Origin of the sequence: Ruegeria sp. AU67, from assembly GCF_900312795.1 — a bacterium.
In the GTDB taxonomy this organism is placed as follows: Bacteria; Pseudomonadota; Alphaproteobacteria; order Rhodobacterales; family Rhodobacteraceae; genus Ruegeria; species Ruegeria atlantica.
This window is the reverse complement of sequence record NZ_OMPH01000019.1, coordinates 229376-286135: the sequence shown is the minus strand read 5'-3', so window position 1 is coordinate 286135 and position 56760 is coordinate 229376. Positions and strand designations below refer to the sequence as shown.

Below are 56760 nucleotides of genomic sequence, written 5' to 3'. Positions count from 1 at the left end.
AGGCTGAAGACGTGCCATCTGTTCGTCCGTCAGCCAGAATAGGTTGCTCATGATATACCCCTGAAACTCAGGCGCTTGAATCACGCAACCGAGAGGGCGACAACCAAATTAATGGGTCCAGAACCTAGTTGGCGGCACGTTGACCAAGTCTCCGCACACCATGAAGGAGTGTCGTCGTTTGGAATGCCTTTGTAATCTCGGTCGGCTCCCTCGCCAAAACCGACCATAGTTCCTCTAAACTCACTCCTGAAGTAAACGGAGAATGAGTTTTCGGGCATATCAGGTATTGTGAAATAACCCCATATTTTCAACTCCTAAACAATAAACGCACCACCTGTTACCAACGCGATAGTAACTCCGTGCACTATGAACTTGCCCATGTTTTCCTCTTAACAAATTTGCGGATTCGGAAGTTTAGTGTTTTTCAACCCAAGCATACCTTTGTGATATCGCGCCGATATTATTTTCGTTTCCGCCAAAGGCCAATTTTGAAAAAAACCGACGGCAACCGAGGCTCACAAATTTGTCAAAATGACGGCATCGTAGTCGGAAGCGTGATCGGTTTAGACTCTGGACCTACGAACGAGGCACAAATACAACGGCTGCTGTTTCCGGCACCGGACGTTGCCAAAAATCGACGACATGACCGCTCTGCGGACAAAGCCGACACTCATCGACACAACTTTCACTGCACTGAAAATGCATGACTAATTCGGTGCACACCAGAACATATCAATGCGGCCTCCTGCACGAAAATACGTTGTAGTTTCTGGTTTTTACATCGCGCTATAGCGCGGCGCTGGATGAAAATTCTCTCACGGCATTGTTGCTTCAAGACCCAGTAGTTGCTGACAGTGTTTAGCTTAACCGCCGCAATCTTGTTGAGCGGGAGATACAATCAAAAACTGGATTTCAGTTGTTGGTGAGTCTAATCTACCCCGTTTAGGGAGGGGCGTGCATGAAACGAAGACTTGCTGCAATATTTGCAGCAGATGTAGTGGGTTACTCGCGCCTCGTCCGCGTGAATGAAGAACGGACATTAGAGCACTTGCGCGAACTACGGCAAAACGTCATCGAGCCCGCCTTTGCAAAACACGAAGGTCGAGTGGTCAAATGGATGGGCGACGGAGTACTGACGGAGTTTGCAAGCGCTGTCGACGCGGTTTTATGCGCCTACGATATTCAAAAATCTATCCATTCACGCAACGGAGAAGCACCAGGCGATCACGAGATTACTTTTCGTGTCGGCATAAATATCGGCGACGTTGTGGTGGAAGGTGACGACATTCATGGCGATGGGGTAAACGTGGCTTCAAGATTGGAGACGCTGTCTGATCCTGGCGGAATTTGCATTTCGGCCTCGGTCCATGAACAGATCAAGCACCGCTTGGATGTGCCTTTTCAGGACGCGGGAGCTCAGCAGGTAAAAAACATTGTAGAGCCTATCCGCATCTGGAAATGGACGAACTCGGCAAATGATGACGCAAATACTAAAAAATCCACCTCAGATTCAGGGTTGATTTCAACCCCGAGCTTGCCAGAAATTCCGTCTATAGCGGTTTTGCCGTTCGACAATATGTCAGGTGATGCAGAGCAAGAGTACTTTGCAGACGGCATGACAGAGGACCTGATCACCGACCTCTCAAAATTGTCTGGCTTGTTAGTCATCGGTCGCAACTCTTCTTTTGTTTACAAAGACAAGGCAGTAGATCTGCGACGCGTCGGCAAGGAGTTGGGTGTTCACTATGTTCTTGAGGGCAGTATCCGCAAGGCAGGCAACCGGGTTCGCATGAACGCTCAGCTAGTTGAAACCGCGAATGGAAGTCACGTCTGGGCCAATCGCAGGGACGGAACGCTGGAAGATGTTTTTGACCTGCAAGACGAGATAACAGGAGAAATTGTCGACGCGCTGTCTATACAGTTGCGGGAAGGCGAGGAAAATCGTCTTGGCAGTCAATACACAAAGAATACTGAAGCGCGTGACTGGTTTCTTAAAGGCCGACTGCGCTATCGTGAACCGGGTCCGCAAGCCAACGCCGAAGCGCAGGCAATATTCACCAAAGCTTTAGAAGCTGACCCAAACTTCGCCTATGCTATGGCCGTTAGAAGCTACTTAAAATTCCATGCTTGGTTCTTCAAATGGAACAGCCACCACAATGCGTTCGACGAAGCTTTGGCTGAGGCCGAACGTGCCGCCAAGATAGACCCAAACCTTGCTGCCGCCCACGCGTTTCTGGGTTGGATGCATATGTGGGGCGATGGGTTCGAAAGAGCTCTTTCTGAGCATGAAACAGCCTTATCACTGGACCCTAATTCCTCTGATGGACATCTGTGGCAGGCTTCTTCACTTATCTATGCGGGAACACCGGAGTTGGCAATTGCGCCAATGGACCGAGCTATGCGGTTAGAACCACATACCCCACCCATTTACCTTCTGAATTATGGTCACCTAATGTTGCAGCTTGACCGCTATGAAGAAGCTATCGAATACTTGCAGGCAGCAATACGAAACGCGCCTCAGTTTCCCATGAACTATATATTTTTGTCGGCGGCAAAAACGGCGCAGGGCAAATTACAAGAAGCAGAGGAAGCCGGTTCGAGACTTCTCGAATTGATCCCTGTAGCTACGGTATCCACACTGAATTCCCAATTGCCCTACGCAAAGGAAGAGCACAGACTAAAGATTGTGGCGGGCCTGAAAGCCGCAGGATTGCCGGATTAAAGAGACGTAAAGAAGCCCGTTCGAGGCTCGATGCGGTCATTTTCCAAATCGTGTCAGAAGTCCACTTTGATGACATTGCAGACTTTTCCTTTGTGGCAAACAATCCTTAGCCTAAAGTGGCAGCAACACGACGTGACCTTCATCAGCTCTCCACTGGATTAATCAACATGGCAAAGCATACCGTCTATCATATCCCTGTATGCCCCTTTTCTCAGCGTCTTGAGATTCTGTTGGCACTTCGAGGTCTGCAAGATGCAGTTGAATTCCGCGTCGTGGACATCACGAAACCTCGCGATCCAGAGCTTCTAAGAAAAACACGTGGAACAACGGCGCTTCCAGTTCTCGAAACCGCGGAAGGTCAGATTGTAAAGGAAAGTCTGGTTATTCTTCGTTACCTTGACGAAGTACTCGAGGGGCCAAAACTGCGGCGCTCTGACCCTGGCGAACACGCAGTGGAGTCTATGTTGATTGCCAAGGAGGGTCCATTCACAATGGCAGGCTATGTCTATGTCATGAACCAGGACCAAGGGCAGAAAGATGTGCACAACGAAAAGCTGCTTGCACTGTACCGCGATCTTAACGACTTCCTGCTTGCCCACAATCCGAACGGCGTATTCTTGTTTGATGATTTCGGATTAGCAGAGGCGGTTTTTACGCCGGTATTCAAGCGTTTTTGGTTTCTTGACTACTATGAGGATTTCGAATTGCCCATTGGCGACGATTATGCCCGTGTCAAAAAATGGAGGGCTGCCTGTTTGAAACACGCGGCGACTGAACAGGTGACGGAAGAAGAGATTCTCAAACTTTATTATGATTACGCACTGGGCGCTGGGAACGGTGCATTGGTGGACGGTCGAAATATGTCCAGCTTCACGTTTGAACCACATTGGAAAACCAGACCTATGCCTCCGCGGGACAAGTACTCTGGAACGGTTTCAGACGAAGAACTTGGTTTGGTTGTCGCCAATGCGGGACTAGGACCAGCCCCCACAAATTAGGCTTACCTAAATCCAACCTCCTGATGGCATTCATCATGGGTGAACGCTCGCCCTATGCAATCGGCTTGAGGAGGTTGGGAAGAACTCTACAAATCACTCTTTGCCTGCAGATCAAACGGAAGTTTCGTTAATGAAGCGAACGTGGAGCGGCAAAGTTTTTGGATTTTCTCAAAGTAATGTATGATCTCAAATTGTTGGGACTTTAAACGAGTATTTTATTGTTGACCGGTTCACACCCAACGTTGGGGGGACAAATTATGCAAAAACTAATCATAGCTATTTCAGCTATTTCTTTTCCGTTTGCGGCGATGGCCGAACCGAGTTTGGAACGTGGTGAATACCTCGTCCGTGGTCCTGCGGCGTGCGGAAATTGCCATACACCACAAGGACCAAATGGGCCTGATATGTCCAACGAGCTGGGCGGTATGATGGTTGAAAAGAACGAAATGATGGAGGCCTGGGCTGTCAACATAACACCCGGTAGCCGGGTTGCGGATTGGAGTGACGAAGAGCTTGCCCGAGCGATACGCGAAGGTATTCGTCCGGATGGTACGGTCATAGGACCGCCTATGCCGATCGGCTTATATCGCGGTCTGAGTGATGACGACGTCATGTCGATGGTTATGTTTCTCAGAACAATGCCTGCGAGTGGCAATGAGACGCCCGGTTCAACGTATGGCTTTCCACTTCCTCCGGACTACGGTCCGCCGATTGATACTGTTTCAGCGCCACCGCAAGGCGCAACTGTCGAATATGGCGCATATCTCGCAGGGCCAGTCGCGCATTGCACGGAATGCCATACGACATTCGGCCCCAAGGGTCCTATGTTCGAAACTCATCTTGGCGCAGGTGGGTTCGAGTTCCATGGACCGTGGGGGGTATCCGTCGCTCCCAATATCACGAGCCACGAAGATGGACTTGTCGGATATACGGATGAAGAGCTGAAAACCATGATCGTTTCGGGTAAACGCCCAGACGGGACACAAATGCAACCGCCGATGGGTTACGCCTACTATGCAACGATGTCGCCCGAAGATCTTGAGGCCATTGTGATGTATCTACGCACCATCCCGCCTCTACCCGATCCCTAATTTTTCGCACGAGAGGTCGCTAGGGGTGGCACATCGTAGTACAGCTATGTGTTTGGCGTCTGGAGGGCTGAGCGAGATACATCTTAGTGTTTTGGTGTCCGCTTTGGACTCGGTGCGGCCGTTCAGCAGAATTCAGCAAATGTGTGCTATGCGGACAAACTCGCTCTACGCTCAATAAAATTCAACTTGCGGTTTACGACCGATGCTGCGCTCGGAACCGACGACAACATTGGGCTCGAAGTAGACATAGGCTGTACTAGGCATGAACGACCGCTCTGCAGACTTTTCTGCCGTTCATGGTAATCCGCCGGACTGGTGCGTTCGACCCATAGCCGACCTTAGTGGTCGTTGCGGTGAAGGTCCGCTGTGATTTCTAAGCAGGTCCAGTCATGTAGGTTACCGTTTTGACAAATACCTAAAACTCACCGCCGTAGGTGAACTTCCCACCTTTCATTGTGGCCAGAATTTTGACGTCGGCAATTTCCGTCGGCAGAACCGAATAGAGATTTGTCTCGAGAATGACCAGATCGGCGTATTTGCCAAAGGTCAGGCTCCCGACTTTGTCCTCCATCCTTGCGTCATAGGCACCCCCCATTGTGGCAGCATACAAACACTGCTCAAGTGTCAGCGCCTGATACACAGGTGGGAAGTACCGATCATCCTCAGGGTTCGACGGATCAAGGCGCGTCACAGCTGCTTCGCACAGTGTCAAAGCCCCCATGAGATCAGGGTCTGTACTGGGCACGTCTGCCCCAATGCTAACCGGAGCGCCGGCGTCTATCAATGTGCGGATACGCTGAAATTCATTCACCGTCCGCGCCAGCCCCATGATGTTCAACGCGCCGTCAAGGCCACCGCTCCACGAAGTTCCCCAAATCGGTGTGATGTTCGACAGGATATTGTGCTCAATGATACGCTCGATGTCGTCCGGATGTGCAAAGGCCAAGTGCTGCAACGAGTTGCGCGCGTCTTCAAAGCCGTTTTTCTTGGCACTTACAAACGAGTCTACGGTTTCACGAACAGTTTTGTCCCCATCGACGTGCACCGCAACATCGAGTCCGGCAGCGTTCGCCTTCATAATGATTTCGTCAGTCAACTCTGCAGAGACACCACGAACGGCCTTTTTCTCAGGCTGGTCAAGCCACGGTTCAAGCATAATCGACGCGTGACTCGTATGGACGCCCTCAGGGTGAATTTTGATGCCAAGAACGCGCACATCGTCACTATCGAAATCTTCCTTGAGCTCAAGCGTGTTGGCAACCGCATCGTCGGCGGAAAAGTCATCACCCTTGACCAGCGTCATCATCAGGGTTCGAAGCTTCAATTCACCTGCTTCAGCCTGGTTTTGAAGGATATCCAGTGCAACCCTGTTGTCTTCATGATGCTTGGATTGCGATTTGATATTTGGCGTAACCAACCCTTGGTTAATGTAAGTTGTGTAACCAAAGCTTGCCGCAAGATCATAAAGCACGGGCTGGCTCTCAGGGATCATTGTCTCCGGTTGCCAAGCTCCTGATTCAACATAGGCTCCCATCCATGCGAATTCCTTGGCGTATCCAGTTGGAGTTCCACTGTCGTCCCGCACCCAGTAAATCAACCCGGGAACCGGGTCTGGTGTATCCTTGGTAACGCCACCCATTTCCATCGCCTTAGAATTGAGCCATGCGTCGTGAATGGTGTAGTCTTGCAAAAACACGGGCCTGTCCGGCACAATTGCATCCAGATCGGCGGCCGTGAATTCGCCGCCCATCAAAGTGGCGTTCCAGCCGATGCCGCGGATGTATGCCTCATCCGAATTGGCATCAGCATATTCATTGATAAGCTTGAGATAATCATCCTTGGACTGCCCTGATCCCAGTTTCACACCCAACTGCGTCCATCCCGACGCCACAAGATGCTCGTGGCCGCTGATGAAACCGGGAAGCACCATTTTGCCCTGGAGATCGACAACCTTAGTGTCGGCACCAATCAGAGACTGAACCCCGTTGCCATTGCCGACATAGGAAATTTGCTGACCCGATATGGCAATCGCTTCGGCAGCGGGGCGTTACTCATCCATCGTGTGAATTGTGCCATTAACAAACACGGTGTCAGCTATTTGTGCTGCAGCGATGCTTGGCAAGATTACGGCCACGGACGCGAAGAAGCTGTTTCGCAGGGTTTGAATCTTCATGCCTGGAACTCTTTCATGGATAAATTAGAGCCTTTTTAAGCTACTGGGAAATGTCTCAGTTTCAAAACATACTTCCACAAGTCACGAATTGTGCAAAGCAAATTTAGCGACGCACAGAATATCGATTGGTCCGTTCTGCCAATTGACGACTTTTGATCGAATGCCCGGAAGATCCCGCTGTTCAGACCTTGGTTCAGAGTGCAGCGAATGACCGGTATCCGCCCTTAGTTACCGATGCTACGTTTGAGACTGACGGCTGCTCTGGGCTCAGAGCGGTCGTTCGCTGCGTTCCGTCTGAATTACCGCTCTGCGGACGAAGCAGACCTTTGTTGTATTTGCATCAATGTCTGCTCAACACGCGTTCGCTTTAAAAACGAAGCTACATCGTCGGCACACTTGGATCGATCATTGTTGGATTACGCTCGCCCAGATTACACTCGCATATTCAAACATGGTTGTTGCCTGCAATTTCATTTCAGAAGGCTCAAACCTATCAAGATAGACAGCGGCAATCACATCAGCAGCAACGCTAAACTTGAGACGGCAATAGCGACTAAGGTGAGGGTTGTTCAGTATGCTTTCATCGCGGCGGGCATTGCATTCAATTGCAATAGGATCGCCAACATAATCTGTCCCGAGGCTATCTGTATCAGCACCTAACCAGTTTTCCTCCCGGAATTGCCGCAAATAGCCTTCAGCCACAGGCGAGAATACCACCCTATGCCTTGGCCTCCCCAGGCACCAGATGCTCTCAGAAAGCGCCGCCCTTGTGTCACACCACCTCTGAAGTTCGGACTGTTTCAAACATGCGTTTTGTGGCGCGGTGGGACCGTCACATGTGCTATGCACGGGGATCAACTCAATTTCAGTAAAACTGACTTCGCCCGCCCCATATGCAACCATGTCTTGCAGTGTGTCTCCACTGCGCCAAAATTTCGTGTAGCAGTGCTGATCTCCCCTACACGAATGAATGGTCTCGAGCTGTGGACTTGCGGGAAAACGAATCTCTTCGTCACCGATTTGCCCAGCAAGCTCGCCAGCCTGGAAAGCAGCCAAGTCATCCCGGCGCTGCTGTTCATCTATGTGTTGGTTCCACCATAAAAACAGAATTGCCAAAGAAGGGCCGACCAACGAGATTACCAGGACGGCATGGGCAGAAATCGTCAGGTCTCGGTTTGCAAGGTCATTTGCAACTGCTGAAGTGACAAGGCCAATTCCAAGCGCGAGTATGGGAAAAAGAAGAAAAAGTGGTATGGCACCAAAAATAAGGCCACCGATTTTTATGCCGCTTATCAAAAAAAAAGGCAACCGTAGTAAGCAGAGAGATAACGGTTAGCCAAACACCATTTCTCTTGGTTTTCGCGGCATCATTGCCTCGTTGTTTTACCCCGAAAATCCAAGCCAAAAGGTAGAAAAAACAATAAAAGTAAATCAAAGGAGTGAATCCATCCTTCGGTCAGATCTTGCCAAGTTTCTGTTCAAAATTACACTTAGCATGGCACTTATTCGAGTGAGGTTCAACAAAAGTGCAGAGCTCAACAGATTTCACCGAAGCAGACCTTTATGCACTGCGCAGCATCGGACATTATGGGCTCGGAGCAGCCGTTCGCTGCAATCTGCCTGAACGCCCGCTTTGCCGCCAGTGAGCAGATTTTGCATTTATAGGTCCAGAGCCTAAGGCACTGATTTAACAACCCGCAGGTCATTTTTGTCGGTTAAGGCGGACCTTTGGCTGTGACGTGAGTGACGTTAGACACCCTCGCCCCCAAGCTGCAGCAGTAAGCAAGCGTTCGTCGGCCTTTAGATATCCGCAAAGGGCCACTTAGAAAGATGTTTTATATCATATACTTATAAAAATCCCTCCCACGTGAGGTAAGTAAACGCTCGTCAGGCAGGGTTGATGGCCAGACTGTGTAAATTCACCCACATACATGCCGTACACAGAATTTCCGAATTGCCTCTTTTCATGGAACTGCGAGGCGATGTCAGCATTGCGTTATCACCGACCGACAGGAAGACTGATAGCAGACCGTCTGTGGTGAAGCGTCCTGTGTGCTGGACATCTCACCCTAGCAAATCCCGTGAGTTTCCCTTAAGCGGAACCTATCGGGCACTTCATGTGTACTTCTGATGATTGTTGTCTTGAGATGGCGGGGCTCAGGTCCCGTCAGATTATATCGACGTGTCTGTGCATAAGGGCGTTATCAGTTGAAAAGCCAAGTTGCACACAGTGTAGCAAGGGTGGCGTTGGTTAAAGGTCCCTCCGCATACGTAGTAGTAACCCTATAGGCCACTGTTAGCCTCAGGGTCACGAATGGCTTTGAGCAGCATGGGGTCAGACCCTAGCTTGTGCATCTCATCTGCTAGGACGTCCCTGAGGTCTTCATCAGGCAGTTCATCGACAAGCCTCTCTGCTTCTGTGAGAGCACGATACCATCTCTCTCTAGGTGGCACTTCTTCCGAACCTGTAGCCTGCCTTCTGCCAGCCCTGACGGTATCTTCAAAATCTCTCAGCAAGGCGGCATGCTCACGGAGCAGAACAGGCCCCTCTTCCTTCACTGCAAACCGAGCTTGAAAAAACTCTCTTCCGGTGACCTGAGCAACGTCCTTAGGGAACCTGCGCTTGAACCTGAAGCCTTCCTTGAGCTTGTCGAGATATTTGATCTTCATCACGATAGCCATGTGGTACTTAAACTCCTGCAAAAGTGGTACAGAAGCGGCTATTTTGCCCAATAAACCTTAGAAATATAGCGATAATGGCGCACCTGAGAGGATTCGAACCTCTGGCCTCTGCCTTCGGAGGGCAGCGCTCTATCCAGCTGAGCTACAGGTGCCTTGGCCGTTAGCTAACCTTGTTCTGATCCGGGTGCAACTGCAAATCTTTCCGGATCGGCCAGGTTTCACGCAAACAAATCGTGTGCCAATTCCAGCGCGTCGATCAGTATGTCCACCTCGTCCGTGGTGTTGTACAGACCAAAGCTTGCGCGGCAAGTCGCGGTGACACCGTAGAAATCCATAAGAGGACCAGCGCAGTGATGACCGGCACGGACAGCCACGCCTTTCTTGTCCAGAATGGTCGAGACATCATGCGCGTGCCCTGCCCCGTCCATGGTAAAGCTGAAGATCGCGGCTTTGTCCGGGCGTGTGCCCTGAACCTGCAACCAGTTCAGACCAGTCAGTCTCTGCATGGCATAGTCGCGCAACCCAGCCTCATGAGCGGCGATATTTTCCATCCCCAGATCCATCATGTAATCCAGCGCAACACCCAGACCGATGGTTTGGACAATGCCGGGTGTTCCGGCCTCGAACTTCATTGGCGGGTCGTTGTAGATCACCTGGTCCTTGCTGACCTCTTTGATCATGTCGCCGCCACCGAAAAAGGGGCGCATCTCGGCCATGCGTTCGGATTTGATGTAGATTGCACCGGACCCTGACGGGCCATAAAGCTTGTGGCCGGTGATTGCGTAGAAATCGCAGCCGATGTCGGCGACATTGACCGGCATGTGCACAGCGCCCTGGCTGCCATCGACCAGCACCGGAACGCCTTTCGCGTGCGCGCCTTCCGTGATCGCTTTGACGTCGACCACTGTGCCCAACACGTTCGAACACTGCGTCACTGCAACCAGCTTGGTCTTGGGACCGATCGCGTCGATCACGGCCTGCGGGTCAAGCCCTCCGTCCGCGTTCACGTCGACCCATTTCAGGACGACGCCCTGACGTTCACGCAGGAAATGCCAGGGAACGATATTGGCGTGGTGTTCCATCACGCTCAGCACGATCTCATCTCCGGCCTCCATGCGCGGCATGGCCCAGCCATAGGCGACCAGGTTGATCCCCTCGGTCGTGCCCGAGTTCAAGACAATCTCATCCTCGTCCGCCGCGCCCAGAAAACGGGCGATGGTTCCCCGAACGGATTCGTATTTCTCGGTCGCCAGATTGGACAGGTAATGCAGGCCGCGGTGAACATTCGCGTATTCTTCGGAATATGCCCGTGTCACCGCATCAATCACGACCTGCGGTTTTTGCGCCGATGCGCCATTGTCCAGATAGGTCAACGGCTTGCCGTTCACTTCCCGAGACAGGATTGGAAAGTCTGAGCGGATTTTCTGCACGTCATACATGGTCTTTTATTCCCTATACGGGGCCGCCGGGCGTTAATGCGAGGACAAAGGGCACTGCAATCAAAGCAGATAACACGATGACCCCGAAGGATTTAGCAAGCGAACCGAACTGATGCGCTTCATTCAGAAAATGGAGCGTGACGTAAAGGCTGATAATCGCCGTGGCCAGCAAAAACATCAGCATCAAAAACGGCAGCACGATCGTAATGACCAGCGTGATCACCATCGCAGCGATCTGAAGGTACTGCAGCCAGATGGTCAGCGTCAGGATGTCATCGAATGTTGCACGGCCACCCAGAAACCTCCCTACGAACAGAAATGCCCCGACGCTTAGCAGCATGGCGCCGGCAGATCGGACCAGACCCAGGAATACAGGCGTAGGTGGGGGTACGGATTCATCACCGGGGACTGGAAGCAAATGATCAATACCCAGTTGCACAAGGCCGTTGAGCACCACGGCCAGAAAGAAAGAAAGCCATAAGATTTCTCGCCCCGGGCGCATGTCCAAAAGGCGCCGGGCCGCTTGGGCGGGGTGTGTCAGGGTCAAAATCGCAAGATCAACAAAGCCAGTGGGATTCATGCTTGCCGCCTTTGCGCTTGACTGAGACCTGCCAGCCAGAACCACAGGAACACTGCGAACCAGACGATCCCGACGAGTGTCAGGGCCGGGCCAGATCCTATGAAACCGCCGACCAAACCATTCAACAAAACCAGAGGTGTTGAGGACAATAGCGCCCAGAAAAGTGCCAATCTAGCGCCATAGGACGTCCCCTGACCGCCGACCAACCGGGCCGCGCCGTATGAGACAAATGCCAGCAGGTAGAAAAACAGAGGCAGGATAATGACAGTGCCCATCAAGGCACCGCCCATCAGCATATCCAGCTCTAGTCCTTCGATATGCGCGCGTCGCGCAAGGCTGGGCAATTGCGCGATGAATGCCACAATGCAAAACGCCATGACAAACATCAGCGCCCGGTCCTCGCGCGGGCCTAGATCAAGAAGCCGCCGCACGACACGACCCGGCCCCCGATAGGTGGCCACGATATCCGAGGTCAAAGGCATCAGATGTGTCGCGACAGCCAGCCTTCAAGGCGGTTTACGATGGCCTCAGCCAATACCTCATCCTCGATCTCATCGACGGCTTCGGCCAAAAATGCCAGCGTCAGCATATTGGTGGCGTCCTTAACCGAAACCCCACGCGAACGCAGGTAAAACAGCGCCGTCTCATCAATCGCACCCGAGGTTGAGCCATGCGAACACGCAACATCGTCGGCATAGATCTCAAGCTCGGGCTTGGCGAGAAACTGGCTGTCATCATCCAGCAGCAAGGATTGGCTGATCTGATATCCATCAGTCTTCTGTGCGCCTTCCTTGACCAGGATCTTACCCTGGAACACGCCGGTCGCGCCGTTGCGCAGAACTTTCTTAAAGACCTGACGGCTCTCACAGTTCACCGCGTCATGCGTAACGAAAACCGTGTCGTCATGATGAAAATCGCCGTCGCCAACACAAGCACCCGCCACATGAGCTATAGCGTCGTCACCGGTCAGTTCGATTACCTGTTCGTTGCGGGTCAGAATGCCATTCACAGTCAGCGTGAAGGATTTATAGACAGATTCCTGACCCAGACGCGTGAACATGTGTGTCGCAGCGCGACGTTCGTGGTCCCTGCCCTGCGCGCGCACGTGATGCAGCGTACCGCCATCGGCGATGTCGATCTCGATGCATTTGTTGAACCGTGATGCCGCAGGACCATTTTCCAGAACCGTCACTTCAGCGCCGCTTTCGACACGGATGATGTGATGCAGCATGGCGTCCGAGATCTCGGATGCATGGCGATAGATCAGGCTGATCGGCTTGGTCGGTTTGCCGGTGACGTGGATCGCAACGCCATCTGCGGCAAAGGCGGTATTCAAAGCAGCCAACGGCCGCTGAACCGGGGATTGCCCGCGCGATTCCAGAACGCCGTACAACTCTTTCGCCCAGTGAATATCCTTACAACAGATATCCTCGATCCGATCGATGTTGACACCTTCCAGCTCTAGATCATCCGAGTCTTCAGCGCTGAACACACCGTCGATGAAAACGATCTTCAACCGGTCGAGATTGCCAAACAGCAGCGGCTCGTCTGAGTGGAACAATGCTGCATGCGGCTGCTCGGCCGAGATCAGGGTGTCAGGGCGCGTGTACTTCCAATATTCGTCGCGCCGCCCCGGCAGACCCATTTCCAGCACTCGCGCCAGCGCGTCTTCGCGCGCGGCACGCGTGCAACCGGCTTCGGGCATGGTCAGCGTGGCCAGCCGTGCCTCGGTCGCGGTTTGTTTTACTTCGGGCAAAGCCATCAGTTCACCTCGGCCAGGATGTCGGCATAACCGTTGTTTTCAACTTCCAACGCCAGTTCGGGACCACCGGTTTTAACGATGCGACCGTCCGCCATGATATGCACAACATCAGGTTTGATGTGGTCCAACAGGCGTTGATAGTGGGTGATGACCAGGAAACCACGGCCTTCATCACGCAGCGCGTTCACGCCCTCGGCCACCAGTTTCATCGCATCGACGTCCAGACCTGAATCCGTTTCGTCCAGGATGCACATCTTGGGTTCCAGCATCGCCATCTGCAGGATTTCGTTCCGCTTCTTCTCACCGCCTGAGAAGCCAACGTTTACCGGACGCTTGAGCATGTCCGCGTCGATTTTCAGCGATTTTGCCTTGGCCCGGACTTCCTTCAGGAAATCCGCTGCCGACAGCTCTTCTTCGCCGCGCGCCTTGCGCTGAGCGTTCACGGCCGTGCGCAGGAAGGTCATGTTGCCAACACCCGGGATCTCAACAGGGTATTGGAACGCCAGGAAGACACCCGCAGCAGCGCGCTCTTCCGGCTCCATCTCCAAAAGGTCCTCACCTTCCAGCGTGGCAGAGCCTTCGGTCACTTCGTACCCATCGCGGCCCGACAGCACATAGCTGAGCGTCGACTTGCCCGAGCCGTTTGGCCCCATGATCGCATGCACCTTGCCGGCCTCGACCGTCAGGTCGACGCCTTTGAGGATTTGCTTTTCTTCTTCCTCAAGTTTCACGTGCAGGTTTTTGATTTCCAGCATTTTTTGTCCTTTTGCGTACCGCAAGGGGCCATCCGGCCCCGATATGTTCTGAATTCAGAGAAATGCGGGGTTAACCCACTGATCCTTCAAGGCTGATGGCCACCAGCTGTTGCGCTTCCATGGCAAACTCCATCGGCAACGCCTGCAGGACGTCCTTGCAGAACCCGTTGACGACCAGCGCCACGGCTTCTTCCTCGTCCATGCCGCGCTGACGGCAGTAGAACAGCTGATCGTCATCCACCTTGGATGTTGTCGCCTCATGTTCCACGCGCGATGAATTGTTGCGAACCTCGATATACGGCACCGTATGGGCCCCGCATTTATCGCCAATCAGCAAGCTGTCGCACTGGGTATAGTTGCGGCTGTCCTTCGCCTTCGGGTGCATTGACACCAGACCACGATAGGTGTTCTGCGCTTTACCCGCGCTGATCCCTTTGGATACGATGCGCGACTTGGTGTTCTTGCCCAGATGCACCATTTTGGTGCCGGTATCAGCTTGCTGCATGTTGTTGGTGATGGCGATCGAGTAGAACTCACCCTGGCTTTCGTCACCGCGCAGGATGCAGGAAGGGTACTTCCAGGTCACGGCGGATCCGGTTTCCACTTGGGTCCACATCACCTTGGACCGATCACCCCGGCAATCGGCGCGCTTGGTCACAAAGTTGTAGATACCGCCCTTGCCGTTTTCATCCCCGGGGAACCAGTTCTGAACGGTCGAGTATTTTACCTCGGCATCTTCTTCGATGATGATCTCAACAACGGCCGCGTGCAGCTGGGCCGTGTCGCGCTGCGGCGCGGTGCAACCTTCCAAATACGAAACGTAAGAACCCTTGTCCGCGATGATCAGTGTGCGTTCGAACTGGCCCGTGTTTTCCGCGTTGATGCGGAAGTAGGTGCTCAGTTCCATCGGGCAGCGGACGCCCGGGGGGATGTAGACAAACGAGCCATCCGAGAACACGGCCGAGTTCAGCGTGGCGTAAAAGTTGTCAGAAACAGGCACAACGGTGCCAAGGTATTTTTTGACCAGTTCAGGGTGCTCCCTGATCGCCTCGGAAATCGAACAGAAGATCACGCCGTGTTTGGCCAGCTCGTCCTGGAACGTTGTGCCAACTGAAACCGAGTCGAACACCGCATCCACGGCCACCTTGCGAGCTTCAGCAGGCATATCCTCGGCGCCTTCGACACCGGCCAGAATCATCTGCTCTTTCAGCGGGATACCAAGCTTTTCGTATGTGGCCAGAAGCTTGGGATCGACCTCGTCCAGCGACTTCGGCTTTTCCTCCATCGACTTGGGACGGGCGTAGTAATACTGGTCCTGAAAGTCGATCTTGGGATAGTGGACCATAGCCCAGTTCGGCTCATCCATCTTGGTCCAGCGTTCGAAGGCCGCCAGACGCCATTCTGTCATCCATTCGGGCTCTTCGTTCTTTTCCGAGATCAGCCGGACGATATCCGGGTTCACGCCCTTGGGCGCATACTCCATCTCAATATCGGTATCCCAACCGTATTTGTAGGTACTGACCTCGCGTACCGCGTCAACGGTTTCCTGATCGACACCTTCTTTTACCTGGGTCTGGTCCAAAGCGGCCATATGACACCTCCGTCAGATCACGCGGCGCGCGCGCGATGCTTCTTTTCTTTTTCAAGCCACGTTTCGACGAAACACAGCACATCTTCTTCAGTGGTCAAAGGTCCCAGAGACACGCGGATCGCGCTTGCTGCTGTGACCTCATCAAAACCCATCGCAGTTAACACCGCGCTTGCCCGGACCTTGCCGCTGGAACAGGCAGAACCTGCACTGATAGCGAAACCTGCCAGATCCATCTGCATGACCTGCGTTTCGCCCTTCCAGCCGGGGGTTGCGAAACACGAGGTATTTGGAAGGCGGTCCTGACCTTTCCCGACAAAAATAGTAGATTTAGAACCAGCCTCAAGGGCATTTTCTAGAATATTTCTAAATTCACGAACCTGTTCCCAGATACCATTTGAAAGATCCCGCGCCGCAGCTTCAGCTGCCGCCCCGAACCCCGCTATTCCAATGACATTTTCGGTACCTGACCGTCGGCCCATCTCTTGCCCACCGCCTTTGATCATTGCAGGCAGTTCGGTGCCACGTTTCATCACCACCGCGCCAATCCCTTTGGGGCCGCCCAGTTTATGGGCCGAAATCAACGCCATCTGGACGCCCAGCCAGTTAAAGGCCACCGGCAATTTACCAAAGGCCTGTGTCGCATCGGTTACAGCCAATCCGTTTGGCAAAGATTGGACAATCCCCGTCTCGGAGTTCGCCAATTGCAGGGTCGACTGCTCGGGGTTTGACACGTCCACCTGACCGGATTGCAACGTGGGCAAGTCTTCGGTGATCCATGATCTGATTGCGTCATGCTCAATCGCGGACCCGTGCAAATCACGATTGATCAATGTCAGCGCTGCCCCTTCGGTCGAACCTGATGTGAACACAACGTCTGCCCCATCCGCACCAAATGCGGCTGCAACCTGCGCCCTTGCCCGCTCGATCAGAGCCTTGGCCGCACGGCCCTCGGCGTGAACGGACGAAGGGTTCCCGCACAATTCCATCGCCGCCACCATGGCCTCGCGGACCTCGGGGCGCAGCGGTGTTGTTGCGTTGTGATCCAGATAAACACGATTCATGGATACATCTTTTCCTGGTCGCAAAGCGGGGAAGAAACCCAAGAGGCAAACAGCATTAGATTACTCATCAACGATGGAAAACAGACTGGGAACTGCCGGGCACGGGGCCAGGTCGTTCTTGATCACGTCAGACAGGCGCGTCTGGTGCAAAAAAACGTAGACATGCGCACTGAGACCTTCCCAAAGACGGTTGGTCAAAGACTGCGCCCGGCTGCCCGAGGATGCCCCGGATGCCCCGGCACCTTTTTGCAGCGCGTCCACGGTTTCATCCACCGCCGCCAGAACTTCGACCACCCGAATCTCGGAAGCAGGCCGCGCCAGACGATACCCGCCGCCCGGTCCACGTACGGACGAAACCAGTTCGGCCCGGCGCAATTTGACGAAAAGCTGCTCGAGGTAAGGAAGCGAGACATCCTGACGTTCGGAAATTTCGCTAAGCGTCACCAAGCGGTCCGAGGGCTGTAGAGCAATGTCAGCCAGTGCAACCATCGCGTAACGACCCTTTGTCGAAAGCTTCATTGTCTTTCCCTCATGGCAGGTTATAAGCGAAAACATTGACGCCGCCGCCGCCAGTGCGTATCTCCGACAGGCAGCGCCTTGCGCAAAGCATCATAATTAGAACCGTTCTAAAGTGCCTTACGATTACCGTCAAGTATATCGTGGCATCAGGAAGAAAAAGACAGGACCAAAGCACACATGCCCGAGGTGATTTTTCCCGGACCCGAAGGCCGCCTGGAAGGCCGCTACCACCCGCAAAAGGAAAAAGACGCACCGATTGCCATCGTGCTGCACCCGCATCCACAATTCGGCGGGACCATGAACAACAAGGTGGTCTATAATCTGCACTATGCGTTTTACAACATGGGCTTCACCGTGTTGCGCTTTAACTTCCGCGGCGTGGGCCGCAGCCAGGGCGAATACGATCAGGGCATCGGTGAGCTGAGCGATGCAGCGTCAGCGCTGGATTATCTGCAGTCGATGAACAACAACTCCAAGCACTGCTGGGTTGCCGGCTTCTCGTTCGGTGCCTGGATCGGAATGCAGCTGCTGATGCGCCGCCCAGAAATTACGGGCTTTATCAGCGTGTCGCCACCAGCCAACATGTATGACTTCTCATTCTTGGCCCCCTGCCCTTCGTCCGGCCTGATCATCAACGGCTCGTCCGACCGTGTGGCCCCGCCCGCCGACACCACGTCGCTGGTCAACAAACTGCACGAACAAAAGGGCATCACCATCACCCATAACGAGGTTGAGGGTGCTGATCACTTCTTCCAGGACCGTCACATGGACACGCTGATCACCGATGTCAGTGACTATGTGAAGCGTCGCCTGACCGAGAACACGCGCTAATGTCGAATACCATCACAACGCTTGCGGCCAAACTGGCCGAGGACACAATGAAGGTGATGGACGAAACCGGCAATGATCGTTTCTTTGTCGAGGTGGGAGAGCTTTTGGGCGCCTCCTCCCAGACCTTGGAAGAGGCCTTTTTGACCGAAATGCGTGTACGCATCGCTGAACGCAAAGCGCGCAAGTTTGTCATCGACGCACTGACCAAACATCGATCCCAGGTGAAAGCGATTGAAAAGAAATGACTGAAAGACTGTCCGCGCAACTTGAATTCCTGAAACGCGCGGACAGGCTGAAGTCGGTCGATCGCGCCAATGCGCTCCTGGATCGGTCCCGCCCTGAAAACTCTGCAGAACACAGCTGGCACCTGGCCTTATGGGCATTGACGATGGAGCCGTTGGCGGGTGACGACGTTAACATTAACCGCGTCATACGCATGCTGCTGTTGCACGATCTGGTCGAGATCATCGTCGGCGATCACCCCATTCACCTGGAAACCGATTGGAACGCCGTGGAACGCGCCGAGCGCGCGGCGGCGGACGAGTTGTTTGGTCTCTTGCCGGACGATCAGACGTCTGCGTTTCAAGCCCTGTGGGAAGAGTTCGAGGCCGACACGACGCCGGACGCGAAATTCGCCAAGTATCTGGACCGATGCCAACCGCTGTTTCAAGTCTTGTGTGCGCCAACCCCCAACCCGGATCATGTTGAAGTAGCGCGGGAAAACCTCAGCAGTGGTCGCGCCGCGTATTTGGCACGGGAATTCCCCCAAGCACACGCTCTGGCCAGCGCCCTGCTGCACGCGCAGTCAACGCCCGAAACAGCGTTTTCTGAACGGCTGGCTTTTCTGACTGAGGCAGACCGCCTGAAGTCCGTTTACCGCGCCTCGCGCCTGTTGTCTGACGATCGGTTTGAAAACTCGGCCGAACATTCCTGGCACATCATGCTGTTTGCTTGGGTTTTGGCGGAATACGCGCAGCCCGGTGTGTCGCTGGACCAAGTCCTGAAAATGCTTCTACTGCATGACATCGTCGAAATTGATGCCGGAGATCATCCCATCCACGGACAAGTCGACCACGCCGCACAAGAAGCCGAGGAAAAGGCAGCAGCCGACAGGTTGTTCGGGTTGTTGCCTGAGGCACCGCAGCACGCCTTCCGGACGCTATGGGAGGAGTTCGAAGCCGCCGAGTCGCCAGACGCGCGATTTGCCAAGGCGATCGATCGGTTTCAAACCCCGATCGGGAACCTTGAAACAGGTGGCGGGTCCTGGGTCGATTACAACGTGACGTTTGCCCAGATCGAACGCCGTGTGGGAACCCCGATCAATCGCGGTGCACCAGCGCTGTGGTCATGGTTGCGACCGAAACTGAGCACGTATTTTTCAGAAAACACCGTCGGTTGAGCCAATAGAAAAAGGGGCGCAAAGGCCCCTTTTCCAATCGTTCCGGCAGGCACTTAAACCTGAAAACTTTCAAACCGCTCAACACCACTGGCTGCGTTTATGTCGACGGCCCCCCGCCCGCAAGCCACCCAAGCGCCACTATGAATGCCGAAGCAACGATCACGGATATCGCAAATTTCGTCATTGAAAACTCATAAAAGAAAACTGAAAACCAACCATTTCATATCAGAATTTTTCTCTTTGAAATAGTATGGTTATCCTGACCTCTTCGGTGGGCAGTCCCGGTTCTTCCGACACAGAACTTTTCCCAATATCCATTCACATTCCCCTTGTCGTGAATTGGGATTTTGTGGTCAACCTCCCCAACTGCAACTGAATCGAGACCTGCCGTGCCCAAAGCCTATCTCATCCTATTGCTGGCGGTTTTCGCCGAAACAATTGGCACAACGGCGCTGCAGGCCAGCCAGCAGTTCAGCCGGTTTTGGCCCTCTGTCTTGGTTGTCGCGGGTTACGGAGTTGCTTTTTACCTGCTGGGCCTCACCCTGAAATTTATGCCGGTCGGCATCGTCTATGCCATTTGGTCAGGCTTGGGGATCGTTCTGATCGCCATCATAGGCTTCATTGTTTTTGGTCAGCGCCTGGACTGGCCTGCGGTGCTCGGTTTGGCGATGATATTGGCCGGAATCCTGATCATTCACCTGTTTTCCAGCACAGCGGGCCACTGACGACCGGTTAGGGCTGGCCTATTCAGTCAATCCGCGTTATGCGCGCGGCAACTTCCCGTTCAAAGGCTGACCTCTCATGAACCTGCGCAATATCGCAATCATCGCTCACGTGGACCACGGTAAAACGACCCTGGTGGATGAGCTGCTCAAACAATCCGGTGCGTTCCGGGAAAACCAAGCGGTGGCCGAACGCGCCATGGATAGCAATGATCTGGAGCGCGAACGCGGCATCACCATCCTTGCCAAAGCGACCTCGGTCGAATGGAAAGGCACCCGGGTCAACATCGTTGACACCCCCGGCCACGCCGATTTCGGTGGCGAGGTTGAGCGGATCCTCAGCATGGTCGACGGTGTTGTCCTGTTGGTGGACGCCGCCGAAGGCCCGATGCCGCAGACCAAATTCGTGACGTCCAAGGCGTTGGCGCTGGGCCTGCGTCCCATCGTGGTACTAAACAAGGTCGACAAACCTGACGCTGAACCAGACCGCGCACTTGATGAATGCTTTGACTTGTTCGCCAACCTCGGCGCTGACGACGATCAGCTGGATTTTCCTGCCATGTATGCCTCAGGCCGTTCCGGCTGGGCAGATATGGAGCTGGACGGGCCTCGCAAGGATCTGACCGCCTTGTTCGATCTGATTGTCGATCACGTCCCTGCCCCAAAGCAGGTCGAAAACAAAGACGAACCCTTCCGCATGCTGGCCACGACGCTGGGCAGCGATCCGTTCATCGGTCGCATTCTGACCGGTCGTGTGGAAAGCGGCACTTTGAAAGCGGGCGACAACCTCAAGGCGCTGAGCCGCGATGGCACGCTGATCGAAAACTTCCGCGCTTCGAAAATCCTAGCCTTCCGTGGACTGGCACAACAGCCCATCGACGTGGCCGAAGCCGGTGACATCGTCACCATCGCGGGAATGAGCAAGGCAACCGTGGCCGACTCGCTGGTTTCGCCGCAGGTTGACGAAGCCCTGCCGGCACAGCCCATCGATCCGCCAACCATCACAGTGACCTTCGGCATCAACGACTCGCCGCTGGCCGGTCGCGACGGCAAGAAAGTTCAGTCGCGTGTTATCCGCGACCGCCTGATGAAAGAGGCCGAGTCGAACGTCGCCATCCGCATCACCGACACACCCGGCGGCGATGCCTTTGAGGTTGCTGGCCGTGGCGAATTGCAGATGGGCGTTCTGATCGAGAACATGCGCCGTGAAGGGTTCGAACTTAGCATCTCGCGTCCGCAGGTTCTGTTCCGGCAAGAAGACGGCCAGCGCATGGAACCCATCGAAGAAGTCACCATTGACGTCGACGATGAATATTCAGGCTCGGTGATCGAAAAGATCACTGGCGCGCGCAAAGGTGAACTGGCCGAAATGCGTCCGGCCGGCGCGGGCAAGACACGTATTATCGCTCATGTACCGTCGCGCGGTTTGATTGGATATCACGGCGAGTTCCTGACCGACACACGCGGTACCGGTGTTCTGAACCGTGTGTTCCACGGCTGGGCGGCCCACAAAGGCCCGATCCCGGGTCGTCGTGCGGGGGTTCTGATCTCAATGGAAAACGGACAGGCCGTGGCTTATGCGCTGTGGAACCTAGAAGAGCGCGGCCGGATGTTCGTTGCCCCGCAAACCGACGTGTATCAGGGCATGGTCATCGGCGAACACTCACGCGACAACGACCTTGAGGTGAACCCCCTCAAAGGCAAAAAACTGACCAACGTACGCGCCAGCGGTTCTGACGACGCCGTTCGCCTCACACCTCATATCCAGTATTCTCTGGAAGAGGCGATTGCCTATATCGATGATGATGAACTGGTTGAGGTCACTCCAAACGCCATCCGACTGCGCAAGCGTTTCCTTGACCCGCACGAACGGAAACGGATGGCAAGATCGGCCTGATCAGGTCTGTGATATTGCTTACGCAAACGAAACAATGGACCGATCGTGGTAAGATTACTTCTCAAATAGCCATCTAAATCAAAGGAAAGCCCGTCTGGCTGACGGGCTTTTTCTTTTGTTTTTCAGATGGTTTCACCAATAGGTTGCAAATCTACTGGCGTTCATTGCTGTCACTCGACCATCAATTACGGCAATATATGGATGTATTTTTGTCCAAAATGTGGCACAATTACTTTGTTAATAGGTGTTGGTAATTAGTTTAAAGGAGTAGCGCTATGCGCGTGAGATCCCGTTTATATTCGTTTGTATTTTTATCCGCGACATTCCCATTGATGGCAACAAGCGCGGCTCATGCGGCTGAAGTTTGCAACGTCAAAACAGCCCGGCAATCTGTATCCACTGAAACGCTTTGTAGTTGCAAGGTCGTCGACAAGCGGATGCTGCGCTACATTCAGCGCCGTGCCGACTTTGAGGATATCTTAGCCCGCACGTCGCAATCCTGTCCTCTGTTCGCTGCGATATTGACTGATATCCCAACGGCAACCGTTGCAAGGAACCGCACCAGCGACGGCGACGACAGAAGCACTTCAAATAGTAGCAGTGGTTCGACCGGAACCAGCGGCGGTGCCGGAGTGTCCGGAACAAGCGGTGAATCCGGCGATGGCGGCGACGGCCGCAGTGGTGACAGCGGCGGCAGCGGCGGCAGCAACGGTAGCAACGGTGGCGGCAGCAACGGCAGCGGCGGTAGCAACGGCGGCACGGATTCCGGTAGCGGTAGTGGCGGTGGTGGCAGCAACGGTGGCGGCAATTCCGGCAGCGGTGACGGAAACGGCGGCAGCAACGGCGGCGGAAACTCCAGCAGCGGTGACGGAAACGGCGGCAGTAATGGTAGTGGTAACTCCGACAGCGGCAGCGGTAACGGCGGCAGCAATGACGGAGGACACTCCAATGATGGCGACGGCAATGGCGGCGGCAATGGCAACGGTAATGATGGCGGTGGCAGCGATGGAAGCGGCGGCGGCGACGGTGGTGGCGGCAGCGACGGTAGCGGCGGCGGCGACGGTGGTGGCGGCAGCGACGGCAGCGGCGGCGGTGCAGGCGGCGGTGGCAGCGATGGCAGCGGTGGTGGCGCCGGTGGCGGAGGTGCCGATGGCAGCGGCGGTACTCTCTGACGCGGTAAATCGCAATGCAGCCTGAAATTTCGGGCTGCACCTCAAAAGCGCCGAACACGTCTCGAGATTCCGTCTAAAAGACAAAGGGGCGACAATTGTGTCGCCCCTTTTGCCGTGCAAAAACAGATAGATCAGTAGAAAGCCTTAGCTTCTTCCGTACACACCAACCCAATTGCTTGGCTTCGCCGGATCCTGCATCCGGAGGAACAAATACCGTGTGGCCGACCAAGGTTTGATCCGATTGGTCAAATTGTCCAGCACCAGATCCCCCTGAGCAGAGCGATACACAAGAACTGCATGTGCGTTGCGGCGCGTATCCAACACCGTCGCGATCAGCAATTTATTTGGATCAACGCCTGCCCTAATCAGATCTCTTTTCTTCAAAAGTGCAAAATCCTCGCAATCCCCGCCACGCGTTGTCGGCAAAGCCCAACGCTCGGTGGTTCGGTACTGTGTCTGATCCGTAACCGCGCGCGTCGTTGCATTGACCTGACGGTTAATCCGCTCAATGATATGCATTTCCTGCTGGGACGTCATGCGCACCGACACTTTACTGGCGCATGCCCAAGCGTACTGTCGGCACAATTGCTGTGCACCCGAAGGCGGAGGGGACGCCGCGAGGGTCCGGATGAAGTTGCCTTCACTTGCATCCACATGAGACCCGACAAGCGTGGCCCCGCAAACCAATGCCGCAATCCCCACGGCACGACCTGAATGTGTTTTCATCCGCCCAAGAGCGGCCTTGAGTCCGATATCTACCGATTTCATGCCTGAACCTCGATCCCTGTCTACGCAACGATTGACGACAAACAGGACCGTATTCGATTAGAAAAAACTAATGGTAAACGGTAGCGCTTGTACAATCTGGGGCGAACGTGAAGGGGAAAAAAGGCGGAATTTCGTCACTCAATTTGGCCATTTCGCGCAAGAAATGAGGACAATTCGCCACAATCTAGGCGGGGAAAATACCAATAACTCGCTTTGAGATGCAATAAGGCGCTGGAATCACAAAGATTCCGCATGAGTCGAGAATTGCCACAATACAGTTCACTTCACTTGTGAACAGTTCGGCTGAATTCCGCCCATGAATGTATCTGATCGGCGGAGAATCCACCGACCAGACCGGGCTCATTTTCAATCGGTAATTTCTACAACAACCAGTTCACGCTCACTTGCGCCGCGTGCGTGGTCCAGGGCCTGCTGGTATTCCGGTGAATAATAGCACTCGACCGCGGCCTCGACGGATGGGAATTTGGCGACCACATTTCGCGGACGTTCTTTCCCCTCCAGTTGGACGTAACGTGCGGCACGGGCGATGAACGCACCGCCGTGCTTGGCAATCGCAGGCCCTGCGAGTTCCGCATATTTCGCATATGCGTCCGTGTCCGTCACGGTGACGTGGGCAATCCAGAGTGCGGCCATCTTATCCTCCCAAAACCTGTTCTGCGGCTTTGATCGCCGCATCTGAGTTCGACGCGTCCTTGCCACCGCCCTGCGCCATGTCGGGGCGTCCACCGCCGCCCTTGCCGCCCAGTTCTGCGACGGCCGCACGAACCAGATCAACGGCTGAAACCTTGTCGGTAAGATCGGCTGTCACACCGGCGGCCACAGCAGCCTTACCGCCCGCATCCGCGATCAGCAAAACGGCACCGGACCCCAAACGGCTTTTGTGCTCATCAATCAGCGCAGGCAGGTCCTTGCCCGATACACCGTTCAGCGCCTGCGCAAGGAAGGCCACCCCATTCACATCACGCGCTTCGCCGCCACCCTGCCCGGCCCCGCCGGCCATGGCCAGATCACGGCGCAGCTGCGCTACTTCGTTTTGCAGCGATTTGCGTTCATCGAGCAGCGCCTTGACGCGGCCGACAACGTCATCCGGCTGCGCCTTCAGCTCCGATGCGATCTGACCCAGACGCTGATCCTGCTGGGAAAGATGCCGCAGCGCCTCGTCGCCGGTTAGCGCTTCGATCCGGCGCACTCCCGCACTACTGGCGCTATCGCCCAGAACCACAAAAGTACCGATGTCACCAGTCTGGCGAACATGCGTACCGCCACACAGCTCAATCGACCAGGTCTCACCATCCTGACCCTTGCCGGTCGGAGCTTTGCCCATGGACACAACCCGGACTTCGTCGCCGTATTTTTCGCCAAACAGCGCCTGTGCGCCCAGTTCGCGCGCATCATCGGGGGTCATGATCCGCGTTTCGACAGTCGAGTTCTGACGGATGAAGTCATTTACATCGCGTTCGACCTTTTGGATCTCATTCGCGCTCAGCGCCTTGGAATGGCTGAAGTCAAAGCGCAACCGGTCGGCCGCGTTCAGCGAGCCGCGCTGTGCAACATGATCGCCCAGCGTTTCACGCAGCGCCTCGTGCAGCAGGTGCGTGGCCGAGTGGTTCGCGCGAATTGCCGTACGCCGCGCATGGTCGACCTCAAGCTCGACCGCGTCACCTTTGGACAAAGCGCCCTGATCAACGGTAACTTTGTGGGCATAGATTTTGCCATTAGCGAATTTTCTGGTGTCCTCGACCCGCGCCATGTCATCGCGTTCTTCAAGACGACGGATTTCGCCAGTATCACCGATCTGACCGCCAGCTTCGCCATAAAACGGCGTCTGGTTGACAATCACCCAACCGGATCCGCCCTTTTCAATTGTGTCGACCAATGCACCATCGACCATCAAAGCGGCAATCTGCCCTTCGGCCTTTTCCGTGTCATAGCCCAGAAAATCCGTAGCTCCGGCAGTATCCAGCACATCAAACCACACTGCCTGATCTGCAGCCTCACCCGAACCGGCCCATGCCGCACGGGCCTTGGCTTTTTGTTCGGCCATGGCCGCGTCGAATCCGTCCGTGTCCACGGAACGACCCTTTTCGCGCAGGGCATCCTGCGTCAGGTCCAGTGGGAATCCATACGTGTCGTACAATTTGAATGCCGCATCACCCGGAAGCGCCGCGCCCTCGGGCAAACCTGCAACTTCATCATCCAGGAGTTTCAGACCACGATCGAGGGTTTGCTTAAACCGCGTTTCCTCCAACAGCAGCGTCTCTTCGATCAACGGCTGCGCCTGTCCCAACTCGGTGTATTGCGCTCCCATCAGCTGCACCAGACTTGGCACCAGCTGATACATAACCGGATCTTTCGCCCCCAGAAGATGCGCATGACGCATAGCACGACGCATGATCCGGCGCAGCACATAGCCACGCCCGTCATTGGACGGCATCACGCCATCAGCGATCAGGAAGGATGTCGCGCGCAGGTGGTCCGCAATTACCCGGTGGTGCACATTCTGGTCGCCATAGGGGTCAACCCCGGTGGCATGAGCAGACGCTTCGATCAATGTCTTGAACAGGTCGGTGTCATAGTTGTCATGGCTGCCCTGCAGCAGCGCGCCAATCCGTTCCAGCCCCATGCCGGTGTCGATCGACTGCATGTCGAGTTCGACCATCGAGCCGTCCTCGAATTGCTCGTTCTGCATGAAAACGATGTTCCAGATTTCAATGAACCGGTCGCCGTCTTCGTCGGGCGATCCCGGAGGGCCACCCCAGATGTGATCGCCATGGTCGTAGAAAATCTCGGTACACGGTCCACACGGACCAGTCGGACCCATCTGCCAGAAATTGTCGCTAGTGGCGATGCGGATAATCCGGTCTTCGGGAACGCCGACCTTTTTCCAGATCTCGAACGCCTCGTCATCCGTGTGATACACCGTTGCCAACAGGCGGTTCTTGTCGATGCCGAATTCCTTGGTGATCAACTCCCACGCAAACGGAATCGCCTCGTGTTTGAAGTAATTGCCGAAGGAAAAGTTGCCCAGCATTTCAAAGAAGGTGTGGTGCCGCGCGGTATAACCAACGTTATCGAGGTCATTGTGCTTACCGCCGGCGCGCACGCATTTCTGTGCCGTCGTGGCGCGCTGATAATCACGGGTTTCAACACCGGTAAACAGGTTCTTGAACTGCACCATGCCCGAGTTCACGAACATCAATGTCGGGTCATTGCGCGGAACCAGCGGGCTGGACGCGACAATTTCATGCCCCTGTTTGGCAAAATAATTCAGAAAGGTTGAGCGGATATCATTCAGCGTGGGCATATGGCTCTCTCGGCGCGCAATCTCAGTGTTCTGAAATGGTTTATCCCCGTCCCAAAGGATAGTCCACAAAGATAAACCGGCCTTATTTTTGAAGGGCTAGAAAACCCGTCAACAAGATCCGTACACACCAATAGTACAAGATCACCGTATGCAGAACGAGTTAAGGCGGCCACGCGGACCGCCTAGTTTCGAGTATTTCAATTCTTGCAAAACCGGGGGATTTTTGCGGCCCCCAATTGGGCTGTTACGCCTCGAGGATGTCATCTTCCTCCGCAGAACCGGGTGGCATGTCGAACTCCAGGCCGTGCGCGGCCCGAATCTTGTCTTCGATATCCAGCGCAATGCGGCTGTTGTCGCGCAGGTATTGCTTGGCATTCTCACGCCCCTGCCCGATCCGTTCGTCGCCATAGCTGAACCACGAGCCCGATTTCTCGACCACTCCAGCCTTGACGCCGAGATCCAGCAACTCACCCATCTTGCTGATGCCTTCGCCATACATGATGTCGAATTCCACTTGCTTGAAGGGCGGCGCCACCTTGTTCTTGACCACCTTGACGCGCGTCTGGTTGCCGACAACCTCATCACGATCTTTGATCGCGCCGATGCGGCGAATATCCAAACGAACCGAGCTGTAGAATTTAAGCGCGTTACCACCAGTCGTGGTTTCGGGGCTGCCGAACATAACGCCGATTTTCATGCGGATCTGGTTGATAAAGATCACCATGCAATTCGAGCGGCTGATTGAGCCTGTCAGTTTACGCATCGCCTGGCTCATCAATCGGGCCTGCACGCCAACACTGCTGTCGCCCATGTCGCCTTCGAGTTCCGATTTCGGCGTCAAAGCCGCAACTGAGTCGACGACAACCATATTCACAGCGCCCGAACGCACCAGCGTATCGGTGATCTCAAGCGCTTGTTCACCGGTGTCAGGCTGCGAGATCAACAGTTCATCAAGATCGACGCCCAGCTTACGGGCATATTGTGGGTCCAGCGCGTGTTCGGCATCCACGAATGCGCACACACCGCCACGTTTTTGCTGTTCTGCAATGCAATGCAGCGTCAGCGTGGTCTTGCCCGAGCTTTCCGGGCCATAAATCTCAACAATCCGACCCATCGGCAGACCACCAATACCCAGCGCGATATCCAGGCCCAAAGACCCGGTCGAGCTTGCATCGATGTCCTGCTTGGCATCCTCGCCCAGCTTCATGATCGAGCCTTTGCCGAACTGCCGTTCGATTTGCGCCAGCGCGCTATCAAGCGCCTTTTGCTTGTCTGCGTTTTTCTTGTCGCTCATTGTCAGAAGATCCGCCATTGTCCTGTCGCCTTCTCTTTTGTCACACCCATGATCGGGCGGCAATCACTGCTTTGTTCGCCTCTTGTTCCTTATGGGACCAAAAAGAGAACATTTCAACTAAAACTTACAATACTTACTGTTCGGCAATTGTGTTAAAGAGTCGTTTACGCCAATCTGCGACTACTAAATTAGGCGGCGAAGGGCGAATAAATGCTTGTTTTCTATAAGGAACGCCTTGCGTTTCTGGCAGTTCCAAAAACAGGCAGCGCAGCCTATCACACTGCCCTGAGCGCGCGGGCCGACTTTGTCGTCACCGGCCCGCCCGAATTGAAACATGCGCCTGTTCGCCGTTATGACAGGTTTTTTCAAAACATTTTTCGCAAAATGTATGACACCGAAATGGAAATCATGGCCGCGGTGCGCGAACCTATCGACTGGCTCGGCAGTTGGTACAAATACCGCAGCCGGGACGACCGCATTGGGCACCCGCATTCAACCCGCGACCTGAACTTTGATGATTTTGTTCAGGGTTACATGCAAAACCCCCGCCCGGAATTCGCAGATGTCGGCAGTCAGAGCCAGTTTTTCCGCACCCGAAACAACGGTTTCGGTGCGACGCATGTTTTTAAATACGAAAATCAAGATAAGATACTAAGCTTTCTTCAGGACCGGTTGAACATGGAAATCACCCTGCAGCGCGAGAATGTCTCACCAAAGCGCGACCTATTCTTGTCGCCGGAAACGGAAAAGAAGTTCCGCAAGCACCACGCCGAGGAGTTTTCCTGCCACGACGCGGCGCGTTAATCAGTTCAGTTGGTTAAACACAGCCTCGGTCAACTTCGTCAAAGAGAACGGCTTGGGCAAAAAGGTGGAATTCGCAACCTCGGGGCCTGAATCGCCAAAGGCGCCTTCGGTGTAGCCGGACATGAAAATCACCCTCACATCCGGGCGGGTCTCCATCGCTTTGCGCACCCAGGTTGGCCCGTCCATGCCGGGCATAACCACGTCTGTCACAAAGGCATCCACATGCACCGACCCATCCTCCAGCAGGTGCAGCGCCTCTTCGGCGGACCCGGCTTCGAGCACGGTGTAGCCCTTCAATCGCAATGCACGTGTGGCAAAGGCCCGAACAGGGGCCTCATCCTCGACCAGCAGAACTACGCCTTCACCCTGCCGGGACGTTGGGTTTTCCGGAAGGCTGGCGATATCTTGATCAATTTTCTGCGGTGCGGTTGAAACCGGCAGATACACGGTAAATTCGGTTCCCTTGCCCTGAATACTGTCGACAAATATGAACCCTCCGGTCTGCTTGACGATGCCATAGACCGTCGACAGTCCAAGACCGGTCCCCTCACCCGTGCGCTTGGTCGTATAGAATGGCTCAAACACTTTTTGCAGCTTGTCTGCGGGAATGCCCGTGCCGCTGTCGATCACTTTCACGGTGACGTATTCGCCGGGTTGAACCGTTGCACGATCCCGCCGGAACGGTTCGGTCAGAGACATAACCTCGGTCTCGATACGTACCTCGCCCCCTTCGGGCATCGCATCCCGTGCGTTCACGACCAGGTTCATAAACACCTGCTCGAGCTGTCTTTTGTCTGCGCGTACAGGCTTCAGCACGGGATCATGGCTTAACGTCAGGCGAACCTTTTCGCCCACCAAGCGGTTCAAAAGATGGATCAGATCAGAGATCGTATCCCGGAGGTCCAAAACCTCGGGCTGCAAAGTCTGCTTTCGCGAGAATGCGAGAAGTTGACTGACCAACGCCGCGGCCCGGTTGGCGTTCTGGTTGATCTGAACCAGGTCACCATAGTTCGGATCATTTTGATCGTGCCGCAGCAGCAATAGATCGCAATGCCCCGAAATCGCAGTCAGAAGATTGTTAAAATCATGCGCCACGCCGCCCGCCAATTGCCCGACGGCCTGCATCTTTTGCCCTTGCACGAACTGAGCTTCCAGTGTCTTCAACTCGGTCGCATCATTCAGGACAGCGATCAGACAAATCCGCCCCTTGCACGTCACCCGGTTCAGTGTGACCTGCACGAAAACCTCTTTATCCTGACGTGACAGGCGCAGAAATTCTGACCTCGGAACGGCATTCTCTTCGGTCGCGGCGCGGGTCAACCAATCCAGAATGGGATAGCCAAGCCCGTGCATGATTTCGGCCACGTTCGACTTGCCCGGCTGGATCTCTCCGATCAGCTTAATCGCCATCCCGTTCGCATCCAAAATTTCGCCTTCGGGGGACAAACACATCACCGGCACGGGCAGTTCAGCGAATGGGGCATCGCCCTCGGATGGGCGCGCAGATTTCATCGGCAACAATAGCAGATCGCGCACAGTGCCCGAGCGGGACAGCTCGGACACGGTCACGGGCACCTGCCCGTCCAAGGTTTCAGCAAGCGAGATTTCACCCGGTTGCGGGATGTCATTGGGAAATATCCTACCCATATCGTCGGGCCTGTGACCCAGAATGGCCTCTGCCATTCCATTCACCCGCAGAATTGTCCCGTTCCGACCCTCTGTCAGCACCGGAACAGGGGCGTCATCCCATTGCCCGCCTTCGTCCAGAAGGAACCGCCAGCAGAACACATCCTGCCCCACGCTGAACACCGAGATCGGGATTGTCGAGCCAACGGTCACGATATCTTCGCGGGCGCGTTCGTGGATTTCCGCGATGGATTGCAAGCGCAGCAGGATCGCTGCGGGATTAGCGAATCTGGATTTCAGGCAATGCTGCAATCGCGCACCTGGAAAAGCGTTTAACTGTGCCTTTGCACGTGTGTTCGCGCTCAGAATATCGCCATTTGCGTTGGCGATCACTGTCGGACACAAGTCCTGTTCGGTGAAGACGGCCATCACTTCTGCCGAATTACGCGCCGTTCGGTCGGCCGTGAATCCCCGAAAAACAACCAGTAGGCCGGCGGCCAGTAACGACACACCAGCAACAACAAGACCCGTATTCCAGGCGGTCGGCAAAACTTCTGTCAACGGTGTTAAACTCAGCAATGCGCCCAAAACAACGAGTGGCACAAGGCGCGAGAAGGCCGGTGTTTTTCTTGAGGTCGGCTCAGAAAAGATCTCTGCAGTGTCGGACATTAACAACTCAGGTCAAAAGGCTTTGTCACACTCGGCCCGAATTTGGTTAACGCCCCCTTAAGGACAGCGGAAACTTCTACCTAAGGTTGCTATTCAATGACGCACTATCGCGTCAAGTGCGACGTAAAGAACCCGTCTGCACCGTGTGTCACAAGCCACGACTTTCGCACCGTTTCGGTCCAGTCGGGATTCAGTTTAAGAAATCCGTCGACAATATTGCCGTTTTCATCATCCAATATGGAGCAGGTCGCATAGGCTATAATTCCACCCGGTCCAACCAGTTGAGCGGCGGAATTCAGGATGTCGGACTGTAGTGCATTCAGCGCGTGCAAACCCTCTTCGGACAGCGCCCATTTACCTGCCGGGGCACGCCGCCACGAGCCGCTGCCCGAGCATGGCGCATCCGTCAGGACAATATCGAACGGAGCCTGACGGGCTACATCTTCCGGCTGCAGGCAGGTAACACGCACACCGGCCCGTTTGGCCCGCATCGGCAGATCGCGCATGCGCCCTGCGTTCACATCATGCGCAAAGACCTCGACACCCGAATGGGCCGCCAGAGCCAAAGACTTGCCACCACCGCCAGCGCAATAATCCAGAACACGCAGACCTGGCTGCAGATCTAGCGCTGCAACCACGGCTTGGCTGGCTGCGTCCTGCAATTCGACCAGACCTTCGGTATAGGCGCGGCTTTGGGCAACTTTTCGGGCCCCTTCAGTGACCTCTAGGGCGGTTTCACACGCCGAATGTTCTTTCGCGCAAATTCCGTCAGCACTCAAAGCAGCAATCGCACCAGCACGATCGGTTTTGGCAAGGTTAGCCCGCAAATGAACAGGTGCACGGGTTTGCAATACCTGTGCCGCCGCCTCTGCCTGATCCCCGAGCGAGGTTTGAAAACGCGGCCAGAGCCATTCGGGGATGTCGCACCGCTCGGAATCCGAGCTGAACGCGCGCGGTGCATCGGCGGCGGTTAACGGCTCTGGCGTATATCGTTCGCCTGTAAACAGCGTCTCGGGATCACCGCCGTTTGACCGGATCGAACCGATCATCAACCCGCGCCCGGTTTCTGCCCCGCCCAAGGCCGAGAAGGACCGTTTGCAACGCAGCGCTTCAAACACGTGATCGCGCACGGCGGCCCGGTCTTTCGAGCCCGCAAACCGGCTGCGGCGCGCCCATCCTGTCAAAGCCTTTTCAACCGGTGCGCCGGCAAGGATGTCATCTAAGATTTCAATCGAAGCCTGAACGCGCGCTGCTGGGGTCATAAGATATTTCCGATTTCTCTGCTAAACCCTAAAAACGCAAATCGGCGCCCGCGTTGGGGCGCCGTGCTGCAAACTCTGTTGCGTCACATTACCCGGTAGTTCGGGCTTTCACGCGTGATCTGAACGTCATGCACATGGCTTTCTTTCAGGCCAGCGCCGGTGATTTTGACGAAGTTACAGTTCTTGCGCATTTCTTCGACCGTTGCACAGCCGGTATATCCCATCGCTGCGCGCAGGCCGCCAACCAGCTGGTGAACCACCGCACTGGCCGATCCCTTGTAGGGCACCTGCCCTTCGATCCCTTCGGGAACCAGCTTGTCGCTGGCTGCGTCTTTCTGAAAATAGCGATCCGCCGACCCGCGTGCCATGGCGCCAAGGCTGCCCATTCCGCGATAAGATTTGAACGAACGGCCCTGGTACAGGATCACCTCACCCGGGCTTTCATCCGTTCCCGCGATCATCGAGCCAACCATTGCGCAGGATGCGCCTGCCGCGATTGCCTTGGCGAAATCGCCCGAAAATTTGATGCCACCATCGGCGATGACCGGAACATCCCCGGCAGCCGTCGCACAGTCCATGATCGCTGTCAGTTGGGGTACGCCGACGCCTGCCACCATCCGGGTTGTGCAGATGGAGCCCGGCCCGATGCCAACCTTGATTGCATCCGCCCCGGCATCGATCAGTGCCTTGGTGGCCTCGCTCGTCGCTACATTGCCCGCAATGATCTGGACCTCGTTCGAGAGTGTCTTGACCCGCCGCACCGCGTCCAGAACGCCCTGCGAATGCCCATGAGCAGTATCGACCACGATGATATCAACGCCCGAATCCACCAACTGCTCGGACCGTTCGAAACCAGAATCACCAACAGAAGTCGCCGCAGCGACCCGCAGGCGTCCCAGCCGGTCCTTACAGGCGGTCGGGTTCAGCACGGCTTGCTCGGTATCTTTCAGGGTCAGCAGGCCTGTCAGCTTGCCCTCACCATCGACCACCAGCAGTTTTTCGATCCGGCGGGCTTTCATCAGGCTCTTGGCCTCCTCCAGATCTGCAGGTTCCTGCAGCATCGCCAAATTGTCCGATGTCATCATCACGTGAACCGGCGTCTCGTCCGAGGTCGCAAAGCGCATATCGCGATTGGTCAGGATACCCACGACGCGCCCGCTTTCATCGACGACCGGAAAGCCGGTAAAGTTATAGCGCTGCACCAGCGCCTTCGCGTCCGCCAGCGTTTGGTTCACGCTCAGCGTGACCGGGTTGTACACGATGCCCGACTCAAATCGCTTCACGCGACGAATCTCTCGGGCTTGCTCTTCGACCGTCAGGTTCTTGTGAACAACGCCAATACCGCCTGCCTGCGCCATTGCGATGGCCATGCGCGCCTCGGTCACCGTGTCCATGGCCGAGCTGAGCAGCGGGATGTTCATCGTGATTTCACGCGTCACACGCGTGGCTGTATCCGCCGTCGCCGGCAGCACCGACGAGGACGCCGGAACCAATAAAACATCGTCAAAGGTAAGTGCCTCACGAATCTGCATCTGTTAACCCCATGCAAAAGCCCGTTTGGCGGTGACCCTATTTCATGGATTTAACCTAAGGAAAAGCCCCTGACCTAAACTAGTTTCCCTTCGCTGGCCGATACCGCGGCAAAAAACGACGCAAGACGTTCAAAACGTGCCGCTGAATGGCCTTTCCCTTTGCGCACAAACCCATATCTTGCCGGGCATACGTGCGAATACAAAAGGCAGGCCAAAAATGACCACCGACCCCCTTGTTGTCTTTACTCCGTCAGGCAAACGCGGGCATTTCCCCGTGGGTACCCCGGTTCTGACTGCTGCACGGCAGTTGGGTGTGGATCTGGATTCGGTCTGCGGCGGCCGTGGGATTTGTTCGAAATGTCAGATCACACCCAGCTATGGCGAGTTTCCTAAACACGGCGTAACAGCATCCGAGAACGCGCTGAGCGAATGGAACGCGGTCGAACAGCGTTACGATGACAAACGCGGCTTGAAATCGGGCCGTCGTCTGGGCTGTCAGGCGACAGTTCAGGGAGACATCGTGATCGATGTCCCACCCGAAAGCCAGGTCCACCGTCAGGTTGTTCGCAAGGCCGCCACCGCGCGGGCCATTACGATGGACCCGGCAACCCGGCTGTATTTCGTAGTGGTAGAAGAACCCGACATGCACTCGCCAACAGGCGATCTAGAACGGCTGGAACGCGCGCTGCGCGAGCAGTGGAACATTGACGCCATCACCGCCGATCTTTCGCTGATGTCCAAGCTGCAGCCCGTCCTGCGCAAGGGCAAATGGGAGGTCACTGTTGCCCTCCAAAAAGGCCACAAGGATGAAGCGGCGCGCGTGGTCGAAATCTGGCCCGGATTGCATGAACATGGGCTTTATGGTCTGGCCATCGACCTCGGCTCGACCACAATTGCGGCGCACCTGACCGATCTGGAGACCGGCGAGGTCAAAGCGTCCTCGGGCCTGATGAACCCGCAGATCCGCTTTGGCGAAGACCTTATGAGCCGCGTTTCATACTCGATGATGAACCCCGGTGGTGATCAGGAGATGACCAGGGCCGTACGAGAGGCGATAAACGATTTGACCACCTCAATTTCTGAGGAAGCCGGGATTAGTTCCGAGCTGATCGTTGAAACCGTTTTCGTCTGTAACCCGGTGATGCACCACCTGTTGCTGGGTCTGGATCCCGTCGAGCTGGGACAGGCACCTTTTGCCCTGGCGACATCAGAAAGCATGTCCCTGCCTGCGCGTGAGATGGACCTGACTAATATGAACCCGCGCGCGCAGGTCTACATCTTGCCGTGCATTGCGGGCCACGTCGGCGCCGACTGCGCCGCAGTGGCACTGTCGGAGGAACCGGGAAAGTCCGAAGACCTTGTGCTTATCGTGGACGTGGGCACCAACGCTGAAATCCTGCTGGGCAATACCAGCCGCGTCTTGGCGTGTTCCTCACCCACCGGCCCGGCATTCGAAGGCGCGCAGATCAGTTCCGGCCAGCGTGCCGCGCCTGGGGCGATTGAGCGCATCGAAATCGACCCTGTCACCAAGGAACCGCGCTTTCGCGTGATCGGGTCCGAAAAATGGTCCGACGAGGAAGGCTTTGATCAAGAGATAGCCACAAGCGGCATTACCGGCATCTGTGGCTCGGGCATCATCGAAGCGGTCGCCGAAATGCGTATCGCCGGATTGCTGGACGAAAGCGGCCTGATCGGATCTGCAGACCAGACCGGCACGCCCCGTTGTGTACCCGAAGGCCGCACCCACGCCTATCTGATCCACGACGCCAGCGCCGAGGGCGGTCCGCGCATCACGGTCACGCAGGGCGATATCCGCGCCATCCAGCTGGCCAAATCCGCGCTCTATGCCGGTGCACGCCTGTTGATGGATGAAATGAACGTCGACACGGTGGATCGCGTTGTGCTGGCCGGGGCGTTCGGCGCGCATATTTCGACCAAGCACGCGATGGTTCTGGGTATGATCCCCGATGCGCCCTTGAACAAAGTCTCAAGTGCAGGCAACGCGGCTGGCACCGGTGCGCGGATTGCCTTGTGCAACATTGGTGCCCGGTCCGAGATTGAGCGTGTCGTGCGTGAGATCACCAAGGTCGAAACGGCCATTGAGCCGAAATTTCAGGACCATTTCGTTGCCGCCAATGCCATCCCGCACAAGACGGATCCGTTCCCGGAATTGTCGCAAGTGGTCACTCTGCCCTCGCCCTCCTTCAATGCCGGTGGTGGAGAAGAAGGCTCTGGTCGCAGACGGCGCAGGCGGTCATAGTCACCCCTGACATAAGGGAGGCGACATGCAGATCGCAAACGAGGAACAGGCGGAATATTGGGGGAAGTCCCCGTCTGGAGCCAAATGGCTGACCTATGAGGACCAGCTGGATCAACTGATGGCCCCGGTCCTTGATCTGGTGCTAGAACGTGCCGGATTAAAACCCGGCATGCGTGTTCTGGATATCGGCTGTGGTACGGGTGCAAGCGCGATCGCCGCCGCACATTCCGTGGGGCCAGAAGGCCACGTTCTGGCTGCAGATGTCTCGCAGCCATTTCTGGACCGCGCATCGGCACGGGCATCCGATGCCGGATCGCAAAACATCACCTTCCAGTTCGCCGACACCCAGACCTACGCCTTTGAAGCAGCGGACCGAGACACCATGATCTCGCGATTTGGGGTCATGTTTTTTGAGGATACGGTTGCCGCCTTTACCAACATGACCCGCGCGCTAAAGCCCGGCGGCACGATGACCTTTGCCGCCTGGGGGCCATTGCCCGGAAACCCATGGTTCAGAATGCCCCATATCGCGGCCTCGGAACGGCTGGGCACGCCGCCCAAGGTCGACCGGAATGCACCGGGCCCCTTGGCGTTTCATGATCGTGAGCGTGTTACCGGGTTGCTGGAAAAGGCAGGTCTAAGCAATATTCGCGCCGATTCTGTTAACCTTATGTTGGACTTTCAAGGCTCTTTGCTGGATTGCGCCGCCTTGTGTACCCGTGTTGGCCCCGCCGCCCGTGTTATTACCCATTTCGACGGTAAACCCGAAGACGTGACTGCGATCCAACACGCCGTCGCCGAAGCGTTTCACCCCTTTGCCAAAAATGGTGCGGTGCACATCCCGGCTGATATCAACCTATTTCAGGCGCGTCGCCCGGAGTAAATGACCACAGACGCAACCACGCCCAAAGCGCTGATTTCTAAGCTTTTCCGATGACAAACTGAGTTCTGGAGCGGGTAGCGGGAATCGAACCCGCGCGTTCAGCTTGGGAAGCTGACAGGCTACCATTACATCATACCCGCCGCGTCTTTCACCGATATCACCAGAGGCTTATCGACTTCAAGAACCCATCATCGGAAAAGCGGCACCGCCTTGTTCCGTCCTGACACACCCCATCCTTCGAACAGGACATCGCACCTGGTTCCGTGAAATAGAAATACCTTCTGCCTCAACGCCAGTTGCGCTTGCAGATCGACCAGCTCCACGAGGTATTCTTTTTTCCAAACGCTTGCTTTAGTCAGAGTCTGCCTGTGTTGGGCGACGATGTTGGCTCATCTTCGTACGTGACGGGTATCGCGATATCGCCACTAATCTAGCGATCTTGTCAGGTTCCGGCGGCGATCAGCACAAATACGAAAAAAGGCCGGACACATGGTCCGGCCTTTGTTCACTGGAACAAGTGATTGGATCAGGCGCGACGACGACGCCCGCCACCACGACGGCCACCTACAGCGCCCGCTGCGCCGGCCTCTTCCGGGGATTTGTTGAACCGAATCCACTCGCCACCATGCGGGTCATTATTGGTCAGCAGGTTGGCGGCACGGATGGCTTCCATTTCCTTACCGGCGCGCGGCTTGGTCGAGCCCAGACCGAACAGCTGACAGAAAGTTTCGTCATCCATGTCCGCAGGCAGAATGATCCCCTTGGCTTCGACCTCGGCCTTTTTCTCGGCCAGCTTTTTGGGACCCACAGGCAGCGCCACCGGGTTCATAATTGCCGACGTCATACCTGCGCCCATTGCCATCGGCAGGAACGCATTGTTGATGCCGTGGCGGTTTGGCAGACCAAAGGACACGTTCGAAGCACCACAAGTGGTGTTTACGCCCAGTTCTTCGCGCAGGCGACGGACCAGCGCAAAGACCTGCTGACCGGCGGTTGCCATCGCACCGATGGGCATCACCAGCGGGTCAACGACGATGTCATGCGCCGGGATACCGAAATCGGCGGCCCGCTCAACAATCTTCTTGGCCACTTCGAAGCGCACATCGGGATCTTCGGAAATACCGGTGTCATCGTTCGAGATCGCAACAACTGGCACGTTGTATTTTTTGACCAGCGGCAGAACCAGTTCCAGACGATCTTCTTCGCCGGTGACCGAGTTCAGCAACGGACGGCCCTCAGCAGCTTCAAGACCAGCTTCCAAAGCGCCGGGAACGGACGAGTCGACACATAGCGGAACGTCAACCAGACCCTGCACCAGCTCGACGATCTTGCGCATCAGTGGTGGTTCGGTCTCGTTCGGGTTGGGGTTCGAGTTGTAGACAACGCCCGCGTTAATATCCAGAACGGTTGCTCCGGCCGCAACCTGCGCAATGGCGTCCTTTTCAACGGTTGAGAAATCGCCGGCTTCCAGCTCGGCCGCCAGTTTCTTACGGCCCGTCGGATTGATCCGCTCACCGATCACGCAGAACGGTTCGTCAAAGCCCAGAACGGCAGTTTTTGTTTTTGATTCTACGACTGTACGCGTCATGTCCGTTCCTTAGGAGTTTACAGGCTTTGCCGAAGCGCCGCCGTTATTGATGGCCCAGTTGGCGTTGGTCTTGATGCCGCCAAGCGGGAAGAAGTGTACATTGGTGATGTTGAAATCCGGGTTGGCCGCTTTGTGGTTGGCCAGCTCGGTGATCACATCGGTCGGCTCATAAGGCAGCAGCAGCTTGGACACATCCATCGCACGCTTTTGCAGGACCTTCAGCGACGGGCCAACACCGCAGGCGATGGCAAACTTGATCAGCGTCTGCAGCTTGGCCGGACCAGCGATACCGATATGGACTGGAATATCGATACCAGCTTCTTTCAGACTGTCGGCCCATTCGATAATCGGTTTGGCTTCAAACGCGAACTGCGTTGCCAGCGCCATTTCGGCATCCGTGGTTTCGCTGAATTTCTGCTTCCAGCGCAGTGCGTCGTCGACATTCTTGGTCGAGCCGTCGGGGTCGATATCCTTGTTGCCTTCGGGGTGACCCGCGACGTGCAGACGCTTAAAGCCCGCCTTGTCGAACAGACCGGTTTCCAGCAGCTGCATCGAGCTGTCGAAATCACCATGCGGAGTCGTGACACCACCGGCTAGCAGCAGCGCCTGATCAACGCCTGCCTCGCCCTGATACATCGAGATCCAGTTTTCCAAAGTCGCCGCATCCTTGATGATCCGCGCCGGGAAGTGCGGCATCACTGGATAGCCTTCGTCGGCGATCCGCTTGGCGGTTTTGACCATATCCTCGATGGGCGTGCCTTCGATATGAGCAATGTAAACGCGGGTGCCTTCTGGCAGCAGCGCGCGGAAATCTTCGACCTTTTCGGCGGTGCGGGGCATCACCTCGATCGAATAGCCTTGCAAAAAGGCTTCGACGGTCGGGTTTACAGGGCCGTTTTCGACCGCATCACGTTTCTTGAAGTTCAGCAAAGCCATTGCGGCCTCCCATAGATGTCTCGGGCTCATGCCCAACCGTCATTGGCGATCAGGGCTTTGATGCGGTCCTGATCGTATTCTGTTTCCAAACGCGTGGCTTCGGCCTCGGCAATCTCGGACGGGTCGCCGTCGACTGCAAAGGGGGCCGCCTTGCGCCACTCGGCCAGATAGGCATCGCTATCCTTGGCGTTCACCTTCATGGCCGCGCGGTCGATGGCTTGTTCGAACCGTTCCTCCAATTGCCGCTTTGCGCCACGACGGCCTTTGCCGACGATGACTTGGGCGGGAATATCGCGCCAGTAAACAATGGTGACGTCAGGCATTGCGTTTGATTCCTCCTAACCAGATGGACCGGTTCTAAACGTCTATGTGGGGGCAAGTCGGTCGATTTTCGACACACGGAGCATTTCCAGCGACGTTTTTGCCCGCGATGGGATACCGGGGTTGTAACGAAGACTGAACCAAACGCGCATATCAAAATTCTCATCACTTTAATGAGCGTCTTGCACGACGCACACGCCCGACCTATGGTCGGGGTAACTCGAAAATCGGAGGGCGTTTAATATGGCGCCCAAGCGTCCCAAAGGTGCGGGCGCGTTCCCGAAGGCGGTCGAAAGCCCCGCGCCGGCAAGACCCGATCCAGATGCGTTATATGCGGCGCTGGATTTGGGGACAAATAGTTGCCGCATGTTGATAGCCCAGCCCAAGGGCAGCGGCTTCCATGTGGTCGACAGCTTTTCCAAATCCGTGCAGTTGGGCGCGGGTTTGGAACGAACCGGACGATTGTCTCGGTCCTCCATGGCGCGCACCATTCAGGCGCTGCGCATCTGTCAGCAAAAGCTGAAACGCAACAAGGTCAGGCGCATGCGTCTGGTCGCGACCGAGGCGTGCAGGCGTGCCAAAAACTCACGCGAATTCATCCGACAGGTCAAACGCGAAACCGGACTGACGCTTGAGATCATCCAGCCCGAGGAAGAGGCGCGCTTGGCCGTGATCTCCTGCGCGCCGTTGGTGTCTACCAAGACCGATCAATTGTTGGTCGTGGATATTGGTGGCGGATCAACCGAACTGGTTTGGATCGACATCTCATCCGTACCGCGCCGGGACCGCCCCGCCGCGATCATGCGGCTGCACCATGGGTTTCACACGACTGACAGCCCCTTCCCTGCGGCAAAAGTCGTCGACTGGATCAGCGTACCCCTGGGTGTTGCAACCCTGCGCGATCAGTTCAACGACGTCGAAGATGACTCCGCTCGCTTTGCTCTGATGAGTTGGTTTTTCGAAGAAAATCTCGCCGATTTCGCACCTTACAAGGACGAGCAAGCCCGCCTCGGGTTCCAGATCGTCGGTACCAGTGGCACGGTTACAACCGTTGCGGCCTCGCACCTGGGGCTCAAGCGCTACGACCGGACCAAGGTCGATGGTTTGCGCATGACCAGCGATCAGATTGACAAAGTCATACGAGGGTATCTAGAACTCGGCCCTCAGGGTCGCCGACGTGATCCCCGGATTGGGGATGACCGGCAGGCGCTGATCATGTCCGGCTCGGCCATTTTGCAGGCGCTGTTAAGATGCTGGCCTACCGACCGCCTTTCCGTGGCGGACCGGGGGCTGCGCGAAGGCCTGCTCTATGCGCAGATGAGCGCGGACGGCGTACTGGAAGACGGACCGTTCTGATGGCGAAGACACCAAGTGGCAAAAACAACTCGGGGCGCGGGCAGCGTGACCTGAAGGTCAAGGTAAAGACTGCACGCGGGCGTAAGCTCAGCTCGACCCGTTGGCTCGAGCGGCAGCTGAACGACCCCTATGTGAAACGTGCGCAGGTCGAAGGGTACCGTGGGCGCGCAGCGTTTAAGATATTGGAGCTGGACGAAAAGTACCGGTTCCTCGTGCCGGGTGCACGTGTCGTCGACCTGGGCTGTGCGCCGGGTGGATGGTTGCAAGTCGCGGTCAAACGAGTGAATGCGCTGGGCGAACGTTCCGGCAAACGGATAGGCACAGTTCTGGGTGTCGACCTGCAAGAGGTCGAACCGGTCGCAGGTGCCGAGGCACATGTGCTGGACTTCATGGAAGACGATGCCGACGACAAAGTCAAAGAGTGGCTGGGCGGCAAGGCTGACGTGGTGATGTCCGACATGGCCGCGTCGTCATCTGGGCACAAGCAAACCGACCACATGCGCATCATGGCTCTGTGCGAAACGGCGGCCTATTTCGCCTTTGACGTACTGGAAGAAGGCGGCACGTTTGTTGCCAAGGTTCTGGCCGGTGGCGCCGAAGGCGATCTGCAAAAGCTGCTAAAGCAGAAATTCGACAAGGTTGCGAATGTGAAACCACCCGCGTCGCGCTCGGACAGTTCCGAGAAGTTCGTGGTCGCAACCGGGTTCCGGGGCTAGATCAGTCGTCCAGCGAAATCCGATCCTCTGTCAGCACCTGTTCGCGCAGTGAAGCGGCGGCAATACCTTGTATCAACAACGCTTGGCCGTGATTGATGTATTCCGGTGGTCGGGCTCGCAATTCCTCGATCCGTTGCGACAAAGCCAGTGGCTTTTTGAGCTTGGACGTGTGGACCGGTTTGAGAAACATGTGTCACCTATAAGCTGGGGCAATTCTTGCCTCAGCTTGATCGGTAACTGTAAAATTTGCCGGGAAAATGACGGAAACCGGGCCAAGCCGTGCCGTTTCAGCGGCCCAGTTGCTGCTTCAACTGCAAAAGGTTTGGGTCCTCTGGGATGATCTCTAACCCCTGCTCCAGAACATCGCGTGCGGCCTGCGGCCCACGATTGATCTGCGCCAGCTGCACCAGCATTGGCCATGCTTCGGCGCGTTGCGGGTCAAGGGTAACCACCTCTTGAAACGCCCGCTCGGCAGCTGGCGCATTGCGGAACGTTAGGGCCATCCCGCCAAGCACAAGATGCGTTTCAGGAAAATCCAGTCGGTTGGAAATCGCCGACTGCCACTCGGACATGCCCTGCCCCGACAATTGCTGTTGTTCCGCAGTCAGGGCCTGCGGCGGAATGTTCAGAAACTCTTTTGCCGCCGAAATGCGGACGTTTCGCAACGGGTCGGACAGCAGCGGCTCAAGCCGTTGGATTTGATCGGGCAAGCTGGCCTGACGCTGCAAAGGCGCTGCGTTTGCGCGAACCAGAGCGTCCTCGTCCTCCAAAAGCCCAGCCGTTCTGGCCGCTATATCAACGGACCCAAAAGGTTGAAGCAGATAGGTGGCCGTGGCGCGCACGATACCGGGTTGATCACGGTCGGTCGCAATGTCCAGAAGTTCCTCCGGCCCATCCGCACGACCAAGCGTTGCTGCCTGAAAGGCCGATCCAAAATGCGGTTCTCGATGCGCGCTGTCAGGAAACCAGCCTTCGATCTGTTGGGCGGCCCATGTCTGATCCTGATCCGAATGGCAATCCGTACAGGCATCCTGCCCCAGCCCCAAATCGGGACGAGGTACACGGAAACTGTGATCGCGCCTGCCGTCGACACCCATATAGACACGCTCGATCATATGGCAGGACTTGCACTGCGCACCCTCGCTATTCTCTGGGTGATTGTGATGTTCCGGCGCGTCGTACTCTTTGGCAGCCAGAGTTGGAAACTTGGGATTCGCGGCAGGCGAGTGACACTGCGTACACACCCCGTTTCCATCTGCCCTCAGACTCGCGCTATGCGGCTCGTGACAATCCATGCAGCCCACGCCGCGGTCATACATCTTGGATTGTAGGAACGAGCCGTACACATAGACTTCATCCAAAATCTGACCATCCGGATGGTACAAACCCGGACGCAGAACCGCCAGATTATACGCGTCATGATAGGGCGTTCCGGGCAGTGGGTTGCCATCTCCATGCGCCTCACGACGGGAATGACACCCGGCGCATTGCTGAATCTCGGCCTCGGTCTGGCCTTTACCCCAATCCATCAGGAACCCGGTGTCGCCCAAACCCTGCGGCAGGCTTTGCCCCCCGACCCACTCGATATGCGCAGAACCCGGGCCATGGCAGCTTTCGCACCCGACCCCGATCTCGGCCTGTACCGAGTCGTATGTTCTGGTTTCAGCGTTGTATTGTTTCTCAAAACCAGTCGCGTGACATTCCGCACACCGCGCATTCCAGTTCTTGTAAGGTCCGGTCCAGTGCAACCCGTCATCGGGGGGTAAATCTTGATCCGGGTAAAGGTGAAACCACTGCTTGTTTTCGGTATCCCAAACAACATCGAAACTCTGCAACCGGCCGGGTTCTGTTTCGAACAAGTATTGCTGCAACGGCTCAATGCCGACGACGGAATGTACGCCGTATTCGGTGCTCATCCCGTCTTTTTCCGTGACTTTTGCGCTCAGCGCGCCTTCGGTGTCGGTGAATTCGACTGACATCCCGTCATGGTCGAACCGCGTTCCGTCAAAATCGGCAATAACCGCGCCGTCTTTAACCTCAGTCCAGGCCAGCGCGTGGTGGGAATTGGACCATGCCGCCGCCTCGTCTTTGTGACATTCAGCACATTGATCCGACCCGACATAGGCCGGAGACTGGCCAAAGGCGGCCACAGGCACAAACAGCCCGACACACAACGCCAGAAATTTCACTGAGAACCCCGATCCTGATTGTCTTCCAGATCCATCAAAGCGCCGTTGTATTCGGCACCAAGGATCAGAATTGCCGCGCACAGGTACAAAAAGATCAGCGCCGCCATGACGCCAGCCAAACCCGCATACGTGGCGCTGTAGCTGGCAAATTGCGCGATGTAGATCGAGAACCCCCACCCGCCGGCCGCCCACAAGGCCAACGTCAGAACAACGCCAGGCAGAATTTGCATCAGCTTGTGCCGCCGCGTTGGCAGGATCAGATGCGCCAACAGGACTGTGCCTGCCGGAACCGCAACCGTGAAGGTCCAGCGCAGCCTGTCTACCGACAACCAGTCCGACACGTTCACATCAGTCTTCTCGCTTACTAGTTGGGTGTAGGCGGGCAAAACAACTTCGACCGCGGCAATGGCCAGAATGGCAACACCACCAACAATAACCAGCCCCAGGCACAGCAACCGGGTTTTCCAGAACGGCCAAACGTCGCTATCGTGATAAGCTTGGTTCATGGCCGCCCGCACAGCCATCACACCGTTCGAGGCGAAGAAGATCGCCAGTAGACCACCCAGCGTTATGACGCCCGAGCCGGATTCCTGCAGGACGGCCCGCAATTCAGCCACGATTGGCCCCGCGACATCTTTGGGCCACGCTCCAAACACAAGCTCAATCAGTTCGTCGGTGACATAACCCTGAGACAATGACCCCGCCAAAGCCACTGTGAACAACACAAATGGAAACAAAGCCAGCATCAGGGACATAGCGACGTGACTGCTCATCACGAACCCGTTTTTGTTGTTGAACCGCACTACGGCCAGCCACAGCGCCTGAACTGGCCGGCCAATTGAGGGAATCACACGTGCATTCATGCGCTCAGCCTAACCCGCCTCGGCTTTGCTCTGAAATGGCAAATCCCTTGAGAACGTAAATTATCTGGCCCAAATGTTTGGGCACATTGCAGAATCTCGCTCAGCCGTGCAGGATCAGTTTCCAGAGCGACCATCAATCGTTGTAACGTGCCACGCGGCATTACAGGCGGGCTAAGCGATGACTTTGGAACCTAATCAGAACACGAGCGGTCCGCGGCTGAAGCTGTCGGTTGTTCGGGATGCGACAATTGTCGCCACACTGATTGTATTGGGACTTTACGCGGGTTCAGCATTCCTGATCCCGCTGACCATGGCTTTGTTGATCAACGTTTTGATTATCGCGCTGAGCGACCGGGTAATCTCGATGGCCCGGGTGCCCGTCTGGCTGGCCAACATCGCCGCAGTCACAGTTGTTTTGGCTGGCTTGTTCGTGATCATGTACATCCTCGGCAGCCAGGCGACGCAGTTCGCCCGATCCATCAGCACGTATGAAACCCAGTTCGACGGCGCCGTGAACCGGGTCACGGGGCTGGTTGGCAATGACGTCACCACGTTTATCCGTGACAATCTGGTCAGTATCGACATGTCCTATGTCGCGCGTGTGTTGCTCAGCAGTGCAACATCGCTACTGAACCAGTTTTTCCTGATCAGCCTGTACGTGGCCTTCCTGATGGCCGAACGTCTTGCTTTTCGCAAAAAGATACAACTGGCTGCGGGCAATCCCGAAACCGGGGCCGAATTCACCACAATTCTGGATGCGATCACCGACAGCTTGCAGCGCTATGTCGGGGTAAAAACCTTCATCAGCCTGGTCACGGCAGGCATCAGTTACTCGGTCTTCAAGGCGCTTGGGCTTGAATACGCCGAAACTTGGGCCGTGCTGACTTTTGCGCTGAACTTCATCCCGTCTATCGGTTCGATCATCGCCGTAATCTTTCCGGCCATGATTGCCCTCGTTCAATATGAAACGATCGGGCCTTTCCTGATCATCGTGTTCGGTTGCGGCACCATCCAGTTTCTGATCGGCAATTTTGTTGACCCTGCCTTGCTGGGCCGGTCGCTGAACATGTCTACGTTTCTGGTGATCCTCGCGCTAACGTTCTGGACAACCGTTTGGGGGCTGATCGGTGCATTCCTAAGTGTTCCTTTGACTGTCTGCATTCTGATCATCTTCAGCCACATTCCTGCCCTTAGGCCAGTGGCTATTCTGATGTCTCTTGATGGCCGCCTTGGTGATGACAACGCACCCGCACGGACCCAATAATCTGTGCAAAACCCGATCTTCATAGGGTCCGAGATCTATCGCCATTCGACCTATGGTTCAAAACACCCGCTGGCTATCCCGCGCGTCTCCACCGTCATGGACCTGTGCCGCGCGCTGGGCTGGATCAATTCGGAAAATTACAGGGTCAGCCCCCGCGCAAAACCCGGCGCGCTGCACCGCTTTCACACGCCGGACTACATAGATGCGCTGCAGGCCGCGGAAAGAGCTCAAAGCGTCTCGGATGATGTACGCTCGACCTATGCGCTGGGCACACTGTCCAACCCGGTATTCCCCGAGATGTACAGACGCCCCGCCACTGCGGCCGGAGGATCAATGTTGGGCGCTGAACTGATCCGCGATGGCGGCATCGTTTACAACCCTGCGGGCGGAACACATCACGGCCTGCCCGACCGTGCCAATGGGTTTTGTTATCTGAACGACCCGGTTTTGGCGATCCTGACCCTGTTGCGAATGGGCCTGGACCGGATTGTCTACGTCGATATCGACGCCCATCACTGCGACGGGGTCGAGGCCGCCTTTCAGGGTTCGGACACGGTTCGGATGATTTCCATTCATGAAGCCCAACGGTGGCCCTTCACCGGAAGGCTTGATGATGATGCAGGCGGCGCGGCGTTTAACCTTCCGGTGTCCAGAAACCTAAACGATGATGAATTTGACGCCATTCTCGACCAGCTGATCCTGCCCACGGCTGAGGCCTTCAAACCGCAAGCCCTTGTCCTGCAATGCGGCGCCGATGCGGTTGCCGAGGACCCACTGTCGCGCCTGGCGCTGTCCAACAATTCTCACTGGAAAGCCGTCGCCGCACTGAAAGGTCTTGCGCCCCGCGTTCTGGTCCTGGGCGGAGGCGGTTATAACCCGTGGTCAGTTGGCCGCTTGTGGACTGGTGTTTGGGCCACCTTGAACGACTTCGACATCCCCGAAATGCTGGAGGCGGACGCGCAAGCCATCCTCGACGCATTGACCTGGAACCGGGCAGCTGGCCGAAACCCTCCGATTCATTGGCTTCGAACGTTGCGAGACGCGCCAAATCACGGACCTATCCGACCAGAACTGAAGGAAGATTTGCGCCGTCTGACTGGGCGGATTTCACAGTAGATCGGTGAAATAAAGGCTGCTAACATACCGCTGCTACGACACATTTTCTAATTACCGCACAAAATCACAAAGTCAGTTTGGAAAATTGACGTCGATTGGACCCACCAAATGAATGCACTCAATCAGATAAATGATCTCAAAGCCCGAATGGGACAATCCATTATCGGACAGACTGACGTGATCGACCGCCTGCTGATCGGGATGTTGGCCAACGGAAACTTGCTGATCGAAGGGCTTCCCGGTTTGGCCAAGACCCGCGCGGTCAAGGCAATGGCACGTAACCTGGATGCACGTTTCAGCCGGATTCAGTTCACTCCGGATCTGCTGCCATCGGACGTCACGGGGACCGAGGTGTTTCAGCAGACCGATGACGGTGGAACGTTCCGGTTCGAGCCAGGCCCGATCTTCGCCAATATCGTTCTCGCGGACGAGATCAACCGCGCTCCCGCCAAAGTTCAGGCTGCGTTGCTTGAAGCGATGGAAGAACGGCAAGTAACCGTCTCGGGAACCACGCATAAAATGGAACCGCTGTTTATTGTGATGGCGACCCAGAACCCGATTGAACAGGAAGGCACCTATCCCTTGCCCGAAGCGCAAATGGACCGGTTCCTGATGCATGTTCAGATCACTTACCCCCCGGTTGAAGATGAAGTTGAGGTGATCCGTCTGGTTCGGGGCGAAGAAATCGCGGCGGGTAAAGGCGCAACCAATGAAGCGCCGCCGACAATCCCGCAGGACGCCGTATTCGCCGCGCGTTCTGAAATAGGTCAGATCCACGTATCCGACGCAATGGACCGCTACATGGCCGATCTGGTGCAGGCCACGCGAACGCCCGGCGCGCTCAGTGAAGAACTGGCCGGTTGGATCGACATCGGTGCCAGCCCGCGCGCCTCGCTTGCCTTGGACAAATGCGGTCGCGCGCATGCCTGGATGAACCAGCGCGATTATGTCGACCCGGCAGATATTCGCGCCATCGCACATGATGTATTCCGCCACCGCATCACCCTGAGCTTCGAGGCACAAGGCAGCGCCAAATCTGCGGATGATGTGATTTCGGAAATCCTGCAGCTTGTTGCGCTGCCCTGAAACCAAAGGAACGCCGCGTGTCCCAGACCGCCGCATATCCCGACGACCCACGCATACACGTTGATGCGGACCACCTTTTAAAGCTGGGTCCAAAGTCCCGTGCGATCAGCCTGCTGCCCCGCCAACCTGCCCGTTCGCTCCTAAACGGCCGGCATGCCTCACGCTTGCGCGGGCGCGGTCTGAACTTTGAAGAACTGCGGAATTATCTGCCCGGGGACGACATCCGTACCATCGACTGGAAAGTGACCGCGCGCACCGGAGAACCCCATGTTAGGGTCTATACCGAGGAACGCGACCGCCCCGCCCTTTTGCTTGTGGACCAGCGCATTTCGATGTTTTTCGGCACGCAAGTCTACATGAAATCGGTCATCGCGGCCGAAGCCGCGGCGATCTCTGCACACCGGGTGCTGGGGCAAGGCGACCGGGTCGGCGGGATCGTCTTTGGCGATTCCGATGTGGCCGAACACCGACCCCAACGCCGACCCGCTGCCCTGATGCGATTCCTGTCATCGGTGGGCGCGCTGAATTCAAACCTACGTGCAACGTTGCGGGATGAACCAACCGTGGCATTGAATGATGTGCTGAAACAGGCCGCGCGGATCGCGCATACCAATACTTTGGTGTGTGTGTTTTCTGATTTCGATGGCCTGAATGAGGTGTCAGAGAAACTACTTAGCAGACTTTCTGCCTCGAATGATCTGATATTGTTCAATATTTCTGATCCCAGTTCGCGTGAACTTGCCACGAACCTTCGGCTTACAGTGTCCGATGGCAACCGTCAGATTGAACTCGACAGCTCGGATCCCGATTTGTCGCACCGAATAAGAACAGCGCTGGAAGATCGACTTGCCCAGCTACAGACGTGGTCGCGCCGCTATGGATTTCCCGTAGTACCGCTGACCACGGCGGAGCCGACGCTCGACCAGTTGCTCAAGCTATTTGGTCATCCCGGAGGCCGAAGATGAGCGTCGATGTCGAAGGCAAATCACTGGTCGACCTGCTGGACATGCTGGAACCTGCCCCGGTGCCCGAGCCCATATCCATGATACCGCAGACCTGGGGGTGGAGTGTTTTGGCCTTAATCCTTGCTGGGCTTATCATCCTTGGCGTTTATGCCTTTCTTCGCCACCGACAGTTTAATGCATACCGACGTGAAGCGTTGATCGAATTGGCCGCGTCAGACCACGACGCCGCAAAGATAGCCGAGATACTCCGCCGCACGGCTCTGGTCGCATATCCACGTCGGAAAGTCGCTGCACTGCATGGAGAAGAATGGACCAACTTCCTAAACCAAACCTCTGATAATGTTACCTTTACTGATTGCGCTGGCCGCCAACTTGTGGAAGCACCATACAGAGATGTAAAAGCCGATCCTGATCTTGAAATCCTCGCGCAAAATTGGATCAAATCCCATAAGCGGGAAAGGACAGCGTGATGTTCTCCTTTGCCGCGCCTTGGGTTTTCCTCCTGCTCCCGTTGCCATTTTTAGTGTATCGGCTTGCCCCACCGTATCGCGAAAAAAGCAGCTCGATCCGCATCCCATTCTTTCGCCATGTCGCACAGGCCGCTGGAGTTGAACCCAAGTCAGGATCCGTCATTCCCCACCGAGCACGGTTTCAGGCCGCCGCAATCGCATTGATCTGGCTTTTTCTGGTGGCTGCCATGGCCCGCCCGGAAAAACTTGGTGAACCTTTGGTTATCGAAAAGTCAGCGCGCGACGTGGTGCTTGCCTTGGACATTTCAGGATCAATGGATCAGCGGGACTTCACAACAACGGATGGCGCTGCAAAACAACGACTGGCCGCGGTTAAGGATGTTCTGCGTCAATTTATTGCCGAACGCCAAGGTGACCGGATGGCTCTGATCATCTTTGGTACCCGGGCCTTTGTTCAAGCCCCTTTCACCGAAGATCTGAACAGTTTGAATGGGTTCCTGGATCAAACTCAAGTTGGTATGGCCGGTCCAAATACTGCGTTGGGGGATGCAATTGGTCTGGGCATACGCACCTTTGACTCCAGTAAGGTCGACCAGCGCCTGATGATCGTTCTAAGCGACGGGGCGGATACGTCCAGCCGCATGACGCCGGTAAACGCCGCAGCAATCGCGGCCGAGAAAGGCGTCGTCATCTATACGATCGGCGTTGGCGACCCAGACACATCGGGCGAGGACCGGGTTGATCTGGACGCGTTAAAAGACATCGCGGAACGGACGGGCGGCGAGTACTTCTTTGCAGATGACGAAGAGGCATTGGCTGACACATACGCACGCATTGACGAACTCAATCCCCGCGTTGTGGAAACACAAAGCTATAGACCACGTGAAAGCCTTGCACATTACCCGCTTGCGTTGGCATTGCTGACAATGCTCATCACTATGACCGGCCAACATGTCATCCAGCGGCGCCGAGGTGCAGCATGAGCGACGCGTTGGCGGATTTCCATTTCTTGCGAGTCTCTTGGCTGCTGCTCCTCATCCCTATTGCGATACTCTGGTGGGTGATGCGGCCCAAACCCAATTCGCACTCCCAATCCATAACCGGCATCGCGCCGCACCTTGCCGCCGCCCTGACCCTGGGGGCAGAAAACAAGAAGCGTGTGTACCCGATAGACGTCGCGATGATCGCAGCAACCCTGGTCACATTAGCGGCGGCCGGACCGACATGGTCACGGGCCCCGAACCCTTTGGTTGCGGACACGGCCCCGCTGGTAATAGCATTGAAGGTCACGGACAGTATGGAGGAACCGGACCTGCCACCATCCCGGCTGGATCGGGCCAAGTTCAAAGTGGCTGATCTTATCAATGCGCGTGTCGGAGCACAGACGGCGTTGATTGCCTACGCCGGAACCCCACACAGCGTTGCGCCCCTGACCGAAGACGCCAACATCCTGCGCCCGCTTTTGGAGGGCCTCGCGCCAGCAGTCATGCCAAAACAAGGGGATGCAGCCGCAGACGCACTGACCCTTGCCGAAACGATCCTGAACGACAGTGATACACCCGGCGCAGTTTTGTTTGTTCTGGACGACCTCGACCCGTCTCAACTCGCTGGTTTTGAGAACACAACAGTGCCCGTGTTCTTTCTAACAATGCTGCCGAACGGTCAAAACATCGCTCAATTAAATGATCTGAGGACCGCGACGGATGTTCCATTCTCTAACGATGAACGTGATATCAATCGCTTAGAGCGTCAAATTCAATCCGCTTACACTGCGGCGCTGGACGACGATGATCGATTGGACTGGCAGGACAGAGGGTGGATGTTGGCCTGGCCCGCCGCGTTTTTGTCGTTGCTTTGGTTCCGGCGCGGTTGGGTGATCCGTTTGTTGTTGCTGGCTGTGATTTTTGCGGCTCCTTCAGGATCCGCAAAAGCCGATGGTTGGCGAGATTGGTTCCTGACCCCGGATCAACAGGGGCAGATTGCGATGAACCAGAAACGTTACGCTCAGGCGGCAGAGTTGTTTGGAGACCCATATCACAAGGGGTATGCACAGCTGAAAGCAGGTCAGTACCCCGAAGCCGCGGCAGTCTTTGCCGAACTGGACACACCCGAGGCTGCGTTTTCCGAGGGAATGGCGCGCATTCGAAACCGCGAGTACAGGCCAGCCATAGCAGCATTTGAAACGGCTTTGGAGCGTCGGCCAAATTGGCCCGAAGCGCAACACAACTTGGACGTTTCCAAAGCGATCCTCGACTTCGTTGAAACAACCCGGGAGCAGTCGGACACAGGCGAAGAAGCGGGCATCGGGGCCGATGACACAGTCTTTGACAATGAAGCCGGGCGCGGCGAGGACACGACCATTCAGGCCCCGACCGAAGGTGCGCAGGCCATGTCTGCCGATCAGTGGATCAGCACGATCGACACAGATATGCAGGACTTTCTGCGAAATCGCTTTTTGTTGGAAAATCAGGAGCAGCAGCAATGAGATACCTCATATTCCTCATGCTGTTTTTCCCGGTACAACTGGGGGCGCAGACAGGTGTTCAACCGCAGGTCACAGCCGAGGCACCGACCGATCCGGTTACTGTTGGGCAACCGGCAATCGTACGGATAAAGGTACTTGTCCCCACTTTCATGCCGTCCCCGCCGGTTTTTCCGTCGCTCGAACAAGAAAACATACTTGTTCGCCTGCCTGAGCGTGCTTCTGGCCCAATCAGCGAAACTGTGGATGGAGAGACCTGGTCCGGTGTTCAACGCAGCTACCGTCTGTATCCGCTTCAGGCTGGGCCGATTGAATTCGGCAAGCAAGAGGTTGTGGTGACCTTTGCCGATCCAGAAACGAATGCTCCAACGACGGTCAATATTCCTTTGCCCGAAATGACCTTGAACGCCATTGTACCAGAGGGCGCTCGCGATCTGGACCCGCTGATCCTGGCGACGGGGTTCACGGTCGACCAGCAGATCGACGGATCAACCGAAATGGAAAACGGGGGTGCCATCACTCGACGCCTGACTGCCAAAATTACCGGCACGACGCCCCTTCTGGTGCCTGAATTGATCCCCGACATGCAGGACGCGCTTCTGAGCGCCTATCCGAAAGAGCCGCGTTTTACCGAAAGCGAGGACCGGGGTGTTCTGTCTGGCCAGCGCGTTGATGAGATCGTCTATCTTGCGCAACAAGGTGGCCAGACCCAACTGCAGCCTATCACGATCCGGTGGTACAATCTGGACACCAATCAGGTTGAGAAAATTGATATCGACGCGGTTGATCTAACGCTTGCGCCACCAAAGTGGCAGCCACCGGATGCGGATACGATTTTCAGGTTGCTTGCCTTGGCGGCCGGTTTGACACTGGTTCTTTGGGCATTTGTACGGTTCCTTGGTCCACGTGTCACAAGTTGGAAACAGGCGCGGCGCGACAGATATCGAATATCTCCGGACTTTGCGTTGGATGCATTGAGGAAAGCTTTGCAAGCCAATGATATTTCAATGTCTTATTCCGCCTTGGAGATGTGGAAGCTGCGAAGCGACACCCCCGACAAGGCAATTGGCCTGGAAGAACAACTGGCAAGGATCGGGGCCGCAAGATACTCATCACGCACGGGCCCAAAACCCGAGGCTTGGGCAGCGGCATTGTCCGAACTCAAGGTCATGAAACAGACGGAACACCGCGCTCGGAACCCGTTACCACCGCTTAACCCTTAGGGTCAGCACTGGCAGGCGGCGATCAACTTGCGCCTATCCTTAAGCCGTACGCGGCCATACCCAAGCTCGATCAATCCCAGCTCTACCAAGTTGTGCAATTTACGGTGTAGCGTAGGCAACGACACTGCCACCATTTCGGCCAGTTCATCCTGTGACACGACGATCCACCCATCGGATTTTGAGGCCCCTTCATCCAGGTGTAAAAGGCGCAGAACCAACCGTTTTTCCGCCCCGGTCACCGCCAGATTTGCCATGATACGAAGCGCAGTTTGCATGTTCTCATGCGATAAAGCATAGAAATCACGAACATATTCGGGATTGTCACGAACAAGTCGGTCCAGCCGCCGAGATGGAAAAAACAATGCCCGCGTTTTCTGTGTCGCAACAACACTTACCAGTCGGTTGGACTCGGCTAACAACGCAAGATCACCGATCCAGAACCCGCCACCCTGTCTGTGGACAACGAAGTCCTGTCCATCATCCGCAGGTGCAGTGATTTGAACGGAACCCTCTAGAACCGCAAAGACCCCGTTGGCGGGATCTCCGTAGTTATACAGCGCCTCACCCTCATCGAAAGATTTTGCGACCCCGCATGCAAGTAAATCCGATTGAAAGCTTGCGCCTCGCGCCCCGAACCACCCTGAGGCAAGCAGCATCTGTCGGTCACGTGGGTTTTCAAACATTAGTATTCATCAATCTCATCATATGATAGGTTTCCGAGCATTGTCATAGCCTAAGGTAAGGCTATTCGATTCTCGACGTAATGTGAATTTTTCCTACCGGGAATCAATACGTTGTTGGCGGAAAAGATAATCGCCGCCATCAATTACTTTTAGATCAACGGATCATTAAGATCCGGCCAATTCAGGAGTAGACCATGTCACCACCCCTATTGATTACAGATAGTTGGCGCGGCACATTGCGCAAATTCGCCGTAGCTACCGTCGCGGTTGCGCTGGCCCTGCCCGCCTGGGCCCAGGATCAAAAGCCCAATATTCTTGTGATCTGGGGCGACGACATCGGACAATCCAATATCTCGGCCTATACGATGGGCCTGATGGGATACCAAACGCCGAACATTGACCGTGTCGCGAAAGAAGGCATGATCTTTACCGACTATTATGGTGAACAATCCTGCACCGCCGGTCGTTCATCTTATATCATGGGCCAATCGGTATTCCGCACGGGCCTGTCAAAGGTCGGTCTGCCGGGTGCAAAAGAAGGTATGCAGGTCGAGGACCCGACCATTGCCGGTCTCCTGAAAGCTCACGGCTATGCAACAGGTCAATTTGGTAAAAACCACCTGGGCGATCGGGACGAAATGCTTCCGACCAATCATGGTTTCGATGAGTTTTTCGGCAATCTCTATCACTTGAATGCAGAGGAAGAGCCCGAGAACGAAGACTATCCCCAAAACGCTGAATTCCGCGAGCGGTTCGGTCCGCGTGGGGTCATCAAATCCAGTTCCGATGGCATGATCGAAGACACCGGCCCGCTTACCAAAAAGCGGATGGAAACCGTGGATGACGAAACAGTTGCGGCCGCGCTCGACTTCATCACGCGCAAAACCGAAGAAGGCGTACCGTGGTTTGTCTGGTGGTCGGGTACTCGGATGCATTTCCGTACGCATGTCAAAGACGAAATGCGTACAAAGGCTGACGAAATTGCCGGCAAGCATATGGACGAGTACCAAGCGGGTATGATCGAGCATGACATGCACATCGGTCAATTCCTTGCTCTGCTGGATGAACTGGGGATCGCAGACAATACCATCGTTCATTATTCCACCGACAATGGCCCTCATATGAACACTTGGCCAGATGCGGCCATGACGCCGTTCCGGGGTGAAAAGAACACCAACTACGAAGGTGGGTGGCGCGTGCCATCCATGGTACGTTGGCCCGGTAACATTGAGGCCGGTTCGGTCAGCAATGAAATCATGCATCACATGGATTGGTTGCCTACTTATCTGGCGGTCGCCGGAAATCCGGACATCAAGGAGCAGCTTCTGGAAGGGATCACCGTTGCCGAAGTGGGCGGCGGACGAGACTACAAAGTGCATCTCGATGGATACAATTTCCTGCCATACCTGACCGGTGAGGCCGAAGAAGGCCCACGGCACGAGATTTTCTACTTCTCGGATGATGGTGATTTGACTGCGCTGCGCTATGACGATTGGAAGGCCGTGTTCCTCGAGCACCGCTATCCGCAGACTCTGCGCGCCTGGGCCGAACCCTGGACCGAACTGCGCATTCCATTGCTGTTCAACCTGCGCCGCGATCCCTACGAGCGGGCCAATATCACCTCGAACACCTATTGGGACTGGTACATTGACCGAGTCTACCTGCTGTTGCCAGCGGCTGAATAT

At 55.8% G+C, this 56760-nt stretch carries 49 protein-coding genes and 2 tRNA genes (1 of these 51 running past the window's edge); 24 read left to right on the top strand and 27 right to left on the bottom strand.

Annotated features, from left to right (window positions below):
* Nucleotides 1-958 precede the first annotated feature (958 nt).
* From DK510_RS09660 to DK510_RS09650, 3 genes are all read left to right on the top strand, one after another.
* On the top strand, nucleotides 959-2722 hold the full coding sequence (locus DK510_RS09660) for an adenylate/guanylate cyclase domain-containing protein (protein ID WP_109311881.1): 1764 nt from the start codon (nucleotides 959-961) through the stop codon (nucleotides 2720-2722).
* A gap of 167 nt (nucleotides 2723-2889) precedes the next feature.
* Nucleotides 2890-3720, top strand: coding sequence for a glutathione S-transferase family protein (locus tag DK510_RS09655; protein ID WP_109311880.1), 831 nt, complete (start codon nucleotides 2890-2892; stop codon nucleotides 3718-3720).
* 404 nt (nucleotides 3721-4124) lie between these two features.
* A complete protein-coding gene (locus DK510_RS09650) occupies nucleotides 4125-4811 on the top strand; it encodes a c-type cytochrome (RefSeq protein ID WP_234999001.1) in 687 nt (228 codons plus the stop codon).
* Nucleotides 4812-5226: 415 nt separating this feature from the next.
* Here the strand turns inward: DK510_RS09650 and DK510_RS09645 are convergent, their stop codons facing one another.
* Complete coding sequence (locus tag DK510_RS09645) at nucleotides 5227-6741, bottom strand: amidohydrolase (RefSeq protein WP_109311879.1); 1515 nt, start codon at nucleotides 6739-6741, stop codon at nucleotides 5227-5229.
* Here DK510_RS09645 and DK510_RS22795 point away from each other — a divergent pair.
* Nucleotides 6712-7023, top strand: coding sequence for a hypothetical protein (locus DK510_RS22795; protein ID WP_160116491.1), 312 nt, complete (start codon nucleotides 6712-6714; stop codon nucleotides 7021-7023). The two genes, DK510_RS09645 and DK510_RS22795, sit on opposite strands and share 30 nt — an antisense overlap.
* Before the next feature lie 366 nt (nucleotides 7024-7389).
* Here DK510_RS22795 and DK510_RS09640 read toward each other — a convergent pair whose 3' ends face one another.
* The 11 genes from DK510_RS09640 to DK510_RS09590 all read right to left on the bottom strand — a co-directional run bounded on the left by DK510_RS09640 (nucleotide 7390) and on the right by DK510_RS09590 (nucleotide 17373).
* Complete coding sequence (locus tag DK510_RS09640) at nucleotides 7390-8292, bottom strand: hypothetical protein (protein ID WP_109311878.1); 903 nt, start codon at nucleotides 8290-8292, stop codon at nucleotides 7390-7392.
* A gap of 975 nt (nucleotides 8293-9267) precedes the next feature.
* Nucleotides 9268-9666 carry a hypothetical protein gene (locus DK510_RS09635; RefSeq protein ID WP_160116490.1) on the bottom strand — a complete coding sequence of 133 codons (399 nt, stop codon included), beginning with the start codon at nucleotides 9664-9666 and terminating at the stop codon, nucleotides 9268-9270.
* A 75-nt stretch (nucleotides 9667-9741) separates the two neighbouring features.
* A tRNA-Arg gene (locus DK510_RS09630) sits at nucleotides 9742-9818 on the bottom strand.
* A 66-nt stretch (nucleotides 9819-9884) separates the two neighbouring features.
* A complete protein-coding gene (locus tag DK510_RS09625; RefSeq protein WP_109311876.1) occupies nucleotides 9885-11105 on the bottom strand; it encodes a cysteine desulfurase in 1221 nt (406 codons plus the stop codon).
* Between the two features lie 13 nt (nucleotides 11106-11118).
* Complete coding sequence (locus DK510_RS09620) at nucleotides 11119-11685, bottom strand: Yip1 family protein (RefSeq protein WP_109311875.1); 567 nt, start codon at nucleotides 11683-11685, stop codon at nucleotides 11119-11121.
* Nucleotides 11682-12167 carry a YIP1 family protein gene (locus DK510_RS09615; RefSeq protein WP_109311874.1) on the bottom strand — a complete coding sequence of 162 codons (486 nt, stop codon included), beginning with the start codon at nucleotides 12165-12167 and terminating at the stop codon, nucleotides 11682-11684. The genes DK510_RS09620 and DK510_RS09615 overlap by 4 nt, the downstream gene beginning before the upstream one ends.
* On the bottom strand, nucleotides 12167-13447 hold the full coding sequence (locus tag DK510_RS09610; protein ID WP_109311873.1) for a SufD family Fe-S cluster assembly protein: 1281 nt from the start codon (nucleotides 13445-13447) through the stop codon (nucleotides 12167-12169). Before DK510_RS09610 ends, DK510_RS09615 begins: the two co-directional genes overlap by 1 nt.
* Nucleotides 13447-14202, bottom strand: coding sequence for a Fe-S cluster assembly ATPase SufC (sufC, locus tag DK510_RS09605; protein WP_109311872.1), 756 nt, complete (start codon nucleotides 14200-14202; stop codon nucleotides 13447-13449). Before sufC ends, DK510_RS09610 begins: the two co-directional genes overlap by 1 nt.
* A 70-nt stretch (nucleotides 14203-14272) precedes the next feature.
* Complete coding sequence (sufB, locus tag DK510_RS09600) at nucleotides 14273-15793, bottom strand: Fe-S cluster assembly protein SufB (RefSeq protein ID WP_109311871.1); 1521 nt, start codon at nucleotides 15791-15793, stop codon at nucleotides 14273-14275.
* Between the two features lie 17 nt (nucleotides 15794-15810).
* A complete protein-coding gene (locus DK510_RS09595; protein WP_109311870.1) occupies nucleotides 15811-16854 on the bottom strand; it encodes a cysteine desulfurase family protein in 1044 nt (347 codons plus the stop codon).
* A gap of 60 nt (nucleotides 16855-16914) precedes the next feature.
* On the bottom strand, nucleotides 16915-17373 hold the full coding sequence (locus DK510_RS09590) for an Rrf2 family transcriptional regulator (protein ID WP_058271678.1): 459 nt from the start codon (nucleotides 17371-17373) through the stop codon (nucleotides 16915-16917).
* Between the two features lie 177 nt (nucleotides 17374-17550).
* Here DK510_RS09590 and DK510_RS09585 point away from each other — a divergent pair, with 177 nt between their 5' ends.
* The 6 genes from DK510_RS09585 (at nucleotide 17551) to DK510_RS22790 (ending at nucleotide 23394) form a co-directional block, all read left to right on the top strand.
* Nucleotides 17551-18204, top strand: a complete 654-nt coding sequence (locus DK510_RS09585; protein ID WP_058271679.1) for an alpha/beta hydrolase — start codon at nucleotides 17551-17553, stop codon at nucleotides 18202-18204.
* Nucleotides 18204-18449, top strand: a complete 246-nt coding sequence (locus DK510_RS09580) for a hypothetical protein (protein ID WP_058271680.1) — start codon at nucleotides 18204-18206, stop codon at nucleotides 18447-18449. The genes DK510_RS09585 and DK510_RS09580 overlap by 1 nt, the downstream gene beginning before the upstream one ends.
* The gene (locus DK510_RS09575) at nucleotides 18446-19603 is read left to right on the top strand and encodes an HD domain-containing protein (RefSeq protein WP_109311869.1); all 1158 of its coding nucleotides are present in this window, start codon (nucleotides 18446-18448) and stop codon (nucleotides 19601-19603) included. Before DK510_RS09580 ends, DK510_RS09575 begins: the two co-directional genes overlap by 4 nt.
* 389 nt (nucleotides 19604-19992) lie before the next feature.
* Nucleotides 19993-20328, top strand: coding sequence for a multidrug efflux SMR transporter (locus DK510_RS09570; protein WP_109311868.1), 336 nt, complete (start codon nucleotides 19993-19995; stop codon nucleotides 20326-20328).
* Nucleotides 20329-20404: 76 nt separating this feature from the next.
* Nucleotides 20405-22222, top strand: a complete 1818-nt coding sequence (gene typA / locus DK510_RS09565; RefSeq protein ID WP_109311867.1) for a translational GTPase TypA — start codon at nucleotides 20405-20407, stop codon at nucleotides 22220-22222.
* A gap of 437 nt (nucleotides 22223-22659) precedes the next feature.
* Nucleotides 22660-23394 (top strand): hypothetical protein, encoded by a 735-nt coding sequence (locus DK510_RS22790; RefSeq protein WP_160116489.1) that lies wholly within the window; start codon nucleotides 22660-22662, stop codon nucleotides 23392-23394.
* 144 nt (nucleotides 23395-23538) lie between these two features.
* Here DK510_RS22790 and DK510_RS09555 read toward each other — a convergent pair whose 3' ends face one another.
* From DK510_RS09555 to recA, 4 genes are all read right to left on the bottom strand, one after another.
* Nucleotides 23539-24162: a transglutaminase-like cysteine peptidase gene (locus DK510_RS09555; RefSeq protein ID WP_234998999.1), complete on the bottom strand. Its 624-nt coding sequence runs from the start codon at nucleotides 24160-24162 to the stop codon at nucleotides 23539-23541.
* 366 nt (nucleotides 24163-24528) lie between these two features.
* On the bottom strand, nucleotides 24529-24816 hold the full coding sequence (locus DK510_RS09550; protein WP_109311866.1) for a DUF1330 domain-containing protein: 288 nt from the start codon (nucleotides 24814-24816) through the stop codon (nucleotides 24529-24531).
* A gap of 1 nt (nucleotide 24817) precedes the next feature.
* The gene (gene alaS / locus DK510_RS09545) at nucleotides 24818-27487 is read right to left on the bottom strand and encodes an alanine--tRNA ligase (RefSeq protein WP_109311865.1); all 2670 of its coding nucleotides are present in this window, start codon (nucleotides 27485-27487) and stop codon (nucleotides 24818-24820) included.
* A gap of 244 nt (nucleotides 27488-27731) precedes the next feature.
* On the bottom strand, nucleotides 27732-28799 hold the full coding sequence (gene recA, locus DK510_RS09540; RefSeq protein ID WP_108858591.1) for a recombinase RecA: 1068 nt from the start codon (nucleotides 28797-28799) through the stop codon (nucleotides 27732-27734).
* A 192-nt stretch (nucleotides 28800-28991) separates the two neighbouring features.
* Here recA and DK510_RS09535 point away from each other — a divergent pair, with 192 nt between their 5' ends.
* Nucleotides 28992-29585 carry a gamma-glutamyl kinase gene (locus tag DK510_RS09535; RefSeq protein ID WP_109311864.1) on the top strand — a complete coding sequence of 198 codons (594 nt, stop codon included), beginning with the start codon at nucleotides 28992-28994 and terminating at the stop codon, nucleotides 29583-29585.
* On the opposite strand, the gene DK510_RS09530 is transcribed toward DK510_RS09535, so the two are convergent.
* The 3 genes from DK510_RS09530 to guaB all read right to left on the bottom strand — a co-directional run bounded on the left by DK510_RS09530 (nucleotide 29586) and on the right by guaB (nucleotide 34674).
* The gene (locus DK510_RS09530; protein WP_109311863.1) at nucleotides 29586-31880 is read right to left on the bottom strand and encodes a PAS domain-containing sensor histidine kinase; all 2295 of its coding nucleotides are present in this window, start codon (nucleotides 31878-31880) and stop codon (nucleotides 29586-29588) included.
* A gap of 104 nt (nucleotides 31881-31984) precedes the next feature.
* Entirely contained in the window at nucleotides 31985-33142 is a 1158-nt protein-coding gene (locus DK510_RS09525; protein ID WP_109311862.1) for an RsmB/NOP family class I SAM-dependent RNA methyltransferase, read from the bottom strand.
* Nucleotides 33143-33225: 83 nt separating this feature from the next.
* Nucleotides 33226-34674 carry an IMP dehydrogenase gene (guaB, locus tag DK510_RS09520; protein ID WP_058271691.1) on the bottom strand — a complete coding sequence of 483 codons (1449 nt, stop codon included), beginning with the start codon at nucleotides 34672-34674 and terminating at the stop codon, nucleotides 33226-33228.
* Nucleotides 34675-34891: 217 nt separating this feature from the next.
* Here guaB and DK510_RS09515 point away from each other — a divergent pair, with 217 nt between their 5' ends.
* Together DK510_RS09515 and DK510_RS09510 are read left to right on the top strand one after the other, a co-directional pair.
* Nucleotides 34892-36934: an ASKHA domain-containing protein gene (locus DK510_RS09515; protein ID WP_109311861.1), complete on the top strand. Its 2043-nt coding sequence runs from the start codon at nucleotides 34892-34894 to the stop codon at nucleotides 36932-36934.
* A gap of 25 nt (nucleotides 36935-36959) precedes the next feature.
* The gene (locus DK510_RS09510) at nucleotides 36960-37817 is read left to right on the top strand and encodes a class I SAM-dependent methyltransferase (protein ID WP_109311860.1); all 858 of its coding nucleotides are present in this window, start codon (nucleotides 36960-36962) and stop codon (nucleotides 37815-37817) included.
* 66 nt (nucleotides 37818-37883) lie between these two features.
* On the opposite strand, the gene DK510_RS09505 is transcribed toward DK510_RS09510, so the two are convergent.
* From DK510_RS09505 to DK510_RS09490, 4 genes are all read right to left on the bottom strand, one after another.
* Nucleotides 37884-37957 (bottom strand) — tRNA-Gly (locus tag DK510_RS09505).
* Nucleotides 37958-38343: 386 nt separating this feature from the next.
* Nucleotides 38344-39405 (bottom strand): methyltetrahydrofolate cobalamin methyltransferase, encoded by a 1062-nt coding sequence (locus DK510_RS09500; RefSeq protein ID WP_058271694.1) that lies wholly within the window; start codon nucleotides 39403-39405, stop codon nucleotides 38344-38346.
* A gap of 9 nt (nucleotides 39406-39414) precedes the next feature.
* Complete coding sequence (locus tag DK510_RS09495; RefSeq protein WP_109311859.1) at nucleotides 39415-40341, bottom strand: 5,10-methylenetetrahydrofolate reductase; 927 nt, start codon at nucleotides 40339-40341, stop codon at nucleotides 39415-39417.
* Nucleotides 40342-40367: 26 nt separating this feature from the next.
* On the bottom strand, nucleotides 40368-40664 hold the full coding sequence (locus tag DK510_RS09490; protein WP_058271696.1) for a virulence factor: 297 nt from the start codon (nucleotides 40662-40664) through the stop codon (nucleotides 40368-40370).
* Nucleotides 40665-40905: 241 nt separating this feature from the next.
* On the opposite strand from DK510_RS09490, the gene DK510_RS09485 reads away from it, so the two are divergent.
* Together DK510_RS09485 and DK510_RS09480 are read left to right on the top strand one after the other, a co-directional pair.
* Nucleotides 40906-42018: a Ppx/GppA phosphatase family protein gene (locus DK510_RS09485; protein WP_109311858.1), complete on the top strand. Its 1113-nt coding sequence runs from the start codon at nucleotides 40906-40908 to the stop codon at nucleotides 42016-42018.
* Nucleotides 42018-42734, top strand: a complete 717-nt coding sequence (locus DK510_RS09480; protein WP_058271698.1) for an RlmE family RNA methyltransferase — start codon at nucleotides 42018-42020, stop codon at nucleotides 42732-42734. The genes DK510_RS09485 and DK510_RS09480 overlap by 1 nt, the downstream gene beginning before the upstream one ends.
* Before the next feature lies 1 nt (nucleotide 42735).
* On the opposite strand, the gene DK510_RS09475 is transcribed toward DK510_RS09480, so the two are convergent.
* From DK510_RS09475 to DK510_RS09465, 3 genes are all read right to left on the bottom strand, one after another.
* A complete protein-coding gene (locus tag DK510_RS09475) occupies nucleotides 42736-42924 on the bottom strand; it encodes a hypothetical protein (RefSeq protein WP_058271699.1) in 189 nt (62 codons plus the stop codon).
* 97 nt (nucleotides 42925-43021) lie between these two features.
* Nucleotides 43022-44923 carry a multiheme c-type cytochrome gene (locus tag DK510_RS09470; RefSeq protein ID WP_109311857.1) on the bottom strand — a complete coding sequence of 634 codons (1902 nt, stop codon included), beginning with the start codon at nucleotides 44921-44923 and terminating at the stop codon, nucleotides 43022-43024.
* Nucleotides 44920-45786: a YihY/virulence factor BrkB family protein gene (locus tag DK510_RS09465; RefSeq protein WP_058271700.1), complete on the bottom strand. Its 867-nt coding sequence runs from the start codon at nucleotides 45784-45786 to the stop codon at nucleotides 44920-44922. Before DK510_RS09465 ends, DK510_RS09470 begins: the two co-directional genes overlap by 4 nt.
* A 178-nt stretch (nucleotides 45787-45964) precedes the next feature.
* Here DK510_RS09465 and DK510_RS09460 point away from each other — a divergent pair, with 178 nt between their 5' ends.
* From DK510_RS09460 to DK510_RS09425, 8 genes are all read left to right on the top strand, one after another.
* Complete coding sequence (locus DK510_RS09460) at nucleotides 45965-47050, top strand: AI-2E family transporter (protein WP_109311856.1); 1086 nt, start codon at nucleotides 45965-45967, stop codon at nucleotides 47048-47050.
* 3 nt (nucleotides 47051-47053) lie between these two features.
* The gene (locus tag DK510_RS09455; protein ID WP_234998997.1) at nucleotides 47054-48166 is read left to right on the top strand and encodes an acetoin utilization protein AcuC; all 1113 of its coding nucleotides are present in this window, start codon (nucleotides 47054-47056) and stop codon (nucleotides 48164-48166) included.
* Between the two features lie 108 nt (nucleotides 48167-48274).
* Entirely contained in the window at nucleotides 48275-49252 is a 978-nt protein-coding gene (locus DK510_RS09450; RefSeq protein WP_109311855.1) for a MoxR family ATPase, read from the top strand.
* A gap of 17 nt (nucleotides 49253-49269) precedes the next feature.
* Nucleotides 49270-50217 carry a DUF58 domain-containing protein gene (locus DK510_RS09445; RefSeq protein ID WP_109311854.1) on the top strand — a complete coding sequence of 316 codons (948 nt, stop codon included), beginning with the start codon at nucleotides 49270-49272 and terminating at the stop codon, nucleotides 50215-50217.
* Nucleotides 50214-50687, top strand: coding sequence for a DUF4381 domain-containing protein (locus DK510_RS09440; protein ID WP_109311853.1), 474 nt, complete (start codon nucleotides 50214-50216; stop codon nucleotides 50685-50687). The genes DK510_RS09445 and DK510_RS09440 overlap by 4 nt, the downstream gene beginning before the upstream one ends.
* On the top strand, nucleotides 50687-51670 hold the full coding sequence (locus DK510_RS09435; protein WP_109311852.1) for a VWA domain-containing protein: 984 nt from the start codon (nucleotides 50687-50689) through the stop codon (nucleotides 51668-51670). The genes DK510_RS09440 and DK510_RS09435 overlap by 1 nt, the downstream gene beginning before the upstream one ends.
* Nucleotides 51667-53172 carry a VWA domain-containing protein gene (locus DK510_RS09430; protein WP_109311851.1) on the top strand — a complete coding sequence of 502 codons (1506 nt, stop codon included), beginning with the start codon at nucleotides 51667-51669 and terminating at the stop codon, nucleotides 53170-53172. The genes DK510_RS09435 and DK510_RS09430 overlap by 4 nt, the downstream gene beginning before the upstream one ends.
* Nucleotides 53169-54392, top strand: coding sequence for a BatD family protein (locus DK510_RS09425; protein ID WP_109311850.1), 1224 nt, complete (start codon nucleotides 53169-53171; stop codon nucleotides 54390-54392). Before DK510_RS09430 ends, DK510_RS09425 begins: the two co-directional genes overlap by 4 nt.
* 2 nt (nucleotides 54393-54394) lie before the next feature.
* On the opposite strand, the gene DK510_RS09420 is transcribed toward DK510_RS09425, so the two are convergent.
* A complete protein-coding gene (locus DK510_RS09420; RefSeq protein ID WP_058271709.1) occupies nucleotides 54395-55075 on the bottom strand; it encodes a Crp/Fnr family transcriptional regulator in 681 nt (226 codons plus the stop codon).
* 194 nt (nucleotides 55076-55269) lie between these two features.
* On the opposite strand from DK510_RS09420, the gene DK510_RS09415 reads away from it, so the two are divergent.
* On the top strand, nucleotides 55270-56760 hold the 5' portion of the coding sequence (locus tag DK510_RS09415; RefSeq protein WP_109311849.1) for an arylsulfatase. 111 nt of this gene lie beyond the right edge of the window; only the first 1491 of its 1602 coding nucleotides appear in the window; its start codon is at nucleotides 55270-55272; its stop codon lies off the right edge, out of view.

Excerpts from the sequence above, each read along its gene's own strand:
- recA (WP_108858591.1), bottom strand. The coding sequence starts at position 28,799 with ATGGCGGATCTTCTGACAATGAGCGACAAGAAAAACGCAGACAAGCAA.
- DK510_RS09525 (WP_109311862.1), bottom strand. The coding sequence starts at position 33,142 with ATGACCCCAGCAGCGCGCGTTCAGGCTTCGATTGAAATCTTAGATGAC.
- DK510_RS09585 (WP_058271679.1), top strand. The coding sequence starts at position 17,551 with ATGCCCGAGGTGATTTTTCCCGGACCCGAAGGCCGCCTGGAAGGCCGC.
- DK510_RS09555 (WP_234998999.1), bottom strand. The coding sequence starts at position 24,162 with ATGAAATCGGTAGATATCGGACTCAAGGCCGCTCTTGGGCGGATGAAA.
- DK510_RS09465 (WP_058271700.1), bottom strand. The coding sequence starts at position 45,786 with ATGAATGCACGTGTGATTCCCTCAATTGGCCGGCCAGTTCAGGCGCTG.
- DK510_RS09645 (WP_109311879.1), bottom strand. The coding sequence starts at position 6,741 with ATGGTGCTTCCCGGTTTCATCAGCGGCCACGAGCATCTTGTGGCGTCG.
- DK510_RS09655 (WP_109311880.1), top strand. The coding sequence starts at position 2,890 with ATGGCAAAGCATACCGTCTATCATATCCCTGTATGCCCCTTTTCTCAG.
- DK510_RS09535 (WP_109311864.1), top strand. The coding sequence starts at position 28,992 with ATGCTTGTTTTCTATAAGGAACGCCTTGCGTTTCTGGCAGTTCCAAAA.
- sufC (WP_109311872.1), bottom strand. The coding sequence starts at position 14,202 with ATGCTGGAAATCAAAAACCTGCACGTGAAACTTGAGGAAGAAGAAAAG.
- DK510_RS09620 (WP_109311875.1), bottom strand. The coding sequence starts at position 11,685 with ATGAATCCCACTGGCTTTGTTGATCTTGCGATTTTGACCCTGACACAC.
- DK510_RS09530 (WP_109311863.1), bottom strand. The coding sequence starts at position 31,880 with ATGTCCGACACTGCAGAGATCTTTTCTGAGCCGACCTCAAGAAAAACA.
- sufB (WP_109311871.1), bottom strand. The coding sequence starts at position 15,793 with ATGGCCGCTTTGGACCAGACCCAGGTAAAAGAAGGTGTCGATCAGGAA.
- DK510_RS09490 (WP_058271696.1), bottom strand. The coding sequence starts at position 40,664 with ATGCCTGACGTCACCATTGTTTACTGGCGCGATATTCCCGCCCAAGTC.
- DK510_RS09550 (WP_109311866.1), bottom strand. The coding sequence starts at position 24,816 with ATGGCCGCACTCTGGATTGCCCACGTCACCGTGACGGACACGGACGCA.
- DK510_RS09430 (WP_109311851.1), top strand. The coding sequence starts at position 51,667 with ATGAGCGACGCGTTGGCGGATTTCCATTTCTTGCGAGTCTCTTGGCTG.
- DK510_RS09625 (WP_109311876.1), bottom strand. The coding sequence starts at position 11,105 with ATGTATGACGTGCAGAAAATCCGCTCAGACTTTCCAATCCTGTCTCGG.
- DK510_RS09495 (WP_109311859.1), bottom strand. The coding sequence starts at position 40,341 with ATGGCTTTGCTGAACTTCAAGAAACGTGATGCGGTCGAAAACGGCCCT.
- DK510_RS09660 (WP_109311881.1), top strand. The coding sequence starts at position 959 with ATGAAACGAAGACTTGCTGCAATATTTGCAGCAGATGTAGTGGGTTAC.
- DK510_RS09440 (WP_109311853.1), top strand. The coding sequence starts at position 50,214 with ATGAGCGTCGATGTCGAAGGCAAATCACTGGTCGACCTGCTGGACATG.
- DK510_RS09485 (WP_109311858.1), top strand. The coding sequence starts at position 40,906 with ATGGCGCCCAAGCGTCCCAAAGGTGCGGGCGCGTTCCCGAAGGCGGTC.
- DK510_RS09460 (WP_109311856.1), top strand. The coding sequence starts at position 45,965 with ATGACTTTGGAACCTAATCAGAACACGAGCGGTCCGCGGCTGAAGCTG.
- guaB (WP_058271691.1), bottom strand. The coding sequence starts at position 34,674 with ATGCAGATTCGTGAGGCACTTACCTTTGACGATGTTTTATTGGTTCCG.
- DK510_RS22790 (WP_160116489.1), top strand. The coding sequence starts at position 22,660 with ATGCTGCGCTACATTCAGCGCCGTGCCGACTTTGAGGATATCTTAGCC.
- DK510_RS09425 (WP_109311850.1), top strand. The coding sequence starts at position 53,169 with ATGAGATACCTCATATTCCTCATGCTGTTTTTCCCGGTACAACTGGGG.
- DK510_RS09635 (WP_160116490.1), bottom strand. The coding sequence starts at position 9,666 with ATGGCTATCGTGATGAAGATCAAATATCTCGACAAGCTCAAGGAAGGC.
- typA (WP_109311867.1), top strand. The coding sequence starts at position 20,405 with ATGAACCTGCGCAATATCGCAATCATCGCTCACGTGGACCACGGTAAA.
- DK510_RS09580 (WP_058271680.1), top strand. The coding sequence starts at position 18,204 with ATGTCGAATACCATCACAACGCTTGCGGCCAAACTGGCCGAGGACACA.
- DK510_RS09595 (WP_109311870.1), bottom strand. The coding sequence starts at position 16,854 with ATGAATCGTGTTTATCTGGATCACAACGCAACAACACCGCTGCGCCCC.
- DK510_RS09650 (WP_234999001.1), top strand. The coding sequence starts at position 4,125 with ATGTCCAACGAGCTGGGCGGTATGATGGTTGAAAAGAACGAAATGATG.
- DK510_RS09615 (WP_109311874.1), bottom strand. The coding sequence starts at position 12,167 with ATGCCTTTGACCTCGGATATCGTGGCCACCTATCGGGGGCCGGGTCGT.
- DK510_RS09435 (WP_109311852.1), top strand. The coding sequence starts at position 50,687 with ATGTTCTCCTTTGCCGCGCCTTGGGTTTTCCTCCTGCTCCCGTTGCCA.
- DK510_RS09590 (WP_058271678.1), bottom strand. The coding sequence starts at position 17,373 with ATGAAGCTTTCGACAAAGGGTCGTTACGCGATGGTTGCACTGGCTGAC.
- DK510_RS09500 (WP_058271694.1), bottom strand. The coding sequence starts at position 39,405 with ATGACGCGTACAGTCGTAGAATCAAAAACAAAAACTGCCGTTCTGGGC.
- DK510_RS09575 (WP_109311869.1), top strand. The coding sequence starts at position 18,446 with ATGACTGAAAGACTGTCCGCGCAACTTGAATTCCTGAAACGCGCGGAC.
- alaS (WP_109311865.1), bottom strand. The coding sequence starts at position 27,487 with ATGCCCACGCTGAATGATATCCGCTCAACCTTTCTGAATTATTTTGCC.
- DK510_RS09450 (WP_109311855.1), top strand. The coding sequence starts at position 48,275 with ATGAATGCACTCAATCAGATAAATGATCTCAAAGCCCGAATGGGACAA.
- DK510_RS09475 (WP_058271699.1), bottom strand. The coding sequence starts at position 42,924 with ATGTTTCTCAAACCGGTCCACACGTCCAAGCTCAAAAAGCCACTGGCT.
- DK510_RS09510 (WP_109311860.1), top strand. The coding sequence starts at position 36,960 with ATGCAGATCGCAAACGAGGAACAGGCGGAATATTGGGGGAAGTCCCCG.
- DK510_RS09480 (WP_058271698.1), top strand. The coding sequence starts at position 42,018 with ATGGCGAAGACACCAAGTGGCAAAAACAACTCGGGGCGCGGGCAGCGT.
- DK510_RS09515 (WP_109311861.1), top strand. The coding sequence starts at position 34,892 with ATGACCACCGACCCCCTTGTTGTCTTTACTCCGTCAGGCAAACGCGGG.
- DK510_RS09610 (WP_109311873.1), bottom strand. The coding sequence starts at position 13,447 with ATGGCTTTGCCCGAAGTAAAACAAACCGCGACCGAGGCACGGCTGGCC.
- DK510_RS09420 (WP_058271709.1), bottom strand. The coding sequence starts at position 55,075 with ATGTTTGAAAACCCACGTGACCGACAGATGCTGCTTGCCTCAGGGTGG.